This is a genomic window from Myxococcus sp. CA033, assembly GCF_013336625.1.
In the GTDB taxonomy this organism is placed as follows: Bacteria; Myxococcota; Myxococcia; order Myxococcales; family Myxococcaceae; genus Myxococcus; species Myxococcus llanfairpwllgwyngyllgogerychwyrndrobwllllantysiliogogogochensis.
The window spans coordinates 69,874-127,544 of sequence record NZ_JABUMU010000005.1 but is presented as its reverse complement, the minus strand read 5'-3'; the positions used below and the strand labels follow the sequence as shown (position 1 = coordinate 127,544).

The following is a 57,671-nucleotide window of genomic DNA, read 5'->3' as shown; positions in this document are numbered from 1 at the left end:
GCGAGGAACCGGCCGCGCACGACGGCGGGGTCGTTGTAGTACCAGGGCCCCCCCACGTAGGCGGACACCACCTGGAAGCAGCGGTCCTCGATGTTCGGGTACTCCAGCTGGATTCGGGGCCGCTCGGGCGTCAGCTCCAGCGACTCTCGCGGCGCGCTGATGAACGCCTTGGAGAACATCGCGATGAACTGTCCTTCCACGGCGACGGGCTGGCCGTCGTACCGCTGGGCTTGTGCGAGGAGCGCCTCGACCGAGATGGGAGTTTCCATGGGGTTTGTCAGTACCAGTGGAGCACCTTGACGGCCTGACCGGTGAAGATTTGCGAGAACTCCGCTTCCGACTGGAAGTACTGGATGCCCCAGGGGTTTCGCACCGCCACCACCTTGACCCCGCTTCTGACGGTGACGCCGTCGATGACCACCGCATGCAGCGGATGGGTGGGATTGTTGGTCTTGATGACGGCGATGGCCGGGTTGCCACCCTGTGTCGCCGACGCGAGGTCCGCCACCTTCCAGCCTGTCTTGGCTTCAGCGGCGACCCTGTTCCACTTCAGCATCTCCACCATCTTCTCGATGGTGGTGCCCGAGGGGCCCGCCCCCTTGAGCATGTCCTTGAGGAGGGTCGGACTGACGGGCCCGCCCATGCTGGCAATCATCTCGCAGGAGACCGGGCCGCAGGTCGGCGCCGGCCCCTGGAAGGAGAGGGGCCTGCCGGGCGAAGCGGCCCTCGGCGTGACGCCCTGGATGCCCTGGTCGGGGAGCTGGGCCAGCTTCGTGGGCTTGGAGCCCAAGAGCGCGGCGTCCGTGAGGACTCCCTCCGCGAGCAGCTCGCCATCCTTCCCGAGCACGACGACCCGGGGGCTGCCTCCCACGAGCTCGGAGATCTTGACCGTGCCGCCGTTCTGCAGCTGGGCCTCGATGGCCACCGCCGCGCCCACGGTCTTCTCTCCGGTGCGCGCGCCACGGATGATGGTGACCGCCCGGATGCCCGTCGTCCCCAGTGACAGGGCCGACAAGCCCACCGACACCAGGCCCATGGCCATCATCGTGTCGGCGGCCTTCTGCTGCGCCGGGTCGACGACGTTGTTCGCGCCCTGGGTCAGCGAGAGCATCGAGCCCTCCTGATACATCTTGAGGCCGCTGACGGCGCCATACGTCGCGAGCGACGTCTCCAGCGCGATGACTCCGGCGACGCCCACCGCCGAGGTGGGCGGGAAGATGGTGAGCACCAGCAGGCCAACCGTCGCCGCGCCCATGACGATGGCCTGGGCGATTTCCCACCGCTGCGCGGAGGCAATCTCGTCGAGGACCTGCTGCTGGACCTCCGGCGTCGCCAGCACCATCAGGTCCTGGACGATGGGACGCAGGAGCAGGTAGTCGAAGTCCGCCGAGTCGATCTTCGTCTTGAAGAGGTCGTAGTCGGCCTGACGCTTGTCGATGCTGGAGATGATTCTCGCCAGCAGCGCGGCGGGCGACCGGTTCGTCGAGAAGATGTCGAGCGGCAGGATGTCGTACCGGGCCGGGCCCAGCTCATCCAGATAGGGCCTGAGAGTCTTGACGGCCTGCATCGCCTGCTGGGCGGATTCGTAGCCCGTGAACTTGTTCGGGTCGGCGACCGTGCTCTCCGCGTCGGGCCCCTCGTGGAGCCGGGGGGCGGGGTTCGCGGACTCCGCCTGGGCGTGTTCCTGGAGCGATGAGACAGGGCTGCGCGCCGGCGCGACGAACGCGGGGCGGTTGCGCCACCGGTCCTCTGCCTGCACCAGGGCGTGGCACCCGGTGCAGGCGCGGTACCGGCCTTCAATCTGCTGCTCGTAGACCCAGCCGAGCAGCGGGTTGTCCGTCCTGGCCCACTTGTCGAAGGTGAGCATGGTCATGCCCCCCTCGCTGGCCGCCAGCATCCCCAGCTCGTTGGCCCGGCTGGCCATCACCTGGCCCTGGACCTGATTGGCGCTGAGCTTCTCGGTGAAGAACTTCTTCCATTCCTCCAGGCGGGCCTTGTTGCTGTCCATCCGCAGCTTGCCCGCCTCCTTCACGCGCTGCTTGAACTCCGCCAGCGACGTCGCCGCCGTCAGCGTCGTCATGCCGCTCTTCGCGGAGAGCTTGACCGTCTTCTGGCCGCGGAAGAGGGTGACGGGGTTCAGCTGGCCGGGGGCGATGGAGAAGCCGAACTGGAAGGCCTCGGCGGCGACCTCGTTCGACTGGATGTCGAAGCGGACGCTGTTGCTCGCCGCGTCGATGACGACGTTGGCATCGAACTCGCCGTCGACGATGTCGCACTGGGTGAGCTGGTAGGAGACCGGCCCCGTGCTGGCGTGGAACGTAATCGTGTTGTCCGCGCAGGCGATCTCCACGAGCGACACGCCGGACGCGGGCGCGCCCCCCTTCCTCCGCAGCGTGTGCCCCGCACCGCCCTGTTGCGCGACATGCGCCAATTCGTGCGCGAGCAGATGCCGGCCCGCGCGCGTGCCCGGGTTGTACTCGCCTTGATTGAAGTAGATGTGGGTTCCGTGGGTGAAGGCGCGCGCTCCCAGGGAGCTGTTCATCCGGGCCGCGTGGTCATCCGTGTGGATGCGGACCCGGTCGAACGGGGTGCCCATCGCCGCGCCCAGCTGTCCTCCGAGGGCCGTCGGGAGCTGCTGCCCTCCCGACGACCCGCTCAGCTGGCTCTGCAAGTCGGGGGCGGACGCGGTGGCTCCGGAGTCCGCCTTGCGCTGAAGGGTTCCTTCCGTCTCCTCTTCCGCGCACTTGCCGCACTTGCGCTGGATGAGAGGCGAGGGTCCTTCCTCGTCCTCGCACGTCGAGCACTTGCGCTGGATGCGGTCTCGCATCGTGGGCTGGGAGGCTTGTGCGTCGCCTCCCCCCACCACGCGGTCCGCCACGGCGTCGGCCTCGCGCTCCAGGGCATCATCGGGGGCGCCGATGCGAAGCTTGGGCTGGATTCGCGGCGTCGGGGGCATGACGCTGATGCGGGCGAAGTCGAACCGGGGCCCCGGGTCTGTCGGCTCCGCCTGGCGTGCCTGGGAGGAGCGCCGCGGCTCGGTCTTCGCGGCGGGAGCCCGAGCCGCGGACGGCTGGGGCTTACGGTCGAACGCGAACATGAGGCCCTCCAGGAAGGCTCATCCCAATTCTACTCACTCTCCGAGTGAATTCATACGGAGCCTGTCTGGGACCTCACCCTGGAGGTGAGATGGGGAGGGCGCGCTCATTCCCATCCAGGTGAAGAGGCGCTCCAGCGCGAGCGTCCGCTCCGGCTCGGCGAGGCGGCTGATGCTGGAGCCGTGGTTGCCTTGCGGGGCGAAGTAGCGGAATGAGTCGTTCCTCGCGCGCACGGAGAAAGCCGCGGCGGAGTAGGGGTCATTCTCCCCGTAGATGAAGAGCATCCGCTCGCCGTGATTGCGGACCCAGTGCTCCACGCGGAGCATGGCGCCCCAATCGAACGGCTCCGTCACGGGGAAGCTCAAGTACAGGTCCGGCGTGTTCTCCCCGGGATAGCGCAACAGCCCGCGCAGGTGTCGGGTGGGGAAGCGTGACCAGCCAATCTGCGTCGCGGCCTGGTAGTAGGCGTACTCGAGTGGCGCGATGAAGCGGTCCGAGTAGGTGTAGGCCACGCCGACGACGGCGTTCAGGAAGGCGAAGGTCTGCGCCGCCGGCGCGCCGGGCGCGGGGATGCGCGGGCACGCGGTGGACGCCGTGCCGTATTGCCAGAAGTAGAAGGACGTCTCGACGGCGGAGAACTCCAGCGCGCGGTCCGCGCCGCCGACCACCGTGAAGGTGGTGTTGAACTGCGTGGCCAGCGCCTCCACGAAGGGGAGCAGCTCCTCGCGGCGTCGCAGCACATCCACCTGGAAGGCCTCCAACTTCGCGCGGCAGTCTTCATCCCCCACCTGTGCGAGGAAGTGGACATAGCGACCGTCGCGCAGCCCGTGGCTGCTGGGCGCGACGTACGGCACGGTGGCGTCCACGTCATCCGGGTAGAGGTAGCGGTGATACACGGCCGCGACGCCGCCCTTGCTTCCACCCGTGGAGAGCCAGCGCGCGGGGTACAGGGGCTTGAAGGCCTGGACGGCGCGGTGACTGTCGCTCGCGGCCTGGGAGAGGGTGAGCATCCGCAAGTCCCGGGACTCGGGTAGCGAGACACCCATGAAGCGGTGCTCCACGGAGAGCTGGTTGGCGCCGAGCAGCGCGGTGGGCTCCGCCTGCGAGGGTGTGCTTGCGACGATGTAGCCCTCGGTGGAGAGCACCATGGGCGCGTCCACCGAGCGGTGCAGGAGCGTCATCCGGAGCTGGAAGCGCTCCCCGAGCGGGCGCTCGTGGTCCAGGGGCTGCTCGAAGCTCAGCACGAAGAAACGTGTGCCCGGGAAGGGAGAGGGCTGCTCGAGGACGACGGTGAGCCCGGGGATGGACTGGAGCTGGGTGAGGATGTCCTCGGGCTGTGCCGTGGTCTCCTGAGTGGCCGACGCCTGCTCCGCTGGCTCCGGGGCGTCAGGCTCCGCGAGAGATGAATCACCACACGCGTGCAGCAACACGCTCATGGCCAGCAGCCATGGCGTCCTATGAATCTTCATCATGCGATGCACCTGGGGGGTCGAGGTGCCGTTCAAATGCCTCGCGGATGTCCCCATATCGGACCCGCTGGATATCGCGTCCGGCGAAGGCGGTGCTGGCTCAGGAGAGGGAGCAGCGTCGTGCCGCTTTCCGAGGGCGCCAGCTTGCACACCGCGTCACTCATCGCGCGGCGGGGTGCTCAGGCTCATGGGCTCCGGAGGTGGCGGTCGTGTCTCGGTATTCGCCAGTCGCTGGAGCGGCACGACGAGTGACCGGGCCCCATGGGTCAGCACGGGCAGGGCCACGAAGGGGTGGAGGACCGCTCCCAATCCGGTCTGGAGATGGAGCACCCGGTTGAACCGGCGATGGACGCCCGCGTCGGTCGATGAGCGCTCCATCAACTGACGGATGTACCAATGCAGCGCGCCCAGGCCTGGGGCCCGTTCGCCCGTGGCCTGTGGATACTGGAGGTCCATGCTCGTGCTCATGAACCAGGGCAGCCGGATGACTTCGGGAAGTCGCCGCCGGAAGTGCTGGGCGAGGCCGGTGAGGTCACCACGGTGGGCCTGCTCGCGCAGGCAGGTGTCCAGCAGCTCCGCGCCCAGTCCCGCCACGGACATGCCCTGGCCGAAGAGTGGATTGAAGGCACAGGCGGCGTCTCCCAGGACCACCAGTCCTTCGGGAAACCGGGCCAGCCGCTCGTAGTGCCGCCAGCGGGTGTCCTTCACCTTGTGCGTGGTGAGGGGCCCCAGGGGCCTGGCGTCGCGCAGGTAGTCGTACAGGTCCGGACGGCTCAACGAGCGGGCGAACTCGAGGAAGCCCTCGGGCTCGGTGGGCGCGTGGTCTCCGAAGTAGCCATTGAGGGTGACCAGCCACCTGCCACCCTCCACGCTGGAGATGAAGCCCGCGCGCCAGGTCGAGGGAGGGCGGGGGTACTGCATGAGCGCCTTCCATTCGCGGTGGAAGCGGGGCGGGGGCGCGTAGAGCCCCGAGGTATAGGCGAGGTCCACGTGGACCTGCTCCTCCTCCGGACGCGCATGGCCGAGTGCCTCCAGCCATTGAGGCATGCGCGAGCCCCGACCGCTCGCATCCACGACGAGGTCCGCCTCCCAGGACTCCTCGCCCTGGGCTGACTTCACGCGGAGGCCCGTGACGCGACCGCCGCGCTCGTCGGCGAGCAGGCCCTCGACGGAGCAACCCTCGCGGAACTCCACGTTGGGCCGCTCCTTCACCCGGCGCAGCACGTTCCACTCGAGGAGGGTTCGCGTGCAGAGCAACAGGGGGATGCCGCTGGTGTAGCGCTTCTTCCAGACGCCGAAGTGGTGCCAGGCGACGTCGCGGCTCGAATCGATGAGCTCGGCTCCCTGTTCCTGGAGCTGCTCGAAGAGGCCTGGAAAGGACTGGTCGAGGATGCGTCGGCCCGTATCCAGCAGTACGTGGAGGTGCACCCCCTGCGGGAGGCCCTTCCGGGGGACAGGCCCCTCCGCTCGGAGGTCCCGCTCCACGAGGATGACCTTCTCGAAGTGGTCCGCGAGCACCCGTGCGGCGAGCAGTCCCGCCATGCTGCCGCCGATGACCACGGCACCGCCCAATCCGCGCCCCGCCATGTTCATGCTCCTGTTGTGAGAGGATATCTCTCCGGTCCAAGTCCTGGCCCGAGGCATTCCACGTCGGTGGTCTGACATCCGGGCAGTGGGTGGAGGTGCTACCGGAGGATGTCTGCTTCGAGGAGCCGCGTGCGCGGTTTCGCCGCGATGCGTGTCATGTCCAGCAGGGTGTTGGTGAGCTGACGGAGGGCGCTCTCAGTCTCCAGGGAGTTCACATCATGAAGCGTGTCATTCCGAGTACCGCCATCCTCCTGCTGCTCATGGGTGGCATGGGCGCGTGCAAGTGCGGGGAGCCTTCGGACCTGTCCAGGGCCGGGCTCCGGGAAGCCCAGGTCTGTTCCACGCCAGGGGAGGGCGGGGCCCTCTCCGCGTGCCCCCAGCTCTGTGACGCCGTGGGACAGTTGCCCGCGCCGCCACCTCGGGAGGGGCTGACGCGCGACCTCATCGCGACGGCGCTGGACGTGAAGCTGGGCGCGATGCGCGGCACGGCCACGCTCCAGGTGGGTGAGTCGAAGGAGCCGGGGCTGTCGTTGATGGTGGGCACGCTGAACATCACCGGTGTGCGGGGGCGCTGCGGCGACCTGAAGTACACCGTGAAGGACGGGCGGCTCGACATCGGTGTGCAGGAGTGGGCGACCACCGTGGTCGTCGACTACACGTTCTCCTCGACGGAGAAGACCGACGGGTACCGGCGCACGGGGACCACGTACACGTGGCCGGCCTTCTGCGGGAACCTGTTCCCCTGCCATCCCTCACCCGACGACGGCGTGACGTTCTCGCTGCGGCTCGGAGACCTGCCGGAGGGGCAGGTGGCGGTGTATCCGAAGCAGGTCGCGGGCGATGTCCCGGCGTACATGCTGGGATGGGCCGTGGGGGCCTATACGGAGCGACCGCTGGGCGCCACGCGCGCGGGGACGCAGGTGTCCGTCTGGTATCTGCCGGGCGAGGAAGAGGCCGCACTGGCGGGCACGCGCCACCTGCGGGACGCGATGGACTTCTTCGAGACGCGGTATGGGCCGTATACCTTTGGCGACAAGGTCGGCTCGGTGTCGGCGAACTGGGGGCCCAAGGCCAAGGGGGGCATGGAGCACCATCCGTTCTGGCATCTGGCTTCGGAGTCGATGGGGGACAGTCTGGTGCATCACCATGAGGCGGCGCATGGCTGGTATGGGAATGGGGTGCGCATCCAGTGCTGGGAGGACTTCGTGCTCTCGGAGGGGACGACGGACTACCTCACGGCCCGCGCGGTGCGCGCCACCGAGGGCGAGGAGGCGGAGGCGAAGCTTTGGGAGTCGAGGCGCAAGACGCTCGAGGCGCTGGTGGTCCGGCGCGACACGGTGGTCCTGCCGGACGCCACGTGCAATGCGATTGACATGAGCACGCACCCGCTCGCCTCTGGGCTGCCCTATCTGAAAGGAAGCCTCTTCTTCCATGAGCTGGAGAAGCAGGTGGGCACCGCCGCGCTGGACAGCGTCCTGGCGCGCTTCTACCAGCTCCACGTGGGCAAGGCCGCGCGCATGCAGCAACTGCTCGACTTCGTGAAATCAGAGACGGGCCATGACCCCGGGCCGCTCGCGCAGGGCTGGCTGCGAGGGCTGGGCGTCCCCGCCACGTCGCCCATCACGTCGGGGCCCAAGCCGTGACGTGCGCCGCGCTACAGCTCCGGGAACTTCGCCTGGCACAGGGCCTTTGTCTCCGCGACCAGTTTCTCCAGGGCGTGAAGGCGAGGCCGCAAGTGACTGGCGTCCGCCCCAAGGGACGCGAGGACTTCAGTGACGATGGCTGAGAAGTGCGCGGGAGCGACGGGGAAGTCAGCAACCAACGGGACCGAGCGCTTCTCGTTGATGCAGTAGCGGGCGTTGAGGGCAAACAACGCCTGGACCATCATGGCGACGGAGCGAAAGAAGCATCCGGAGACGTAGAAGACGTCACCGCGCCCGATGGCCTTGTGGCTCGTCTCCAGCGCGAAGCCGGCTTCCCAGACAGCGCGCTGGAGGATGGATTTCATCAGCGCCTCGGGATACGGCGTCGTCAGCGCTTGGAGTCTGGCGAAGGTTCCGTGAGGGTCGAAAAGGGGCCGCGCGAGGTGCGCTTCTCCCATGTAGATGTGGCTGTGGAAGGCATGGGGATGGCCCGGCTGATAGTGCGAGGTCCAGATGCCTTGCCGACAGTCCGCGATGACCTGCTCCACCTTCGACACATCCCGGTAGAGCCAGTCCACGCGAACGCCTCGGATGTCGAGCCAGGCGCCCCCATTGATCCACGGGCCCCAGCCACCCAGGTCGGTGACGGCATCAGCACGGTGGTGGTCGTCCACTTCCAGGGCGAGCGCGCGCAGCTCGAGCAGGGAGGGAGGACGCTCCGGGTGGTAGTAGATGCCCAGGTCGATGTCGGACGTCGCGTCCGCGTCTCCCCGTGCCTGGGAGCCTCCGAGCACAACGGCGAGGACGCCGTTGATTCGCCCAAGACGCTCCGCGACTTCACGTGCGAGTTCTCGCGGGTCCTGCATGAGGCCTACTCTCCTTCCGTGCATGCGGAGGATGTCTTGGCGAGCTAGGGACGAGGCGGTGCCCAGATGGCGCTGTGGGCCTCTGGTGCGTCGGGGGATTCCTGCGCGGTGTAGAAGTAGGCGGCGACCGCGGCGCGCCCCCGGCCCTCCGGACACTCCAGTGGGGCGGGGTGGCCATGCCAGTGCGTGTCGCCATGGGCCATCACGACCAGGCGGTCCAGGAGCGGCGCGATGCGCGTCTCGCATCGGGAGAGGTCGGCACTCCACAACTCGAGGTCGCCGCCCCACGCGGACTCCCAGCCGGGGTTCAAGTAGTAGAGGACGGTGAGTCGCCGTGAGAGCGCGCGGAAGCGGTCGCGGTTGAAGTCGGCATGCAGCGCGAGGTGGCCCCCGCGCAACGTGAGGTGCAGCCCGGCGCCCCGGAAGTGTGGGTCCGCGATGAGCCCCTGCACGCCGGTGAGGGTCTCCAGGAAGTCGATGAACGACATGCTGGAGAACTCCGAGAGCAGGTGCCGGAGCGCTCCGGGCACGTCCTCGAACGCCTTGCGCTGAAGCTGTCCCAGGCGAGCCGCCTGTTCCGGGTGGTCCCGGCGCTTCCAGGTGGCCTCGGTCGCTCCCGGGAAGACGTCGGCCAGTCCGGTCGCCAGCGGCTCTCCGAGGAAGCCGTCGATGACGACGTGGGGATGGGGTCGAGCACCGCCGTAGCAGTCACGATGGGCCAGCGCGAGCGCTCGGAGGGCTGTCCGGCTGAGAAAGAAGCTGGGCCCCCGCAGGGGGCCTTCATCGAGGGTCGCGACGCTCACGGATGCTCCTCCACTACCACAGGCCTCGAGCGCCGACGCGCCACCTGCCAGGCGACCAGGATTCCCGCTCTCCAGGCAAGGATGCGAGCGCGCCCGTTCGCTGCACAGTTTCGAGGCGGTCCCGGCTTGGCCATCATTTCACGGGCGGTGCAACTTACCCCGACACTTCAGCCAGCGCCCTCCGCGTCCGTGCCGCGCGAGCCGGTGCGCCACCTGCCGGTGCTGCTGCTCGGCGATGGCCGTGTGCAGGGCTTCATCGTCGCCATCCACACCCGATTCCGTGCCCAGGCGAAGGAACCCGCCTGTCAGTCGACGTGGACTGCGCTGCGGAAAGCTGTGCCGGAGTGTCGCGAAGTAACGCAGCCATCGAACGGGTGACACCTCGCACGGTACGAGGGCACCCGTTCGATGGCTCAGGCAGCCTTACAATCCTGCATCGGAACACTCACACAGCCTGTGCTCATCACAGAAGGTATGTCTCTCACCACAGCGCACTTTTACTCGACCGGATTCATGAATGAAGCTCTCGCCCTCTTTCTCGGACTTGCCCCACGCATATTCACAGCCATCCGGTCCCACCGAAATGAGATCGGCTCGACACTCCCTCTTGAAAATCGAGGCATCCGCCGAGACTGCGTCTCGTGGGGCTCGATTCTCGTGGGGTTTACAGGCGACCAGGCTGAGGCACAGACCTCCAACGTACGCGAGTCGTTTCATTTGAAGCATTTCGTCTCGATACCGCGGGCGCCACCTCCAGGAGTATACTCTCCCACTCGGCTGCGAACTCTCTCTGAGCAGACGTGGGCGGCTTCATGCAGCATTGTCCTTGCCAGTTCTTCCGTGTCGAGGCAGGCCTCGGCGCGGAAACGGACTCCACGCACGCGGATTCCATCCGGTCCCAGGTCTGTATATCCCCACGGCAGGTCAGATATCGGCCTCGGGGGCAGCGGATCCTTCTTGCTATCTCTGTCTCCAATGTCAACGACTGGCCAGGTTCCATTGGTGAGGATTTCGCAAATGTCGCAGTCACCGAGCCCTGCCTCGTCGAGCGCCTTCTGGCACTCGCAGCTATCATCCGTATCTTCGGGCACCTCTCTGCAGCCCGCGACCTGCCTTGCTCTCCGCAATCCCTGGTCCCAGTTCTGGCAGTACCCCGCGAGAGTATAGAGGCCGCTCGGATCCGTGTTGTGCACGGGATTACTTGCTCCGTATGCGTATGTCGACACGCTCGCGGTCCCGCGCTTCGCACTGCTTGCGACCCACCGTGGGTCTTTCAGGAGCGGCTCTGGCTGCAGGTACCCGCCGATGCTCGGGTCATAGAATCGGTTCCAGTTCTCGAAGAGGTCGGTTTCGACGTCGTGATACTGGCCAGGCAGTCGCAGGGGCGTCCAGAAGGGCGCGGCCCCCGTCTGGAACCGGCGATACTCATAGGCGGAGATGATGGCGCCCTGGTTCTTCTTGGTGGTTTGATTGGTGAAACAGGTGCAAACAGGCAGGCACTGAATGCCGCTGCAGTCATAGCCGGCGGAGCAGAAGGCGATGCCAGTGTTGTTGATGGATGCGCTGATGCCGGAGGTGCCTGGGGTCAACCATGAAGACCAGGCGCGGCCGACGCCGGTGTCCCAGGGTCCCATGACCAGGAGGTTGGAGTTGGAAGCCACGTCCTTGAGGTGAAGGGTGTCGCTCCTGTCCGCAGATTCGCCCAGGGTACATTGGACGGACTCGTCGAAGAGGTCGAAGCTGTCAAAGAGGATGCGCTGCTGCAGGGACGTGCCGGCGACGGCGGGCTGCTTCATGATGCCGCCAAAGGCTGCAGTGGCGGTGGAGTAGGGGTGAGCGGTTTCAAAGTCGACGCTGACGCGGTTGACGTGGCCCGAGGTGTCATACTCGCCCGTGCCTGTGACCCGGCCCTGGGAGTCGAGCATGAGGACGGGCTTGCCGAGATAGTCGGTGACGAGGTGATAGATGCCGCAAGAGGCAGCCTCCCCGAGACGCGAACAGTCGCTGGCGTTGTCGGAGAGGTGGGCCCAGGAGGTATCGAGCTTGCCGCGGACGAGAGCAATTGGACGGCCGTCAAGCCAGACGTACTCGTCGACAGGGTGGATGGTGGAGGCGAAGGTGTAGAGGTTGCCCTGGTCGACGAGCATCCCCTGGTCGAGGTTATGGAAGTACTCGTCGCTGATGCCAGTGGGATAGGACTTGAGTCGGCGCTTGCCGAGGGCGTCGTAGAAGTAGTTGTAAGTCAGGCCGTTAACGGTGGCGGACTTGAAGACGGTGTCCGTTGCGCCACTGGCGGATGGGCCCACGCCGAAGTCGATGAAGAACGCGGTAACGCCTCCGAGGGCTCCCGTTCCACTGCGTGACCCTACAGCCGTGACGCGGCCGTCGGCGTCGTAGGAGTAGTGGCGACCGAGCTTCGAGTTGGACTGTGTGGAGTCTCGCCAGCTGAGCTGGTCCCTGAAGTAGTAGGTGAGGGACCAGGAGTTGGCTTCGCCAGACTCGGAAGTGCGATTGCCGCGAGAATCGAAGCCCAGGGCACGAGAGGTGAACGCGCCGCCTTGAGTGGAGAGGGTGCCGGAGGCGCTCGTCAGACGGAGCTGTCCATCGTAGCCGTAGGTCTCGGTGCGAGGAGAGGATGCGCCCAACAGACAGGAGTCGGCTCGGACGAGCTGGTCCGCCTGCCAGGTATAGAGTTGCTTGAGGACGGCGCCGTTGCCGCTGCCCGGCGTGAAGCTGGCGCCGGAGGCGAGCGAGGACACCCAGAGGGCGCGGATGCGGCCGGTGGCGTCTCCCGAGGAAATGGACGGAGCAGAGGCGGGGCAGGAAGAGGGGGACGAGGAGGCGTTGTCTCCGAAGGCGTACTCGACGCTGCCAGCGGTTCCGGATGAGGCGTAGTGGGTGCGATAGCCGCGAAGGCTGCCATAGGGTTCCCACGCCGCCTGAGAGATGAGGGGCGTGGAAGTGGTGGTGCCACCGGTGCCGTAGGTGAGGACGTTGACGCTGGAGATGCGGTCGGTGAGGGCACCAGATCCGTAGGAATAGGAGACGGTGCGGCCGTAGGGGTGGGTGACCTGGGTGAGGTTGCCGTTGAGGCTGTAGGTGTAGAGGGTGTGGGGGGCCTGGTAGGGAGTGGTGCCGCTGCAGGAGGTGGTGCCGGTCCGCAGACGGACTTCCTTCAGCGTGCGCCCCCAGGCGTCATAGCTGAGCCAGGTTCGGCCGAAGGAGTCGTCGCGGAAGAGGATCCGGCCCAGGGTGTTGGAAAGGGAGCCGCAGGAGGAGTGAATCGAGGCGGAGGAGTCATAGGCCATGGCGTAGAGGCCCTCGGCGCCACCAGTGACGAGCGGGGAGAAGTGAGAAGCCGAGAGCAGGCGGCCCATGGCGTCATAGGTATAGCCAAGGTGGTCGCGGACGTGGGCCGCAGCCATTGCGGGTGTCTGCTTCACCAGGAGGCTGCCCTGTGCGTTGTAGGTGAAGCGAATGGGGCTGGTGGAAGTCGCGGCAAGGGTTGCCTCCACCAGGTTCCCGAAGTCATCGGACTGGTAGTGAGAGGCCTTGGCGGAGGGCGTGGCAGTGGCGCAATCGGTGGTGGCGGGTACGCCGACGTCGACGCTGGTGAGGTTGCCGTGTGCGTCATGCTTGAAGCAGGTACGGGTGGTGGTGCTGCTGGTGGGGTGCTCGTCCAGGCGCAGCAGGCGGTTGGCGCCGTCGTACAGCATGGCGCTGCAAGCCGCTGAAGTGGGCAGGCCGGTGCTGTCGACAGCACACCACGCAGGGGGCGAATTGAAGGCCTTGCCCTCACCCGAGAGGTTGTTAGAGGCGTCATAGCCCTTGGTGGAGATGAAGCTCCCCATGCCGCTGCCCGTCTTCTGCCAAGTGGTGCGCTTGTGGGCATCCGCAGCGTAGGAGAGCACCTTTCGGGTGTTGCCGGAGGCGTCGAGGTAGCGCTCTTCGTTGAGGGTTCCGTCGGGCCAGTAGGAGTACGTCACCTTCTCGGACCAGCTGGCCGCGGTGGAGGAGGCTGATTTGGCCTTCCACTGCAACTTGTTGGTGAGGGTGCCGCCAGCACAGCCCGACGAAGTGCCCTGGCGATAGCAGAACACCTCGTAGTTGCCCTCAGGGTAGAGGATGGATGTCTGCTGGCCTGCTGCGTCGTAGCCGTAGGTCGTCACCACATCGGGCTGGCCAGTGACGCGGATGGCTTGCGTCAGCAGCAGGTTGTCCTGGTAGGTGGATAGGGTGGTGACACCGTTGGCGTCGACGGATTCGGTGATGTGGCCGCTGGCGTCATAGGCGTTGTACGCCGTTTCGATGGCCGTGCTGGAGGGGCCTGCGGGGTAGGTGGCGACTTTGCGCAGCTGGTTCCGGCGGGGCGAGGTCTCGGTGTCTGCCCAGTAGTAGTTGCGCGTCAACGGGAAGGGGGGGGCCGAGGGACAGTCGGTGGCGGCCTCGCTGACAACGAGGCAGGGGCCGTGCTGCTCGAGAGTGCGGCCCAAGGCGTCCGGCGTGGATTCGCCGGTGCGGGTGGTGAAGAAGAAGGTGCCAATCCAACGTTGCTGGCTGCTCCATGCGCCCGTGGCCGAATCGAAGACGCGTGTCCAGCCGGACTGGATGGTGGCCTCGAGTCGTCCCGTGGAGTCGTAGCGGTGGAACGTGCGAGCCTTCTGGCCGGAGGTGCCCAGCAGGCTGGGCTTCTCCGAGGAGGCGAGCAACTGCTCTCCCTGGGGGCCATAGGTGTAGCTGAAGGATTCTTCTTCGAGGGCTCCGGTGCCTGTCATGTCGGAGGCGCCGCGCTTGACGCTCGTTCTCTCGAGCATGGAGGCGGGCATTCCCGTGCCGGACGCAGGGGGGGCATGAGTGTAGACTTCCCAGAAGTTTCGCTTGTCCTTGCGGGCCTTTTCATGGGCAGGCAGGCCGCCAGCGGCACAGGTCCACTCGTAGCGATCCGTTCCGGGGCTGCAGGCGCCGGCGGTGGTGCATGAGTCCGTTGTCTGGTAGAGGCGGGGGGACGTCGTCTGGGCCGCGTTGGTGAGCGTCTCGTGAATGCGGACGAAGCCCGAAGCACCCGACAGCCCGTCACCGCGTCCCGCGAAGGCGTCGGTGGCGGTGCGAGATTGGGGCTGTACGCCGCAGCAGTCACTGCCGGGTTGGCAAGTGGACGTCGTCAGTGCGCCCAAGGTCAGTTGCTCGCCAGGCGCGGATGCAACGGAGACAGCCGGAGGGGCGCCACCGACGCTGGCGGCGTAGTCATGGCGCGTTACCAGCACTGTACCTACCGATGCCTCCAGCGCGGAGCTGAGGTAGCTGTATGCGAGGGTCTTGCTTGCCAGGGTGGCCTGCGCCAGCAGTCCAGGTCGCTCCACGCTGCTGGAGTCTTGCGCGTAGGTATACATGACACCCGGAGCGGATTCGCCTCGCCGCGTCAAGCTGCGGACGACGCACTCGGTACCGAAGCTCGAGATGAGCTGGGCATACTGGAAATCCAGTGCGCTGGAAGGTGTTGCGACAGATGAGAGGTAGGGCACGCCTGCAGTGCTACCCGTGCTGCCAGCCGGGCAGATGAGTCCCGAGGGAGCAGCGTAGGTGAGGACAGCCTCCTGCGCGCCATTCCTGGCGACGATTCTGCTCAGGAAGTAGCGCTCTCGGCTCCCTCCCGTTTCAATATGCTTCGCTTCGAAGTATCGCTTGCGCCCATTCGCATCCGTTAGGATGAAGCCAGTCGAGGTGCGTTGCAACCGCTCGCGCTTGCTGAGAGAGCCTCCTGAGGGTGTTGCCATGCAAGGAATCCCCAGGCACGGCGTGAAGCGCGTTACTGCGCCTGACTCCTTGACGACCGCCCATTTGGTGGAGGAGACGTAGACGAAGCTGTAGTAGTCGTGCCACCAGTTGAGTGAGTTCGAGTTGGACAGGCTGCTGCCAAATGGCTTGGGCACTGAGCGCACAAGTCCCTCTATGAGCCATGTCAGTGGCGAAGAGGTGTAGCGACGGGTGAACTTGGTGGTCGCGCTGCTTCCACCAATGTTTAGGTCCGTCTCGACGAGAATACTCGCACCCGTGGTCGCATGAACTGGGTCGCCAATGACGGGAAGCTTCTCGCCATTGGGGCCGCAGCTGCATGCCTTGCCGTCCTGGCAGTCTGGAGGCGGATTGAAGCAGGCCTCATCGCAGCTTGATTCGGAAAGGTTGTAATCGCTACAGTTTTCTCCGGGGAATAGTCCATGGGCCCAACATACCGAAAACGCCGTGTGGAGTTCTGGGTCGTAGTATCCATCAAGGGGATGGTTCAGAAACTCATTGCCCCCCCCCACCTTCCCGTCACAGTGGCAAGCTACGATTGCGTTGTCACGACAGAACGCCGCACCAAACTTACTGCCGTCACACGAGTTCTGGGCGTGGCTGAGCAGCGGCGTTAGAGTGCAAGCCAGGATGAGTAGAAGGCCGAGACGTGAATGTAAAAGCATTGTTCGCAATCCAGGGGTGGAACCGAAAGGGCTCGGCCGGAGTTGTGTCGGGAAGATCAGTCGCCAGGAGCGACTGTGAATGACGGTCTGGAAGTAACCGGTTTGTTTTAGTCGCTGCGCACGCGAAGTAGAGTTGGCGCTGACTATCGGGACAGAGGTACGCAGATTTTCTCAGTCGTCGAAGGGAGCAGTTGCTGACAGTGCCAGTTAGAGGGGCAGTCTGAAGGCGTCTGGCAGATCCGACTACAGACATAGGCAGCTTCATTCCCAGCAGCCTGTTGGCTTGTCGCATGTAGGCACAGGCCCGAAGCGCAGTCCGAGTGTGAGCCCTCGCCACAGTCTTCGCCGAGCGCCTTGTGCCCGGTGCCTGCCTTTAGGGCTCGGTGCTCTGTCACGATGGGCGCGGAGGGGGAAGGGCTGGCTTCACTGGTAGTCGATTTTTCGCCACACGCCGCGAGGATAATCCAAACGAACAACCCCATCACCTGACAACTTCTGATGCTCAACCTCATGCCCACTCTCCCAGGCTGTTTGTGCATTTAGAATCGAACTGTGAGAAACATGTCAATAGACTTTAGGTTATTTGCATTTCAGGGACGGCGCAAAAATGCGGGGTGGACTCGACGGTGGGACTCAAGAACTCCTTGGAAGTGCCGTGGTCTGGTGCCGTCGACAATGATGGTGTCTCATGATGTTTCAGGTCTCTTCCATGGTTGAAGTGGATGTGACTGGTGGAGTCTCCATCTCGAACGGAGAGGTCCCAGCGCGTAGGACCCTATTGGTGGACGCGATGCCCGGATTGGAGGCTCCCGAGGCGCTGGTGGGGCAGGGCCTGACCTGTTGTCAAAGATTCAAGTTGACGGCTTCGGAAGTCGGGATCGGAAGAGGGAAAGGCATACGAGGAGGCGACGACACGGTTTTGGCAGGGGCTGCAGGGACGCAGGACCGTGCACGCCCGTTCGCTGCACGCCGGAGCCCGTTGGCTGCTCCCTCTCGGATGTGGCCCGGGTTCGGGCGTAGAATCCACGGGTCGTGGAATCTACCTCTCCCGCCGCGAGCCCCGTCCTGTTGTCCTCCGCCGTGACACGACGGCCGGCTCCCTCCGCGTCCGCGCTGCCCGCGCTGCGCGAGTTGGTTCGCAGCCTGCCGTGGTTGATGCTCATCTTCGCCGTGCCGGGCATCATCACCGCCAGCCACACGTGGTTCTACGCTCAGGCCAAGGACCCCACGTACCCCTTTACCCGGGCGCTGGTGATGCAGGTGCCGCCCTGGCAGTACTGGGCGTTTGTCACTCCGCTCATCCTCGCGCTTGGACGGCGGTTTCGCCTGGAGCGCGGCGTTTGGCACCGGAGTCTCGCGGTCCATCTGACTTCCCTCGCCGCGGTCATGGTTCCCTACGCGACGCTCATCTACTTCCTCTCCCGGGCCGTGGGAGAGAGGTTGATCAGCGACGGCACACTGGGCCAGCTGCTGCCACTGCTGATGGCCAAGTACGTTGTCACGAGCCTGCTCATCTACGGAGGCATCGTCGCCATTGGCTCCGCCGTCGAATACCACCGCCGCTACCGCGAGGGCGAGCTGGCCCAGTCCCAGCTCGAGACGCGACTGGTCCATGCGCAGCTCGACGCGCTGCGCGCCCAGCTCCATCCGCACTTTCTCTTCAACACGCTCAACGCCATCTCCGTCCTCGTGCGCAAGCAGGACACCACGGGCTCCATCCGCATGCTCACCGGTGTCAGCGAGCTGCTGCGCATGGCGCTCAACAGCACGGGCCGCCAGCTCGTTCCCTTCCACGAGGACGTCGACTTCCTGGAGCGCTATCTCGACATCGAGCAGACGCGCTTCCAGGACCGGCTCCAGGTGGTGCGCGCCATCGACCCCGCCACGTTCAGTGCGCTCGTGCCCAGCCTCATCCTCCAACCGCTGGTGGAGAACGCCATCAAGCATGGCCTCGCCACCCGCTCCGGCGCGGGACGCGTGGAGCTGCGTGCCTCGCGCGAGGGTTCGCGGCTGGTGCTGGAGGTGCTTGATGACGGCCCCGGGCTGGCTCCAGGCTGGGACCAGCATGACGGATGCATCGGGGTCGCCAATGTGCGCGCTCGCCTGCACCAGCTCTACGGCGAAGGACAGGTCTTCACGCTGGAGAACCGCTCCGGAGGCGGCGTGCGCGCCCGTCTGGAGCTGCCCTTCCAGGCCGCTGCGTCAGAGGCGCTCGCGTCATGAACGCGGCCGCCGCCATTCGCACGCTCGTCGTGGATGACGAGCCCCTGGCTCGCGAGGGCCTGCGCCTGTTGCTGGCAACGGACCCCGACGTCAGCGTGGTGGGCGAGGCCGGTAACGGCCCGGAGGCCGTGCGTCTCATCCGCGAGCAGCGGCCGGACCTGGTCCTGCTCGATGTGCAGATGCCGGAGCTCAATGGCTTCGAGGTGCTCTCCCACCTGGGGCCTGGCGAGGTTCCCGCGGTCATCTTCGTCACCGCGTATGACCGTTATGCCCTGCGCGCCTTCGACATCCACGCGCTCGACTACCTCCTCAAGCCCTTCCGAGACGACCGCTTCCACGACGCCATTGGCCGCGCCAAGGCCCAGATTCGCCTGACGCGGATGTCCGACCTCAGTCAGCGGCTGATGTCCGTGCTCTCCACCTACGGCGAGCGTGAGGGCACTCCCGTCCCGGCGCCCACGCCCGCACCCCTCGAGCGGTGGGTGCGCCGGCTCGCCATCCGCGACTCGGGACGCGTGGTGTTCCTCGACGTGGACGAAATCGAATACATCGAGGCCGCCGACTACTACGTGCAGATTCACGCGGGCGGGAAGGCCTACCTCCATCGCGAGACGATGCAGGGCCTGGAGGCTCGCCTGGACCCGGAGCGCTTCATGCGCATCCACCGCTCGGCCATCGTCAACTCGAGTCGCATCCGTGAGCTGCGCAGCGAGGGGCGCAGGGACCTGGTTGTGGTGCTCACCGGCGGCACGGAGTTGCGCGTCGCTCGCAGTCACCGCGAGAAGTTCCAACACCTGCGCTGAGCCGTGCTGCTCGCGGTATGGCCCCCCTCGCCCTGCTTGCGAGCCGCGTTGCTCGTTCGCCGCCCGCCGTCATGTGTCGAGAGTCGTCGGCGCGTCGTCTCCCTGCGCGATCGCCGAACGGCGACTCGTCGGTGCGTAGTCGCCCGACACGTGGCCCGTTCACCGCAGCTCCATCAAGTGTCGTGACTCGCCGGTGCGTCGTCGCGCCCCGCACGTGGCCCGTTCGCCGCACGGTGGTGCCGGTTCGCCGCATGTCCGTCCCCACCGGCTGAACACTCCGGCCGCGCGGCGCTCGCGCGGGCACAGTGCCTTCCGTCACCCAGTCACCCACGGAGGCACCCCATGCCGCGCAGGTCCTTTGTTTCCTCGTTGCTCGCCCTTGGTCTGACGTTCGCTCCTGCCCTCGCAAGCGCTGGCGAAGGTGCCGAATGCGCCCAGGGCAAGCTGTCGCTCCAGTCCGTCGTCGACAAGCACCTCCAGGCCATGGGCGGCAAGGCGCGCCTCAAGGCCGCGAAGACCTACCAGTTCACCGTCGTCGCCACGGAGGGCAGCACCGTCACGACCACGAACGTGCGGCGTGCCCGCCCCAACCTCATGCGCCACGACACGGACAAGAACGGCACATCCTTCACCAAGATGTTCGACGGCAATCAGGGCTGGACGGTGGAGGGCTCTGCCGCGCCACAGCGGCTGGACAAGGAGAAGAACACGGCGCTGGCCGAGGGCGCGCACTTCGATGACGCGCTGCTGGACCCGAAGGCCCAGGGCGTCTCGCTGGCGATGGACGGCGCGGACGACGTGAACGGCACTCCCACGTTCAAGCTGGTCCTCACCCGTGGCACCACCACCCAGGTCCGCTTCATCGACCAGAAGTCCTTCCTGGAAGTGCGCCGCACCTACGCCGGAATCCATGAGGGCAAGGCGTACAACAAGGCCATCACCTTCTCCGACTTCCGCAGCGTGGACGGCATCATGGTGAGCCACCGCGTGAAGTGGGAGGGCGACGGCCAGCAGGGCGAGAAGGTCATCCAGGGCGCTCGCTATGACGCGCCCATCGAAGCCTCCGTCTTCAAGCTGTTGCCCCCGCGCAGCTAGCTGTTCCCCATGCCCGTGCTCCCGAGGGTGCTCAGCGCACCCTCGGGAGTGCCCGGTCTGGGCACTCCACCTCCCTCATCCATGTCTGGCGTATGGCCACTTCTTCCGTCCTCCTTCTCGCGCTCATCGCCACGTCCGTTCAGTCCGAGCTCCCTCCTGTCGCCGCGCCACCCAGGGTGGAGGACGCGATGCTCGCCCCTGTTCCACCCGCCGCGCAGCAGGTGAAGACCTGGGACGAAGCGCTGGCCCTGGTGCGTGAGCGGTCCACGGACCTGCGCGGCGTGGAGGCAGGGGTGCGGCGTGCGAGTGGCCGGTGGCGCCAGGCGCTGTCGGTGCTGCTGCCCAATGCACGCGTCCAGGCCAGCGTGGCCCTGGACGTGCTCAACCCCGACACTCCAGCGGTGAACCCGGGACAGGGGACGGGGGCTGGCGTGAGCGGGCGCACGCCCACGGTGCCACTGGGGACCGTCTCCGCGACGCTGACGCAGTCGCTGGTGGACCTGAGCGCGTGGCGAGGGCTGTCGTCGGCCCGGGCCTCGGAGGCGGGCGCGGTGGCGAGCCTCCAGGACGTACGGCGTCGCCTCACGCTGGGCCTGGCCCAGGCGCTGGTGGCCACCGTCGCCGCCGAGCGCGCCGCCGAAATCAACCGAGTGGGCCTGCGGCGGGCCCTGGAGAGCGAGGCCCTCACCCAGCGCATCTTGGAACTGGGCGCGGGCACTCCCTTGGACGTGGTGCGCGTGAGTCAGGACGTGGCGGTGGCGAGGAGCGTGCTCATCGCCGGTGACGAGCAGCTGCGACAGGCTCGCGAGTCGCTGGGGCTCTCACTGGGCTTCGGCCATGCGGTGGGGGTCGACCCGACCTTCAACCTCCAGGGGTTGGTGGAGCAGACACGCCAGGACTGCGCGCCGCTGGAGCGCCTGGACGCGCGCGCGGATTTGTTGGCGGCGCGGGCACAGGTGGAGTCCGCGCGCGACAGCCGGCGTCAGGCCTCCGCGGGCTACCTGCCCACGCTGGGCGTCTCCAGCACCCTCTTCGGTCTCACCACGGACCCGGGCTTCGGTCGGTTCGCTACCTGGAATGTCGCCGCCGTGCTGTCGGTGCCCCTCTGGGAGGGAGGCGGACGCGAGGGCCTGGTGCGTGAGCGCACGGGCATAGAGGAGCAGTCCGCCGCGGCGCTGGAGGGCGCGCACCGCGACGTGGCCCTGGAAGTGGTCCAGGCACGGCGCGGTGTGGAGGTCGCCGAGGCGCTGGTGAAGACGGCTGTCGAGTCGAGAGCGCTCGCGGAGCGGACCGACACGCTCACCCGCCGTTCTTTTGAAGTGGGCCGTGGCAGCAGCCTCGAGCTGGTGCAGAGCGGAGCGGCCCTCCGCCAGGCGGAGCTGAACCTGGTGCTGCGTGAATTCGAGCGAGTCCAGGCACGCCTGGCCGCATTCCTGACGGAGGCCCGGTGCGACTGGTGAAGTGGGTGCGTCCCCTCAAGGCGCTGAAGAAGTCGGTGTGGCGTGTGGTGGTGCTGTCGGCGGTGGCGGGCTGCTCGGGTCAGAAGGCGGCTCCTGCGGCGCCTCCGCCTCGCGAGGTGGCGGTGGTGGTGGTGGCGCCCCAGGAGGTGCGGGACACCAGCGAGTACCTGGGCTCACTGCTGTCGCGGCGAAGCGTGACGGTGCTGCCGCAGGTGGCGGGCTCCGTGCGCCGCATCCCCGTGCGCCCCGGACAGCAGGTCGCGGAAGGCGCGCCACTGGTGGAGGTGGACGCGAGAGAGGAGTCGGCGGCGCTCGACAGCGCCCAGGCCCAGCTCAGCGCGTCACAGGTGAACCTGGAGCTGTCGCGCCGCACGCTGGCCCGTACGGAGGCGCTCCATGGGGAGGGCCTCGCGAGTGTGCAGGAGTTGGAGGGCGCCCGGGCCCAGGTGCAGGCCGCCGAGGCCGCCGCGCGCTCCTCCGTCGCGCAGGTGACGCAGCGTCAGGTGCAGCTCCAGCTCAACGTGGTGCGTGCCCCCTTCGCCGGCACCGTGGGTGACGTGCTGGTGCGCGTGGGAGACTTCGTCAGCGCCTCCACGGAGTTGACCAGCGTGGCGCAGGCGGACGTCCTCGAGGTGAGCGTCTCCGTGCCGTCGTCCCGCGCGCGCTCGATGAAGCCGGACACGGTGTTGGAGGTCCTCGACGTCCAGGGCAGGGTGGTGCTCACCAGCTCCGTCTTCTTCATCGCGCCCCAGGCCGACCCGCGCACCCAACTGGTGGAGGTGAAGGCGGCCTTCCGCAACACCGTCGGCCTGCGCCCCAGCGAGTTGGTGCGCACGCGCATCGTCTACTCCCACCGTGACGCCCTGCAGATTCCGGCGCTCGCGGTGGTGCGCCAGAGCGGCCAGCCCTTCGCGCTGGTGGTTCAGGAGCAGGAGGGCCGGATGGTGGTGGCGCGCCGGCCCATCACCCTCGGTGCGCTGGGGGACAGGACCTACGTCGTGGAAGGAGGCCTCAAGGCGGGAGACCTCGTGGCCGTCTCGGCCATCCAGGCCCTGCGCGACGGCATGCCCGTGACGGTGAAGGCCACCGCATCCGCACCGCGCGCGGAGGCCGTGAAGAACGACCTTCGCAAGAGCCGTCGCTGAACCCAGGGGACCCAGCGCACCATGTTCATCGACTTCTTCATCCGCAGGCCCGTCTTCGCCATCGTCTGCTCCATCCTGCTGACGCTGGTGGGTGCCATCGCCATCCCGACGCTGCCCATCGCTCAATACCCGGACCTGGCACCCCCGCAGGTGACGGTGACGGCCAACTACGTCGGCGCCAGCGCCGAGGTCGTGGAGAGCGCCGTCACCATCCCGCTGGAGCAGGAGCTCAACGGCGTGGAGGGCATGCGCTACATCACCTCCACCAGCAGCAACGACGGCTCCAGCCAGATCATCATCACCTTCGAGTCCACGCGCGACATCGAGGTGGCCGCCGTCGACGTGCAGAACCGGGTCAGCCGCGCGGCCTCGCGCCTGCCCTCGCAGGTGAACCAGACGGGCATCGTCGTCAACAAGGCCTCCAGCCAGATTCTGCTGTCCGTGGCGCTCTTCAGCCCGGACGACCGCTACGACGTGAAGTTCCTCAGCAACTACGCCGACGTGAATCTCAAGGACGCCATCAAGCGCGTGCGAGGCGTCGGTGAAGTCCGCATCTTCGGCGAGCGCAAGTTCTCCATGCGCCTGTGGTTGGACCCCACGGAGCTGGCGCGGCGCAAGCTCACCCCGCAGGACGTGACGCGTGCGTTGCAGGAGCAGAACCTCCAGGTGGCCGCGGGCCAGGTGGGCCAGCCTCCGTCCGCGGCGGACCAGCCCTACCAGCTCTCTGTGCGGGCCCGAGGGCGACTGGTGGAGCCGGAGGAGTTCGGTGACATCGTCCTGCTGCGCCAGCATGACGGCAAGAGCGTCCGGGTGAAGGACGTGGGCCGCGTGGAGATGGGCGCGGAGAACTACAGCACGCTCTTGCGCTTCGACGGGAAGCAGGCGGTGGGAATCGTCACCTTCCAGTTGCCCACCGCCAATGCCCTGGACGTGCGTGACGCCGTCTTCAAGGAACTGGAGCGGTTGTCCACGCAGTTCCCTCCGGGCATGACGTACCGGACGGGCACGGACACCACGCTCGCGGTGCGCGCCACCGTCCATGAGGTGCTCCGAACCTTGGTGGAGGCGATTGTCCTCGTCATCCTCGTCATCTTCCTGTTCCTGCATGGCTGGCGCAGCGTGCTCATCACCGCCCTCACGCTCCCCGTCTCGCTGGTGGGCACCTTCGCCTTCGTGCGGTTGATGGACTTCTCCATCAACACCCTCACCTTGTTCGGCCTCACCCTGGCCACGGGCCTCGTCGTCGATGACGCCATCGTGGTCATCGAGAACATCGAGCGGCTCATGGTGGAGCGGAAGCTGTCGGCCGCGGAGGCCGCTCGCGAGGGCATGAAGGAGGTGGCGGGCGCGGTCATCGCCATCTCCATCGTGCTGGTGGCGGTGTTCGTCCCGGTGGCGCTCTTTCCCGGCACCACGGGCGCCATCTACCGCCAGTTCGCGCTGACCATCGCCGCCTCGGTGGCGCTCTCCACCTTCTGCGCCTGCACGCTCACTCCCGCCTTGAGCGCGCGGATGCTCGTGCACCACACGGGGGAGAAGTGGTGGCTCTTCCGGCAGGTGGACACGGTGCTCGACGGGATTCGGGTCGCCTATGGCCGGAACCTGCGAAGGCTGCTGAAGCGCCCGGTCATCATCCTGGTGGCGTTCTTCCTGTGCCTCGGCGCCACGTTGGCGCTCGTGCGAGCCACGCCCAAGGGCTTCATTCCCGACGAGGACCAGGGCTACCTCCTGGTCTCCGTGCAGGGGCCGGAGGGGACGTCGCTGGCCGAGACGGAGAAGGTGATGGAGCAGGTGGAGGCGGTGCTGAAGGCGCAGCCCGAGGTGCGCGCCATCTTCGCCAACGGTGGTTTCTCCTCTCAGGGCACGGGCCCCAACATGGCCAGCATCTTCGTCCCGCTGAAGCCGTGGGACGAGCGGCCGGGGAAGGACCAGTCCGTGGCCGCGCTGGTGGAGCGGCTGCGCGGGCCGTTCGGGCGCATCGACGGCGCGCGGGTGATGCCCTTCCAGCCTCCGGCCATCCGGGGCGTGGGCAGCGTCGGCGGCTTCCAGTTCATGGTCGAGGACGTCGCCGGCACCTCCTCGCTGGACCAGCTCGCCGCCACGGTCCAGGAGTTGATGGCGAAGGGCAACGAGGAGGGCCGGTTGCGCGGCGTCTTCACGGGCTTCAACGCGGACACACCGCTGCTGGACGTGGAGGTGGACCGGCAGATGGCCAAGGCGCTGGGGGTCCCCATCGAGCAGATCTTCAGCACGATGCAGGTCTACATGGGCAGCCAGTACGTCAACGACTTCAACTACGCGAACCGCTCGTACCGCGTCTATGTCCAGGCCGAGCAACAGTTCCGCGACAGCCCGAATGACATTGGCGCCTTCTACGTGCGCAGCGACAGCGGAGACATGATTCCGCTGGAGTCACTGGTGAAGGTGGCGCCCACGGTCTCCGCGCAGGGCATCCGCCACTACAACCTCTTCCGCGCGGTGGAGCTGAGCGGTCAGGCCGCGCCGGGGGTGTCCTCCGGTCAGGCCATGGATGCGATGGAGTCACTGGCCGCGCAGGTCCTTCCGCAGGGGATGAGCGCGGAGTGGACGGGCATCAGCCTGGAGCAGCGGCAGAGCGGTGGGGAGACGCTGGTCATGTTCGGACTGGGGCTGCTGTTCGTGTTCCTGGTGCTCGCGGCGCAGTACGAGAGCTTCACCCTTCCGCTGGTCATCATCCTCTCCGTGCCGCTGGCCATCCTGGGGGCGCTGGGGTTGCAGTGGATGCGAGGGTTCGCCAACGACGTGTTCTGTCAGTTGGGGCTCGTCATGCTGGTGGGCCTGGCGAGCAAGAACGCCATCCTCATCGTGGAGTTCGCGGAGCAGTTGCGCGAGAGCGGCAAGAGCGCCGTTGACGCGGTGGTGGAGGCGGCGGAGGTCCGCCTGCGCCCCATCCTCATGACGTCGTTGGCCTTCCTGCTGGGCGTGGTGCCGCTGATGACCGCGGAGGGCGCGGGCGCCGCCTCGCGCAACTCGCTGGGGACGGCCGTGTTCGGAGGCATGCTCGTGTCCACGGTGGTGAACTTCGCCTTCATCCCCGGCCTCTATGTGCTGATGCAGAAGCCGCGCGGCGAGGCGCGGCGTCCCGTCGGGGCTCCCGGTGACGGGGCTCGGCGGGAGACGAGGTTGGCCGAAGGCCAGGGCTGACCGTTCACGCATCGCCCGCGCCTTCTTCAAATCAGCGTCGTGCTGCACTAGAACGTCACGACTCCCAGGAGTCCCCACGCGTGCAGCCCACTGCCCCCCGACGTCGAGAGCCGCTGGAGCCGCACCGCTCATGGTGGTCGCGGTTCCTGGACTTCATGGAGCTGGACTCGCCCGAGGGGCGGTGGGGACTGGGGCTCGTGGTCGGCCTGCTCATCATCGGCTTCTGGCCGCTGCTGCTGCTGGCGGTCCTCGACGTGAGCGGCACACCGCGCAAGGTGCTGGTGGCCCTGGGGCCCGCATCCATCTGCCTGGGCCTGGCCCTTCTCATCCTGGTGTGCGGCCACCGGTATGGCGAGTCGCTCCGGTGGTCGCGCGGCCAGACGTGGGGGCTCGCGGCGCTGTTCCTGGGCCTGGGCCTGCTCGGCGGCGTGGGCCTCTGGTTCAGCGAGAGCTGAGGGCGCGCGAGGCGCCTCAGCCCTGCTCCGCGCCCTCGAAGGTGAGCTTCGCCTTGTTCATCACGTGCTCCACCGCGAGCAGGTACCAGGCCAGCTCGGTCAGTCGCTTCGTCGTCTCCGGCGACTCGCGCAGGGCGGCGTGGGTGTCCTCCGCGGTGAGCCCGAAGGGCGCCGTGTGGTCGCGGATCAACTGCTCCAGCTTCTCTGGCGTGAGCTGAAGCTTCTCCGCCTCGGTGACGGCCTTCAGCACGATGCCGATGTGCAGCCGGCGCTCGGCGTCCGCGCGCGTGGTGGGGTCCGTCAGCCAGCCCTGGAGCGCCTCCCGCTGCTCGTCGACGTCGAACTGGTGCTCGACCAGGGACTGTCCCTCGGCCTGGACCCAGCGGCGGCGCAGCTCCTCGTCCACCAGCGCGCGGGGCAGCTCCACCGGCGCACGCCGGGCCACCTCGTCCAGCACCATGTCCCGGGCCCGCACCCAGAGCTCCGCCGCGCCCTCGTCCTCTAGCGTGTCACGGAGGTGGAGCAGCACCTCTTCCAGGGTGCCGCCCATCCCAAGCTGCTCGAGGAACTCCGGGCTGCTCTCCGGCGGCATCGTCACCTGATGCGCGCCGACGACGTCCACGAGGAAGCGCGCGGGCTTGCCGCGCAGGGACTCCACTGGATAGGTGTCCGACAGCTCCAGGGCGATCTGCATGGACTCGCCCACCTTCCCACCCTCCTCCACGGCCTCGCAGAACCCGGGCAGCGCCTCGATGGGCGCCAGCTCCGTCTTCATGCCGAAGCGCGCGGAGAAGGGGATGAGGTGCCCATCGCAGTACCCCACGATGTTGAGCTGCACCTCGTCGCCCATCTCCAGCGACTCGCCCGGTTGACGCTCGCGCGTGGTGGCCAGGGCGCGGCGCTTCTCGTGGAAGGCGCGCAGGAGGTCTTCTTGCGTCAGGTCGTCCGGGGTGGGGACGAGCACCGAGATTCCCTCCAGGGAGGGGGCCGCCACGCTGGGAAGGGTGAGGGCCTCCTCGGAGACGGTGCTCACCACCGGGCTCATCTTGAGGAGGCGCTCGACTCCCCGACCAGGTCCTTGAGTCCGTTGCTTGCTGCTCACGAATGCTCCCGGGAGATAGGCGTGCCAGCGTCCGCGCCAATGGGGGGAAAAGCGACGGCTCGGCATGGACCAGGGCATAGTCCAGCCGAGCCGCTCTGACAAACCCCGAAGGGCGGGGCGCTGATTAGAAGAACGCGCCCACGATGCTGGACACCGTGGAGACCGCGGCGCCGACCTGGCTGACAATCGGGATGTTGGTGGCCGCAGCGATGGAGCCCACGGCGGTGATGACGGACGTCACCTTCTTGCCCGTGCTCGCGTTCTTGTCCATCAGCGTCGCGCCCGCGTTGGCCACGTCGACCGCGGCGATGGCCACGTTGACGCCCGGAGCGAACCGGCCCAGCGCCTTGGCGGCGGTGGTGCCAGCGGCCTTCGCGCCCTGCTTGAGGGCGGCCTCACCGACCTCCGTGCCAACCTCCTTCAGCGCGGCCTTGGCGGCCTGGCGCGTGCCGCTGCCCAGGATGCCCTCGGCCAGCGTGCCGCCCGTCTTCGCCACGTCCGCGGCGACGTTCTTGGCGGCCTTGGTGATGCCGCTCGCCGTGGCGCCCTCGAAGACGCCCTTGGTGGCGACGTTCTTGACGGCCTTGAGCACGTCGTCGCTGGCGTTGGGGAGCTTGCTCTTGAAGGCGTCGACGGCCTTCTTGCCGGCCTCCAGCTTGTCCTTGAAGACGGTGCCGCCGAGCACGCCGCCCATCACCTTGCCGCCGACGATGCCACCCGTCGCGGCGGTGAGGCCGGCCTTGGTCGCGTCCAGCGTCGAGCGCGTGGCGCTGATGATGTCGTCCTTGCTACCGGTGCGGATGGCCTGGCGGATGTCCTTGACGGCCGTGGCGCCCGACAAGAGCGCGCCGGGGATGCCCGCGTGGCGCGCGAAGGCCTTCATGTTCGCGCCCAGCTTGGTCAGGCCCTTGAACTCGCCCTTGGCGTAGGTGGGGTTGCTGACGAAGTCGAGGTTCTTGCCCGTCAGCAGGCCCTCGGCGCCCTTCTTGATGTTCTTGATCTGCTGGAAGGCGTCCTTGCCGAAGCCGAAGGCCTTCGCGCTCTGGGTCGCGACCGCGGTCCCGCCCTTGATGAGCTCCTTGTTCTCCTGGACGGTCTTCTGCACGTCCTGGACGGTCTTCTGGACGTTGGTGCGGACGGTGTTGAGCGTCTTGCGGATGTCGAAACCCATGGGGGGCCTCACGATAAATTGGATGGAACCTGCAGGGATTATCGGGATCACCGGGCAAGAGTTGCGTCGGTCGGGCCTTCATCGCGAACCCCGCGAACGCGGTGAGCCCGAGTCCGCAGGCCCTTGGAATCATTGGACTCTTGAGCAGGCCGCAGGGGGTGGACATCACCCCATTGACGAGGAAAGACTCGTCGAATATTGAACGTGTTCAAGTTTGAACGGGTTCAATATGTCCCTGCGTGAGCGAGCCAAGAGCGACAAGTGGGAGCGGATCCGCGCCGCGGCGAAGCGGCTGTTCGTGGAGCGCGGGTACGCGGGCACGACGGTGCGAGCCATTGCCGAGGAGGCGGGCGTCGCGACGGGCACGGTGCTGGTGTACGGCGAGACGAAGGACGCGCTCCTGCACGAGCTGTGGCGCGCGGAGGCGATGCCGCTGGTCGAGCAGGCCGTGTCGTCCCTGCCGGACGGCGCCTTCGTCGACCGGTGCATGCACCTGTTCACACCGCTCCTGGCGCACTACGCCTCGCAGCCCGAGCTGGCCCGTGCCGTGGTGAAGGAGCTGCCGTGGCTCACGGGCGCCGCCGAGTCGCTGCACCGGCCCGCGCTGGCGAGGTTGGTCGGCGCGCTGGCGCGAATCGTGGACGAGGCGAAGGCGAGCGGAGAGCTGCGAGCGGACGTGGAGCTCCAACTGGCGGCGGAGCTTGTCTTCTCCGTGTACCACGCGGCGGTGCTGCGCATGCTCTCGCCGCTGACGAACTCGACGGGGGCCGAAGCGAGGGACGTCTTGCGCCGCAGCTTGGCCACGCTGCTCGTCGGACTGGGTTCCAGGAGGTCGTCGTGAAGGTGCTGATTGTCGGCGGTGGAATCGGTGGGCTCGCGCTGGGCGCGGCCCTGGCGCGTCGTGATGTGGAGGCCGACCTCGTCGAGCGGCGGCCCTCCTACGAGGACGAGGGCGCGGGCATCGTGCTCGGCCCCAATGTGATGTCGGTGATGAAGGGGCTTGCGTTGCACGAGGCCGTCGTCGCCGCCGGGCATCCGGTGGGCCTGGCCCGAATCACGGACGCCTCTGGCCGCGTGCTCCAGCAGACGGCGTACGCGATGCCGGACATGCCGCTCCCGGCCACGGCCATCCACCGCAACGAGCTGCTTCGGGTCCTGCGTGCCGCGTCCCCCGCACCGCGACACGGCGTGACGGTCGCGAGCCTGGAGCGCGGCGCGGACGGCGTGGACGTGGTGTTCTCCGACGGCACGGCGGGTCGCTATGACGTCGTGGTCGGCGCGGACGGCATCCGCTCCACCGTGCGGGCCCAGGTCCCCGGCGCCGACGTGCCCTCGCGCTACTCCGGCTACACGTGCTGGCGCCTCGTGGTCGACGGGCACTTCGGGGACGGCGTGGTCGAGATGTGGGGCCGGGGAAAGCGCGCGGGCGTGGTGCCGCTGGGAGCGGGGAAGTCGTACGTGTTCCTCACGCTCAATGCTCCGCGTCGCGCGCCTCCGCCGTGGAAGGACCTCTCCGGCTTCCGGGCCCTGTATGCCGAGTTCGCGGACCCGGCCCGCTCCGCGCTGGCGGCGTTCGAGCGACTGGAGGGGCTGCGGCACAACGACATCGAGGATTGCTCCGCGCCGCGCTGGTGGAGTCCCCGCGTCGTGCTGCTCGGGGATGCCGCCCACGCCGTGACGCCCAACCTGGGGCAGGGCGCGGGGCTCGCCATCGAGGACGCCGCCGCGCTCGCGCAGCTCCTGGTGACGCAGGGCCCCACGGACGCGGCGCTGGCCCGCTACGAGAGCCTCCGTCGCCCGCGCGCGGAGCGGATCCGCGACCGCTCGTGGATGCTCGGGAAGGTCGCCCAGTGGGAGAGCGGCCTCGCGCGAAGCCTGCGCGACGTGGCGATGGCGTGGACGCCGGAGTCGGTGGCCCGCGCGGAGCTCGAGAAGGTCGTCCGCGACATGCCTGGCGTGCCCGTCGGCTGAGGCGTGGGCCCTTCCGCGGCCGTGGTGTTTCACGCCCACCCTTGCAGGACCGCAGTTCAATGCCTAACTCCCTCCGGCGATCCAGGAACCTGGATCTTCGTACCGTGAGCGGGAGGCATTTTTGTCGAATCGCGACCCCGAAGAGCTTCTGACGCCGAGCGAAGCCGGGCATGTCCTGGGCCTTTCGCCCGACACGGTGCGCGTGCTCTGCGACAAGGGCCGCCTGCCGGCGCTGCGCACCATGAGCGGGCGACGGCTCGTTCGCCGAGGTGACGTCGAGCGTCTGGCGGAAGAGCGTCAGCGCAATGCGCGGCCTCCGGCGCGGGGCCGCGAAGTGTGACGCCCTGCTTCTCGTCACCCCATGGGATGGCGGGACGAGGACGCCGAAGCGAGTGACAGCGGATTGGCTTGGGGCTGCTCGCATGCGCCCGGACTGGATGGCCCGTGACCGAGAAGCGTGAGCAGCCTCAGAGAACCGAGACCGTCCATCCGCCCGACTGTGAGGCCGCGGTGCTCTTCGAGGTCCTCTGGTCGGCGTTGGCCGACCTGCTGGGAACGCCGGCCACGGCGACCCTCATCCGTCGCAGCTTGAAGCACGCCGCGAGAACCGTGCCCGAACTCCAAGGCATCTCCGTCAGCCGGGAGCGCTTCGAGTACCACCTGTTCCTTCCCCCCGAATGGAAGGCCGGCACCGCCGGAACGCTGGACGGCCTGCGCGAAGTCGCACGCGAGCTGCAGCCGCTCCTGCGGGAGCTCACGGGCCCCGTGGTCCTTCGCAGGCTCCGCGGGATTCCCGAAATCGAGCGCTGTCGTCTGTTTCCTCCAGAGGATGAGTCATGATCGCCAAGAAGACCTCTCTCGAGTCCGAGACCACGGGTGACGTGGCGCTGGACCGGATTCTCGGAGGCGGGATTCCCGCCCGCTCCATGGTGGTCATCGCCGGCGAGCCGGGGTCCGGAAAGACGGTCCTGACGCTCCAGATGCTCTTCCATGCGGCGCGTCAGGGAAAGAAGTGCCTCTACTTCACCACGCTCTCCGAGCCGGCCCTCAAGGTCATCCGCTACATGCAGTTGTTCGACTTCTTCGATGTCGAGCTGCTCGACAAGCAGGTCATCTTCGTCGACCTCGGTGCGTGCGTGCGCCAGGGGGCGGAGCGGACGCTCGCGGAGATAGAGGCGCGCGTCGAGAAGCATGAGCCGGACTTCGTGGCCATCGACAGCTTTCGCGCCATCGGCGAGCTCCTCCAGAACCAGGGTGGGGGGGCGCGTCCGTTCATCTATGACCTCGCGGTCCAGACGGCGAGCTGGGGCGCGACGACGCTGCTCGTCGGCGAATACACGCGGGAGGAGTTCCCCGTCTTCGCCGAGTTCGCGGTGGCCGATGGCATCATCCGTCTGGGCAGTGAGCGGCAGGAACTCACCTCGGTGCGCGAGCTGGAGGTGCTCAAGCTGCGGGGCGCGGGCTACACGTCGGGCCGGCACTTCTTCGACATCAGCAAGGCGGGCGTCTCGTTCTACCCTCGCGTGAGCACTCCTTCGGACACCCAGGTCCAGCCCAGCGCGGACCCGGGGGCGCGCGCCACCATGGGCGTCGAGGGCCTGGATGACCTGCTGGGTGGCGGCCTCCCGAGCGGGAGCGCGACGGTGATTCAGGGCGGAACGGGCAGCGGAAAGACGCTGCTCAGTCTCCAGTTCCTCATCGAGGGGGCTCACCGGGGGGAGAAGGGCGTCCTCTTCACGCTCGAGGAGACCCCCGACCAGCTCCGCTCGATTGCGCGCAGCGTGGGTTGGGACCTGGCTGCGCTCGAAGAGCAGGGCAAGCTGGTCATCAAGTACACGTCACCCGTGGAGCTGTCGACGGACCGCTTCCTCTATGAGGCTCGCAAGGAGGTGAGCGCGCTGGGGGCCACCCGAGCGGTGTTCGACAGCCTGACCACCATGTCCCTGGGGGTGCCCTCGGACCGTCGCTACAAGGAGATGGTCTACGCCATCGCGAAGCACATGCGCGGCGCCGGCGTCACGCTCCTGATGACGGTCGAATCCGAGCAGCTGCTGGGCACCGCGGTCATCTCGGGGCACGGGGTCTCCTTCATCGCCGACAACCTCATCCAGCTGCGCTACGTGGAGATAGGCAACAAGCTGGAGCGGGCCATCTCGGTGCTCAAGGCGCGCGGCATCAAGCACAACTCCGAGCTTCGGTCGATGACCGTGGGCTCGGACGGCTTGAAGGTGACCTCGGGGCGCTTCAAGGACCTTCGCGGTGTTCTCACCGGCCTTCCCACCCGGGAGCCGAGGGAGAGCCCATGAGCGCGGAGTATGACGCCGAGCTTGGTCGCATCGCGCGGACCCTCTCCGAGATTGCGCGCACGCTCGAATCGGCCGACAGGGCGGATGAGCGGGTCCAGCGCACGCTGGAGCTGACGCGGGTGCTCATTCCCTACCGGCGATGTGCGCTCTTGAAGGCGTTCTCAGGCACTTCGTACACGCTGGTCGTGGTGCCGGAGCCGCCCGCCTCGGAGCGGGGGGCGCTCCTGTCGACCCTCACCCGGCTCTTCCGCCTCATCGCGCACGCCGACGAGATTGGCCGCTCGTCCGATGCGCATCCGCACCTGACCTTGCCCTTGATGGGATTGGACGAGGTCATCGGACTGGTTCGCATGGAGCCCTCCGAGGACATCTCCTACGACGTGCAGCATCTCCGGCTGCTCTCGGTCATCACGGCGCAGCTCGGCGCCTACCTGACCATGATCAAGCTTCGCGACGAGGACGCGCAGCGGACACGGGAGCTCGCCGCGGCCCATGACTTCCAGCAGATCCTCGTGGGGGTCGTCAGCCACGACCTGCGCAATCCGCTCTCGGTCATCACCACCGTTGCCTCCCACCTCCTGCGCAAGACGGAAGACCCCCAGCGGGCGAAGGCCATCGAGCGAGCCCTGCGGAGCGCGGAGAGAGCCAACCTCATCATCAACGACCTCCTGGATGTCACCCATGCTCGAGTGACCAGTCACCTGCCCGTGTCCCGGCAGCGCATCGACCTCCTGGCGCTCCTCAAGGAGGCCCTCGACGACCTGGGTCTGTCCCATCCCGGGCGGGAGATTCAGTTGGTGGCGACGGAGGTGGTCGTCCTCGGCGACTGGGACCCTGGCCGCCTCACGCAGGTGGCCACCAACCTCATCACCAACGCCCTGCAGTACGGAGCGGAGCGCGCGCCCGTCCGCGTCACACTCCGGGCGGAGGCTGACGAGGTCGTCTTCGCGGTGCACAACCGGGGACCCGTGATTCCGGATGACCTGGTGCCGGTGCTGTTCAATCCCTTTCGACAGGGCCAGCACGCGCAGCGGCGCGTGGCGGGCGGAGGGTTGGGCCTCGGGCTCTACATCGTCGAGCAAATCGTTCGAAGCCACGGAGGAACGGTCTCCGTGCGTTCTTCTGAAGCAGAGGGGACGACCTTCACGGTGGTGCTCCCCCGGTCGATGACGAGTCAGCGTGCGAGTGACGACGCTCCCGCACGGAGCGCGAGTCATGGGCCGGAGCTTGCGTCCATGGAGCGTGGGAACGCCGGTTCAACCACGGTGATGGTTGTCGAGGACGAGGACGAGGTCCGGCTCGGTATCTCGGAGATTCTGGAGGGCAGGGACTACAAGGTGGTTCCCGCGTCGAATGGCCAGGTGGCGCTCGAGCTGCTCCGACAGGGACTGCGTCCTGGTCTCATCCTCCTGGACATCCGGATGCCCGTCATGGATGGCGAGACGTTCTACAACGCCTGTCGTGCAGACCCCGCGCTCTCCTCGATTCCGCTGTTGATTCTCTCCGCGGATGCCGCCACCGCCGTGAAGCTGACTCGAGGTGGGGCCTCGGGCTTTCTGGCCAAGCCCGTCCAGCCGGAAACCCTGCTCCGCGCCATCGAGACCTTCTCTCAATAGCTGTCGCGAGGAGGGGGCGTGCGCCCTTCGAGGCTCTCTCGAAGGGCGGCACGCTCCTCCCAGGTGCCTACTGCTGCGGCTGGACGGCGGAGGGGTCCATCCAGAAGCTCTCCCACTGGTGCCCGTCGAGGTCCTCGAAGCTGCGCTGGTACATGAAGCCCTGGTCCATCTTCTCCTTGGACTCCTTGGCGCCCGCCGCCAGCGCCTTCTCCATCAGCGAGTCGACGGCGGCCCGGCTGTCCACGGTCAGCGCGATGATGACCTCGGTCGACTTCGTGGCGTCCGCGATGTCCTTCTTGATGAAGCTCTTGAAGAAGGGCTTCACCAGCAGCATCGCGTAGATGTGCTCGTTGATGACCATGCACGTCGCGTTGGCGTCGGTGAACTGGGGGTTGAACGTGTAGCCCAGCTTCTTGAAGAAACTGACGGAACGGTCCAGCGACTCGACGGGGAGGTTGACGAAGATCTTGGTGCCCATGGTGCGTCTCCTTCAGAGGGGTGGATGAGGTGAGCGTCGCCTTCATCCTCACGACGAACGTATTTTGGGGAGATCGACACGGGATTTATTTTTGCCCGAGGGCGGCGGCGAGGAGGCGCCAGGTCGGACCGTCCGTCCGCGCGCGCCCTCCCCGCGAGTGCAGGCTAGAAAACTAGCAAATGTTGATAAGCAGAGAATCCAGGGATAGGTTCGCTTGGGTACCCCTCGACTCGGAGTCTCTGGATGAAGAAGTCATTTTTGACAGGGTGGATGACCCTGGCCGTGCTCGCGCCCCTGCATGCCAGCGCGCAGAGTGCCATCGTCGCGTTCGGCGACAGCCTGAGCGACAACGGAAACAACGGGGTCTCCACCAGCGGTCCGAACACTCAACCGGCCAGTCAGATTTACGGGGTGTGGGTCAAACAGCTCGCCACCGCGCTCGGGTTGCCGCTCACGGCCTCCGACGAAGGCGGGACGAACTACGCACGAGGAGGGGCGCTCACGAGCGGAATGACGACCCAGGTGAACTCCTACCTGAACAAGGCTCCGCAAATCACCTCCACGACGCTGTTTACGTTGTGGGGCGGCGCCAACGACATCAGCCGGAAGGTGGAGGAGAACCCGCTGAACTCGACGGCCATCAAGGCCGCGGCGGCCCAGGCGGCTTCGAACGTCGAGGCGCAGATTCGTAAGTTGGTCGCCGCGGGCGCCAAGAAGATTGTCTGGGTGAACCTTCCCCCCTTGGAGAAGACGCCGAAGGCGCGAATCATTCCGGGCGGCTTGGGGACGTACGTGTTCGCGCCTCCCGTGACACATTTCAACAGCCTGTGGGTTCAGGCGCTGAAGCGGCTGCGCACCGACTACCCGACCGTGACCTTCTATGGCGTGGATGCTCACAAGCACCTCAATCTCATCATCGCGTCGCCCTCGACGTATGGGCTGACGAATGTGAAGGACTCGTGCGAAGGCAAGTCAGTCAACCCGGACAAGTACCTGTTCTGGGACCTCGCACACCCGACCAGCTACGGGCACAGCATCTTCGCGGACCTCGTCTATGACCTGGTCTCCGACATCCCCGGTTTCGGTGCGCCATTCCCGGTGGACCCGTCCGTGATGGCACCCGAGAGCACCTTGTAGGTCGCTTGTTCGCTGCTCGTGCCATTCCGCGGAGCTGCGCGGCGGAATGGCACGGGCTGTCGTGACCCGTCGGCTCGAAGACGCCGCGAACCGGAGGCTACGGCTCCGGGTAGTGGAGCACGCGACCGTCTCCGACAATCCAGAAGTTCGCCGCCGTCTCCATCGCGAGGTCGTGCAAGGGCTTGTCCGTCAGGTGCGCGGGAAGGCTTGGCCCCTTGGCCCAGCCCTTCCCGGTCAGCCGATGCAGCCTGCCATTGTTGCTCTTGTCCACGATGTAGCAGTCGCCGTTCGACAACATCACCACACTGCTGAAGTCGACCGCCCCCCTAGGGGGAACGGATTGCTGCGTCCATTCGGCCACTCCACTCTTCCGCCAGACGCCTCCCCGGTCACCGACCGCGCATGCCGTGGTGGAGGACCTTGCCCACACCGCATTCATGGCTCCGCTGATGTCGCCAGGATTGTCCAGAGACTGCACATTCAAGCTGTCGTCCCCCGTGAAATAGGTCAAGACCGCTTGCTTGCCTCCGGTGACCGCCGACACCCACAGTTTTTCATTATCGTCTTGAGTGAGGTTCTCGGAGAAGCCGTGCAGCCCTGTGTAGCGGTGACCCTCCCGAGAGCTGTTGGGGGTTGATTGGGGAGGCCTCCCGAGGTTCCATTCAAAGGTCCTCCAGTAGAAGAGCTGGCCCGCGTCGGTGGCCATGTACACGATGGTGTCGAAGCCATTCTCGAAGCCCACCATTCCCACCACCGTGTCATTGACGGGAAGTTGCGACGCGAAGGCGCACGTCTCCCCGTCATGGATCGCCACCCGGCCGGACGCTCCGCCCAGGTAGACAGCCCCCTCGGAATCAACCCACGAGGCATACCAACCGTAGTTGCCGCAATGGTTCGGACTGGCCGGCGGACTCCCATCTGGAGGCGGCGTCGTCGTCGAAGCTCCAAAGCTGAAGCTCTCGAACCGCTCGTTCGCCGCCTTGCGCACGACCAGTTGTCCCCCGAGGCCGGCGATCCACACGGGATACCCGCCATTCGCTGGGGACATCGCCACCGTCCTCCAGGGGGCGTCGCCACCCGGACCTCGCAGATGAAAGTCGGCGACTTCTCGCAGCGTGCCCCCGCAGTCCCCCACCTCGTCCACCCCTCCCTTGCAGTTGTTGTCGATGGCGTCGCACACCTCCGCCGCCGTCGTCTTCACTCCAGGGTCCGAGTCATCGCAGTCCCGGCCGTTCGCCACGAACTCCGGGGGCGGTAAGGCGCCTTCGCAGGACGGCTGGGACGAATCACCCTCTCCATCACCATCTCCGTCGGGATAGAGGACGGTGAATCCCTCGTTGAGTACCTGGTCGCAGTCATTGTCCACGGCGTCACACACTTCGGTGTGGCCAGGAAAGGCACTCGCGCCCGTTTCGATGCTGTCGTCGCAGTCCGTGCCGCCGTTCGCGAGGGGGACGTAGCCATCCGCGTCCATGTCCGGCGTCTCCAGCATCACTGACTGCTCGTCCTCGACTCCCGCCGCGAAGACGACCACCTGACGGTCCACCTCCGGCCCATTACAGGTCTGCTCGTGCGCGGTGACGGTAAGACTTACGTCCCCGCCCCAATGGGGCTTGCGCAGAAGCACCCACTTCAATGGGGGGGAAATGGAGGCCAGGTTCGAGGCTGTCTCCTCCATCCTTGTCGTGGCGTCCTGTGCCCCCTGCGCCACCACACGGATACAGCCCGTCCTGAAGCTCGCCGTGTAATGGATGGAAACAGGGAGGGCGCGCCCTCGTTTGAGTTCCTCCAGTCCTGGCACGCTGCAGCCCGCGAGGACAGACAGCCACACTCCGAGCCACGGGGCCAGATACCTCATCGTCCCTCCCTCGACCCGTCCTGCTCCCAGTTGGAAATTGGCATGGGCTTGGGCAGGGCACGAGCTTATCGATTTCCCTCCACCCACCAAGTCCGGCCGCCCATCTGGCAAGGAGTTTGGGAGCCGGGTTGTCTCACTCGAAGAGGGACAGCTCCGCGATGGAGGTCACCTCTATCTCCTGGGGCGAGGGCCACATGGACAGCAGGCGGACATACCGGACCGGGGGGCCTCCGGGCAGGGAGATGTCGAGGAAGGCGTACTCGTACCCTGGGATCGGTGGGTCCCATGGACTGTCCGCGTCGCTCACGTTGCGAAAAAGCCGGCTGTTCCCTGTCGTGGGTGCTTCGGCGAGCGGTCGCCTGGCGAGCTCGGACCACTGCACTCCGTCCTCGCTGCCTTCGATGACCACCTCCTGTCCATACGTCCTCAGTCCGCGGATGACCACGCGCGAGAGCTGGGCTGGCGTCTCCAGTTGCACGCCCACGCGCCGTGGGCTGGAAGAGGGCTCCCCCCTCGGCCACAGCTCGGAGATGCGCTGTTCGGCGAGCAGCCCATCCGTGAACGGGCAGGGCACGTCAGTCACCGGATGGCACCGGGCCCCCCGGCTGAGTGGGCGCAACGCACCCGCCGGCAATGGCAGTCGCTCGCTGCGCCATTCGAGTCGGAAGTGGAGCCAGGCCTCGTCGCTGGTGAGGGCATCGCGGCGCCAGGCGCCCGCGCTCACCACTCGCACCTGGGCCTCCAGTGTGGCGAAGTCCTCGAGCAGCCAGGGTGACAGGAGCCTCGGCGAGGTGACGGCTTCTTCGTTCCAGACGAGGCCCTCCTTCGTGTGGAGCTGAAACACGGGCCGCGGAATCGAGGGGTCCTCCAGGTCACCCTCCGGGCTTCCGGGTTGCGGTGTGGTGTCGTCGATATCGACCACCACGCCTCGGGGCGCCTCGGGCGCGGACGGTGGCGGTGCGAAGGTCAGCCACCTTCCGGTCGGGGCATCGCTCCAGGCGAGGTCCGCATCCCAGACACGCAGCACCGGCAGCTCGGAGTCTCCTCCTCCGTTGACCTGGGTGAACGAGACGAACGCCGCGGGGCCGTCCTCCAGGGGCGTCGCCACCCGGAAGCGGGCGCGGGCGTTCGGTCTTGGCGAGGAGCCTCCTCCCGTCACGAAGGGCCCGATGTCCCCCGAGAGGATTTCCAGCACGAAGGCGCCATTGTCGCGCGTGGTGGTCATGCCATACGGCGAGAAGTCGAGCGGGTCGCGGTAAATCTTGCTGTGTCGTCCCCCGTCCAGTGGCAGCGCTGTCGAGTGGAAAGGGGAGCCGTCAGCCCTCAGGGCCATGCCGTAGAAGAAGATGGGGGAGTCGGGAAAGGGCTCGCAGCCCGCGCTACCCAGGCTTACCAAGAGGACGCCCGCGAGAAGGGTGAGGCGCATGTCAGTACGTTCCTTTCAGCCCCAGCATGGGGAGGACGATGGGGAAGCCCCGTGCCTTGCGCACGAGGGAGGTCTTGTCCGTGCCCGCTGGCTCCGAGGTGTATTCGTAGAAGAGGACCTCCGTCTGGAAGGAGGCGTTCAGCAGGTCGAGGGAGGCCTCGAGCACGAGGTCATCCAGGGCCCACGCCTTGGCGGCGCGCAGGTCCACGCGCCAGAAGGAGGGCAGGCGCCCCGCCTGGCTCCGCTCCTGCCGCACCCACCGGGGATTGCCCTCGCTGTCCTCGGAGGCGCGCATGGGCTGCGGCGTGAGCTCCCCTGTTTCAGGGCGGCCCGTGTTGAAGTGGACGACGGCCCCCACGGTGTAGCCATTGCCGAGCTTGCGGCTAAGGGCCGCGTTGAAGACATGCTCCTGCTCGAAGGCGAAGGGCACGGTGGCCTGGTCGGTGCCCAGCAACTGGTTCTGGTCATCGTAGCGCTCGATGCGCACCCGGCGCCGGCTCTGGAGGAAGCTGTAGGACGCCCATCCGAACCAGTCTCCGCCGAGCGCGTGGCGGGCCATCAGCTCGAGGCCATACGCGTGGCCGCTGCCGGCCGGGTCCGACGCCGCGATGCCGCCCCGCCGCCGCAGGTCGAGGAGCTGCTGGAGGCTGAACTCCACCGTGCGACGCAAGGGATTGTAGAAGGCGTCGGCGCTCAGCTCCCATGCGGGATGGGGCCTCCACTCGGCGCCCAGGTCGAACTGCAGGCCTTCCTGCAGCCCGTAGCGCAGGCCGGACGCCTCCATCACCGGGAGCTGGAGCATCACGGTGGGGGGCTGGTGGAACAGGCCCGCGCCCCCCTTGAGGACGACGGCCTCCGTGAGGGCGTGGCGCACCGTCAGCCGGGGTTCGAGCGCCGTGCGAGTGATTTCCCCGAGCAGTTGATAGACGTCCGCGCGCACGCCAGGGACGACCCTCCAGCGCGGTGAGGGGCTCCACTGCAGCTCGGCGTAGGCGCCGCTCGTGCGGGCGTCCGACGTGGGGCGGGTGAGCGGATCGTCCTCGGAGAAGTACTGGGAGCCGGCGGGGGCCTCGCTCCCGGTGGCGACGACCGTTCCCTGGCGCTGCTCCACGTCCGCGCCCACGGTGAGCTGCATCGTCGACCCAAGCTCCCGCTTCCAGCGCAGGCGCCCCGCGAGGCTCTTCTGCCGCAGGGCGAACTCACCGATTCGGACGCGGGGAGGGCCTCGCTCGGAGAAGATGCCCACCGTGTCGGCGCCCGCCGTGAGGCCCACCTCCAGCTCCCCGTCGGCGAGAGGGTGGAGGCCGCGGAGGTCCACCCGGTGAAAGCGCGTGATTCCGCCGCCGCCATTCGTGGGGTCCTTGGGCATGCCAGGCATGCCAGGTATCTGCCCTTCCTCCTCGGGAGCGTAGGACGCCAGGACATCGGAGCTCCCGAGGGCCAGGAGGCGCAGCCGCCCTTGCCCCACCTTCTGGTCGACGCGGGCCTGGTAGTCCCAGAACTCGGCGCCGACGGCGTTCGAGCCTGGCTTGGAGAGACTGTTGACCAGGAGCGAGCTCAGCAGGCCCGTGTAGCTCATCCGGCCGCCCACGCTGATGCTGGTGCCGGTGGACGCGAACGGCACCTCCAGGAAGGCGGCGCTGTTGATGAGGTCCAGGGTGGCCGAGGCGTGGACCCGGTCCTCGCGCGGGCGGGAGACGCGGCCCTCGACGATGCCGCCGAGCAGTCGCCCGTATTGGACGGGCGGTGTCCCGGGGAAGAAGTCGATGGCGTCGATGAACTCGGGCTGCACCACGGCCGGCCCGAGCATCAGGTGGTAGAGCATGGGGAGGCGGACCCCATCGACGAAGAAGCCCGTGGAGGCCGGCTGACTGCCTCGCACCACGGGATAGCCGAGGCCGGAGGCGAGGCTCGCCACGCCCGGCATCACCATGATGACGCGGAAGGGGTCTCCCTGCGTCCCGGGCACCTCGCGAACCTCCTGCGCGTGCAGTCGGATGCGAGTCACCTCGGTGCGCGGCCGGTCCTCCCTCACCACCGTCTCGTAGGGGCTCACCTTCAAGGGGTCGAGCCGGTAGATGACCTCGACCTGCTGGCCCTGGTTGACAGTCTCCAGGAAGGTGGTGGGCTTGTGGCCGGGGGCACGCACCTCGATGGAGTGGGTGCCCGCTGGGAGCTGGAGCACGAAGCGGCCTTCCGCGTCGGGCCGCACCACCTCCGACACTCCGGACACCTGGAGGGCGGCGTCGGCCAGGGGGCGGCGCGTGCCCCGGGCGCGCACCGTGCCCCGCACCTGTCCCTCTCGCGGTGCCTCGGGCGGCTCCTGCGCGAGCGTGGCGTGGGGCGCGAGCAGGAGTCCCAGGGTGAAGGCCCACCTGGCCAGGTGCAACGGCAGTCGAGACATGAATCCCTCCGGTCCGCCAGAACAACGGGGCGGGGGCCCGGAACCGGCCAGACCTTCGTCCGGAGATTCGCCGCGAGATTTCCTGTCCGCTTTTCTGGCCCCTGTTCGTTTCCCTCGGAGAATCCCTCCGGAGCCTCCCAGAGCCTTGGACACCGACATCCAGAGCGCCTACCTGCGCTACTTCCCGCTCATCCGGGAGAAGTGCCGCCGGATGCTGGGGGACTCCGACGAGGCGCAGGACGTCGCGCAGGAGACCTTCATCCGGCTGTGGCGGACGGGGCTCCCCAAGGACGCCCGCCATGCGACCGCGTGGATCTACCGGACCAGCACGAACCTGGCCGTGGACCGGCTCCGCCAACGCCCGAGCAGCGCATCCGCCCACCGTTCGGAGGAGCTGTCGGATGAGCGCTCCGCCGAGGCGACTTTGTGGCGGCGTCAGGAGTTGGAAGCCTATGCGCGCCACCTGCCCGCGGATGCGCTGGAGGCCGCCTTGCTGAGCCGGTTGGATGGATTGACGCAGCAGGAGATATCCGAGGTGCTCCAGGTGTCGGAGCGCACCGTGCGGCGACTCCTCCAGCGGCTCGATGAGCAGGTGGAGCACCTGAGGAGGACGCTCGGACCATGACGACGACCCCACGGCATCCTTCCTTCCTCGAACTGGACCGCGCGGCGCTCGGCCCGCCAGCACCATCGCTCGCGCGGCACCTGGAGACCTGCGCCGAATGTGGTGCCTACCTCCAGCGCGTGAAGCAGCCCGAGTCCGTGCCCGCGTGGGCGCGGTCGCTTGGGACAGCGCCGCCCCGTGGGACGTGGCGTCTGGAGTGGAGGCGATGGGGTTTGCCCCTCGTCGCCACCGCCGCGCTGGCCTGTCTGGTGTTCGTGGTCGTCCCGGGGACGCCGTACGTGGCCCCCAAGGGCGCGCCCGCTGTCGCGGTCCATCTCAAGCGTGGCGAGCAGGTCTTCCTCTGGGATGGGCAGACGCCGCTCGTGCCCGAGGACCGCATCCGGTTGCAGGTGTCCTCGGAGTCGTACCGGTACGTCGCCGTGGCCGCGCGCGCGCCGTCGGGGTGGGCGGTGCTCTTCGCGGGGCCGCTCTCCGAAGGGCCAGACATGGCGCTGCCCGCGAGCTGGCGGGTGGATGAGGCGGGGGGCGAAGAGGTCCTGCGCGTCCTCTTCAGCCGCGAGCCGCTGCCCACGTCCCAGACCGAGGCGCTCTTCTCCGACGCGCCCAGGACTGAGAAGCTGTGGACCACCGAGCTGCGTCTGCCCAAGGGTCCTCCGCCATGAATGGATTCACCCGCGCGTGCCTCGTCGTCCTGCTCTCGTGGCTGATGGCCGCCACGGCCCGGGCCGAGGAGGCGCGTGCCACGCCCCCCGCGTCGAGGCGGATGGCCGTCATCGTGGGCTCCAACGCGGCGGTGCCCGGCCGGGCCGCCCTGCGCTATGCGCACGATGATGCGAGGCGGGTGGCGGACGTCCTCGTGCAGGTGGGAGAGGTCCGCGCGGAGGATGTCGCGCTGCTCCTGGACCCCACCCCCGCGGCGGTGCTCGCGGCGCTCGACGGGCAGCTTGCGCGCCTGCGCTCGACGCCCGGGGACACGATGTTGCTGTTCTACTACTCGGGGCATGCGGACCAGCAGGCCCTGTATCCCCAGGGCGCACCGCTCCAACTCGCCGCGCTGAAGCAGCGCATCGAGAGCTCGGATGCCACGGTGCGGGTGGGCATCATCGACGCGTGCCGGGGCGGAGGGTGGACGCAGGCCAAGGGGCTTCACGCGGAGGCGCCGTTCGCGCTGGAGGTGCCCCTCCATGTGCAGAGCACGGGCTCGGTGCTCATCGCCTCCAGCTCCGGCCTGGAGAACGCGCACGAGACGCAGGCCCTGGAGGGCTCGTTCTTCACCCATCATCTGGTGGCGGGGCTGCGCGGCGCCGCCGACATCGCTGGAGATGGCGAGGTGTCGCTCGTCGAGGCCTTCACCTATGCGAAGCAGCTCACCATCCGCGACACGTCGGTGTTCGTGGAGCGCCTGCAGCACCCCAGCTTCGACATGAACCTCCGGGGGCGCGATGACCTGGCCCTCACCCGCGTGGACTCAGGGGACAGTGTCGTCGTGCTCGTCCAGCGCCGGGGACCGCTGGAGGTGGTGCTCACGTCGACGGGGCAAAGCGTCATCGAGACCCCCGCTGGCGAGCGGCAGATGAAGGTGGCCCTGCGCCCGGGGCGCTACCTGCTGGTGCGCAAGGGCCCGGACCGCCCGGCCGTGCGCGAGTTCAGCATCCAGGCGGCGCAGTCGCTCCAACTCGACGAGGAGGACATGGTGCCGGCGAGCTTCGCCCCCATCGTGACCAAGGGGGCCGAGGACCCCGCCACGACCTGGGCCCAGGTCACGCCACACCGGATGGTGTTGCTCCACCCCTTGTCACTCGCGTTCGCGGTGACATTCCGGATGGAGTACGCCCACGCCCTCACCCCGTTCTGGGCGTTCACGCTCGAGCCCTCGTACTGGCAGGAGACCAGCGTCACGAGCTACACGATGGGCGGGTTCGACGCGGGCGCCCGCTACCATCTCTTCGGCAATGCTCCGGAGGGGCTCTTCGTCGGAGGGAAGCTGGGTATCAGCATCCTGGGGGTCAAGGATGATGGGGCCAACAGGACCATCTTCACGCTGCACCAGGCGCTCGAGGTGGGCTACTCGCTCCTCCTCTGGAACCGGCTCGTGCTGTCCCTGGGCGTGGGCGTGGGCAACGCCTTCTCGACGGCGCGGGACGTCAATGAAGACGGAATGTGGCACCCCATCGTCATCGACATGGGCCCGCGCAGGCCTCAACTGGGGCTCTCCGCGGACTATCGGGTCGCTGTCGGCGTCGCGTTCTGACGCCGCTGCTCCCCGAGCCTGGGACACGCCTCACTGGAAGGAGAACTTCGAGCGCAACTCCGGAGGCGCGAGCAGGTTGCTGTGTCCCGTGTTTGCGATTTCCGCCATGGTCTGCAACATCCGATGAATCACCCCGCACAGGGTGTCGCAATTCATGATGAAGGTCTGCTTCTTGGTCTTCTTGACCTTCTTCTTGCTGTCCAGCTTGTCCAGCTTCCCCTTGTAGGGTTTGAAGTAGTCCTGCACGTCGCGCAATGGGACGTTCTCGCCTTTCGCCGCCCTCGCGCAGAGCTCCTCCAATAGGTTGAACTTGGGCTGGACATGCTTCGCGAAGTCGAAGCCCGCGTCCTCGAGGTTGATCTGCGAGATTCGCAGGATGCAGAAGGTGAGGCGTTCGACTGACATCACGGGGCCGTAATCCACGTACGGGAGCGCCCTGGCTTTCGCCCATTTGCTTTGCGCGATTCGCTCTTGGGAGTTCGTATCGACCGTCTGGTCGAAGATCGTCACGATCGTCGGCTCCTCGAGGCTGAGGATGCACGGCACCCGGATTTCGGTGCGGAAGAACGTCTTGAGGGTCTTGTGGAGGAGGGTGAGCACGGAGGCATCCTCCGGACTCTCGAGCGTGGCGGAAGCGACTGACAGGTCCTTGATGAGCTTCCCGAGCAGGTCGACCTTGCCTTGATAGCGGCGCAGCTCGCGAATGAGGGAGAGCGCGAGCGCCGCCCGGCAGCCCCAGTTCCCGTAGAACACCTCGAAGAGGAAGCAGTTGTAGTGTTTGGTCTTGCCGTAGACCTGGGTCCACTCGCTGCAGTGTTTCTCCTTGAAGTCGATCACCCTGACCAGTTCATCGTACAGGACGCTCTTGTGGGTGTTCTCGTTGTCGAAGGGGATGCCCTGGTCATGAAGGGAGATGCACAGCTCCGGCCCGATTTCATCGAAGTTCATGCACAGGACGATGTCGCCGTAGCGAGAGCCGCCCGTCATGGCGTTGTACGTGAACTCCAGTCGGCCGAACACGTAGTCGATGTGGCCGAACTTGGCGTCCATCGTCTTGCTGGTGTACTTCGCGCTCTGGTTGCCGACCGTCGGTGACATCAACGAGTGACTGCTCTTGATGGCCTCGGTCTCGGTGCCGTGCTTGAAGTACATCGGCAGCTTGATGAAGTGCTCGTAGAGCATCCACTCCGCGCACGTCAGGACGATTTCCCGTGTGTCCTCCTCCACGGACAGGCGGGTATAGGTCTTCTTGACCTCGATGGGGTCGATCTTCCAGGCCGAGTACCCTGACTCCGCGTAGATCTCCCCGCTGTACAGCAATTGATAGAACTTCTCCTTGGTGACGCAGGCCCCCTCCTTGGGCGGGAGCTTCGTATTCAACTCTTGAATGACGAAGCAGAGGTTGCACTCGCTCAGCTCGATGAGGGTCGCCGGCAGCGAACCGCACGACACCGCCAGCACGTGCTGCTGCTTCAGTCTCTCCATGGCGAGCGTGTATGCTTTTCCGTGCTTGTGGATGTACTCCTGGTAGATTTTCTCCTGGATTGTATTCGTCCACACCTTGCGCTGCTCGACGCGCCACTTGTCCATCAGGCTGATGGATTGAGTCGTCGAGGACGACGAGGGGGACTCCCCTCGTTCGTGGAGGTGGAGCAGGTACTTCAGCGTGTGCAGGCGGTCCAGGAAGATTCGCCGGAACAGCAGGTCGAAGTCATTCGGGTTGACGCTCAGGAGCCCCTGCGTCTGCGCGAGGAGGGTGACCTTGCGAAGCGCCTGATGGAATATATCCAGCTCGCCCTGCTTGTTGCTGAAGGGGATGGGACGCGCGAGCGTTTTCAACAGACAGTCGACCACCACGACGAGGTCGCAGGAGTTCGACTCGAGGTATTTCTTCGTCAACTCGAATGACTGGAGCTCGTAACCCTTCCAGAAGTCATAGGTGTTGATCCATCGGTCAATCAGCGAGAGGACGAGCTCCAGCGAGAGCGTGCCGGGGCCTTGCCTGGTGTTCTTGGGTTTGGGCTGATGCAGCTTGAATCCGCAATCAGGACACCAGCCGTCATCGAACGAAACGGGCCCCTTGCAGTTGGAGCAGCGCGACGGCGCCTGACCGAAGATCAGCAGGTTCGACTGCGGGCCCCCCTGGCTCGGCTCGACACGAGAGCTGTTCGACTTCTTCCCACAACCCATGCAGAGCCCGTCCTCGGATTCTCGACGGAACGAGTGGCACGAGATGCAGAGGTTTCGCTTGCAGGGCTCGCATGGGTCGCCCCGGAAGTCGACGACGTTGCGCTTGCAGAGCACGCAGTAATGCGTCAGGTCCATGGGCTCCTCCTGAAGGGGAGAGGGTGGGGAGACGGCCTGTGCTTCTTCATCAGGAGCGCGGGAACCCGGACCTCGCCGAACTCGAAGTCCCAGGGGCCCTGTTCGACATATCCCGCGGCTCGGTAGAAGGGGACGGCGCACAGGGACGCGGTGACGTCCAGGGCCTCCATGCCCAAATCCCAGGCGGTGCGTTCCAGGCTTCGCAAGAGGCTTTGCCCCAGGCCTCGCCGCATGTGGCCGGGCGCGGCATACAGCGCCTCGATACGGGCCCTGCGGGGATGGAGCTGGCCAAAGGCAACCACCCGGCCCTCCTGCTCCGCGACGAGCAACTCGCGGACGGACTGCGCGTCGCGGCGGGACGTCGGATGGAGTGCCTGGCACCAGGCCTGTATCTGAGTGCCGTCGTAATACTCACGCCAGGCGGAGTGGATGGAGGCCAGCTCCAACCGGTACATCGCGTCTCCATCCCTGGGTTCCGCCCGGCGGATGTGCGGTTTGATGACCCGGGGTAGGGAAGGAGTATCAGGGAACGATGCGGGGCGCGGCACCATGCCGTATGCCTATTGCAAGGCAGGCGCCGGGCCGGCGGGCCTCTCGCTTGGGTTGTGTGGGGGTGCCAGTGCGCGGCGGCTCCCGCGTGCCAGCGGAACGCGGCTGCGTCCTGGAGGAACGAGTCCCCCATGGGTTCGTTGCCCGCACGTTGATGGCTGTCACCTCCCTCCTTGCAGCCTGAGCCATGACAGGGCCTGGAGCGAGGCGAACCAGGCGCCCGCGACCAGGAGGTGGCGCAGGTGGTTCAACCGGGCCCAGAGCATCGCGCTCTCCACGGACGCCGGCGTGTCTGACGCCTGCATCAGCCGCATCATCGTGGGGATGAAGTAAGAGAAGGTGAGGAGCCTGTCCACGAGCGCCACCACGGCGGCCGCGAGCCACCAGGTGCGCAGCGGCCCCGTGGCGCGCGTGGCGAAGAAGAAGCTCGCCAGGGTGAGCAGCGTCAGCGGTCCCGTGCTGACGAAGGCCCAGAAGCGCAGCCCCACGTTGTCCTGGCGCGCCGCCTCCGCGAACCAGTGCGCGCCGGTGGCGTCGAGCCATCTGGGAAGCATGATGCGGTGCTCATAGAGCCCCGCGCCGAGGGAGACGCCCAGGTTGAGCACGAAGAGCCACAGGAAGATTTCCGCCGCCGAAGGCTTCAGGTTCATCATGCGGGCAGGATGCGTCCGGGGCCCGTGAGCGTCTTTCGTGCCCTTGTGCTGTTTTTCTGATTCCTGCGGTGTTCCTCATGGGTCCCCGACACTCCCTCCTCGAGCAGATTGGCGCCGACATCGTCCGCTTCCAGGAGGCCACCGCTGAGTTCGACGCGGCCGTCGGGGAAGTGCTCGCGCTCGGCCGCGCGGAGCTGGTGTGTCTGGCGCAATTGCACTTCGGCGGGCCCACGCCCTTGAGCGCCGTCGCCCGGGGAACAGATGTGGCGCGGCTGGAGCTCGCGGGCTATGTGCGACGGGAGTCGGCGGGAAGTGGCACGCGACTGGTGCTCACGGGACACGCGCGCGAATGGATTGAGACCCTCTGGGGACCCTTTCGCACGGAGGGGTTCCAGCTGATGTCGTCCCTGCCGGATGCGGACCTGAAGGTCATCGCGGGCTTCCTGACCTCGGCACGGGCGGTCCAGGACCGCCATGCGTCCCGTGTGGCGAAGCTGCTCCAGGCCCCCGGAGGCTCCAGGGCGGCGCGGCGGCGTGGAGGCCTCTCCGCCGCCGCGCTCCATCGCGTGCAGCTGTTCATCGAGGCGCACCTCGCGCGGACGATTCGCGTGGAGGAGCTGGCCCAGCGCTCCGGGTTGAGCGTCTTCTACTTCACCCGCGCCTTCCGGCAGTCCACGGGGATGACGCCGCACGCCTTCGTGCAGCAGCGGCGGGTGGAGCGGGCCCGCGAGTTGTTGATTCGCACTTCCCGCTCCCTCGGGGACATCGCGCTGGAGGTGGGCTTCAGCTCGCAGAGCCACTTCACCACCGTCTTCCGCCGACTCACGGGGCTGACTCCCGCTGTCATCCGGCGCGGAGGCGGGTGAGACTCTCCGGCGCTGGAGTGCCTGCGTAGACGGAGCCCTGCCATGTCGCAATCGACCATGCTGTTCGGCGAAGCGTTCTCGCCCTGGACCCAGAAGGCGCGCTGGGCCCTGGAGCATTGCGGCGTTGCGTTCGTGTATCGGGAGTACACGCCGACTCTGAGCGAGCCGGCGCTGCGTTGGCGCATGCGGCAATGGTCGGGCAAGGTGTCGGTGCCGGTGCTGCTGGCTGGTGCGCAGGTCGTGCGCGGTTCCTGGGACATCGCCCGTTATGCGGCGCAATGGGCCGGTGACGGGCGGCTGGGTGACTTCGAGGTGATTGCTCCCTGGAACGAATTGAGTGAAGCGGCGCTCGCCGAGGCGCGGACGCGCGTGGTGCGCTCCGTGTTGGCCGACCCGGAGGCGCTCGACGAAGCCGCCGCCTCGGTGCTGCCCCGGCCGCTGCGCCGCCCCCTGCGTTTTGTCGCACGCGATGCCGCGCGTCGACTCGACCGCAAGTATCGGCAGCTGGTGGTCCCGGGCTCGCTGCGACAGGCGCTGGAGCGAACCCGCGCCGGGTTGCGCGCGTCGGGCGGTGAGTACCTGCTCGGGCGCTTCAGCTATGCGGATGTCACCATGGCCGTGGTGCTGGAGGGCATTGCCCCGGCCGCGCGGATAGAGCCGCCCTTGGGCCCCGCGACACGTCGCTGCTGGAGTGACGAGGCCCTGGCGGGAGAGTTCGACGACTTGCTGAAGTGGCGCGCACGTCTGGTGGCGACACACTCGGCTCGGTAGGCGCAAGGTTGCTCGCTGCTGCCGCGGCGGCTCGGCGCTCAGTCTCCGCGCCGACTGACAGAACCACTCTGCCCATGGCCGCTCTCCGCGCGGCTTCCGTCCCGCGCGGGCAGGACGGAAGCCAGCCGCGCCGGAAGGGGAGTGCCTTCGCGGCGCGGCCAGCCCGGGTCAGAGGTTCATGAACGAATCAGGGACTCGCCTGACAGAGGTGGCCCCTGAGTTTGTTGGGGAACCCTGGGCTCCCTGCTCAGGGCGTGTCGAGCCTCGTCGCAGGCACCTGCTCCTCCTGGGTGTGCTGCCGCTGTCGGAGGTTCCGCAGGGCGGTCAACGTCACCACGGACATGACCGAGGCGTACCCCACCAGTGGCCACGCGGTGTCGCCGTCGAGCAGGACAACCATCAGCGTTCCGAGGACGCCGACGATGAGGCTCTGGATGCAGAAGTAGAGCGCGACCGCTGTTCCCGCCATGGCGCCAAAGGCCTGGAGTGCGCCATTGGCGGTGACGGACGCGGCGAACACGATACCGGCCGCGATGACCCACATCGGCACGACGAACGTCCAGAAGGACGGGGCCGCGAGCAACTGCCCGGCTGTCAGCAACGCCGCGCCGAGCAACAACAGGAGCATGCCGCGGGTGAGGCTTCCTTCGAGCCCCCAGGTCGCCACGAAGCGCTTCGCGAAGCGTGTCGTGAGAATCATCGCGAGCGCGGCGGTGGCGAAGGCCAGGCTGAACCCGAGCTCCGAGAAGCCTGCCTGTCCGATGAGGACGCGAGGCGCCGTGGAGAAGAAGACGAAGAATGCGCCCATGGCCGCGCTGAAGCCCAGCGTGTACGTCCAGAACGCGGCGCTGCGCAGGATGGGCCGGAACGCCACGCGGTGGTGTGTCCCGCCGGATGGGCGCGTCTCGTGCCATCTCGGAACGGCGTTCAGCAAGGCCGCCGCCGCCAGGATGCCGAGCGTGGTGAAGATGGCTCGCCATCCCAGTTGTCTGGCGAGCAAGGCCCCGGCGATGGGACCGAGCGCGGGCACGAAGGCCAGCATGGCGCTGAACAGGCTGTAGATGACCGCGCTCTCGGGGCGGTCCGCATAGACATCACGGACCGTCGCGAACGTGGCGACGAGGGCCGCCGACGCCCCCACGGCTTGCAGGAGCCGCAGGCCGACGAACATCGCGGCATCGGACGTGCCCGCGAGCAGGAACGAGGCGGTCGCGAACAACAGCGCGCCTCCCAGCAGGACTGGACGCCGGCCGATGCGGTCCGAGACCGGGCCGAACACCACCTGCCCGAGCCCGAGCACGGCCATGTAGAGGCTCAGCGTGAGCTGGATGATGGCGGGGGAGGTGTTGAGGATTCCGGTCATCGCCGGAACCACGGGGAGGTAGATGTCCATGGCCAGTGAGGCCAGGAGGTCGAACGGGGCCATCAGCCACAGCGCTGCTGGCACCGAGTGCTTCCACGACAGGGTTTTAGGGTCAGGCACGATTGCATCCGCACAAATGAGGAACATCTGGCGGCGCTCTGCCTCTCCACGGGTACCGGGATGAGCTGGGACAGAGGGCCGCGGCAACGGTTGACGTGTCGCCGCGGCTCACTCATCTGCGGATTTGGTGGTGCTCATCCGGCCGGCTCCTGCGGGCGTCGTGTCTGCGCACGAAGGCCACGGGTGGGTATAGCAACCGCGCCGGTGTCGCTCAATCCTCCGGCAGTGGTCGGACGGTTGCTTCCTGGAGCTCTCTCGGAGGGGTAGACAGGCTCAGCAATCAGCTAAACGTGAGAGTCGTGGCTGTTGGTCTAGATAGTGCGGCTCGCGAGCGCGGTGCTCCAGGGGCTCAGCCACACCACTGAGGAAAGCATTTTCTGTTCCGGCAAACTGCGGACGGACCACACTCCAAGCTCTTAGTCCCACAGACACCTTTCATCGAGGCGACGGATACGCACCTAGGGGGGATGCTGAAGACCAGCTCGCAGCTTGATTCCAGACAGTCGGCGAAGTCCCCTGTGCCGTTGGAGTCGCCACACCGCTCGTCCAAAATTGGCAATGAGCGACAGGTCCCTGAGCCTGCGTCGCAATAGGAGAGCGGACCGCAGTCCCCTGCGCCAGGCTCACAGGCCTCATTCGGTGCCTTCGCGGCCCTGCACTCCTTCGGCGAGCGGTCGCCCTGGATCGGTACGGTCTTCACGCATTTAAATCGCAGTGCGCACTGCTCGTCGTTCTCGCACGGGCCCGCCTCCCTGCGCTTGATACACAGGCCATTCTCGCACTGTGTTTCCGAGTCCGGCGAGCACCGCGCCACCGCGCCGCAGCGTTGGTCCAGCCCCACGTCGCTGACACAGATTCCTCCCAAGCAGGATGAGCCCTTCTGACACCGGTCCAGGCCCGTACACGCCCCGCTGAGGGGGATGAACGCCTGGCACACGCCGGGACACGCCTCCGTGATTCTGCACCACCCGCCCTGGCAGTCTGCGGTGTTGGCACACGAGCCTCCCGCGGTCACTTGGGGCTCGAATGCCTGGCATCCCTCCAGCAACGTTCCCTGCGCGAATGCCTCAAGGTTCCGCTTCCCCTCGTCGTTACGCAGCCCCTCGGGGTTCACCTCCCCACAAGACCTCGTCCGAAGGGCGCGCACGCAGGCGCCAAACTTCTCGGGCCGGAACACCTGTCGCCCCGCCGCCACGCTCGCCTCGACCGACTTGCACACGTCTGTCGGGCCCAACATCCGCTCAAAGTCCTCCACGGACCCGCCGAGGCACTCGCTCGCGTGGACCGCGATGCTCTGTATCGCCGCGAGGCAGGACTCCCCGAGCATCTGCGCTGTCCGCGCGCCCTCCACGCACACTGCCTCTGCCCCGCAGTGCTGCGATTCGAGGCAGTGGAGGTCGTCCTGACAGGGCACCGGCGTGAGCGTCACGGAGCAGCCCAGCCACAACACACCCAGCAGCATCCAGGTCGCGCGCATGTCAGAAGCTCCCTTCGATGAAGAAGAGGGTGACGCTCGTGGCCGCGGCCACGCCCGCCACACCATAGAGGATGTTCGCCGCGCGTGACTTGCCTTGCGCCGAGTCTCGCAGCCGCCGGACGTCGGCCCCGTCGTGCGGACGGGTGGTCAGCTCCCGGGCATCGGCGCGCGCGATGCTCCCGAGCAGCACCGCCCCCACCGTCGCGGCCCCCGTGGCCCCGGCGGCCACCCAGGTCCAGGTCCGTCCTCGCGAAGGAGCTTCCTCCGTCACGACGGGCACGATGTCGGGCACGGGGTCGGCGGCCATCACCGGCGTTGGCGCGAGCACCAGTCGAAGCTGGATGGGCTCGCCCACGCGCACTTCCAGGCTTCGCTTCAGGGACAGGTGGTCCGGAAGGGTCAGCTCCAGCTCATGCGCGCCCACCTCCACCGGCTCGCTCCACGGGGTCTGCCCGCGGGCCTGACCATTCAGGAGCACCTGGGCTCCCGAGGGCTCGCTGTCCACCGTCACCCGAGGCCGACGCGCCGCCTCGAGCCGGGTCTCCAGGTTGGTGATGCGGTTCTGGACGCCCTGGCGGTCCTTCGCCTTGGGCACGAGCCGCAGGTACTCGCGATAGGAGGTCAGCGCCTTGTCCAGCTCACCGAGCTTCTCGTAACACTGGCCCAGGTTGTAGAGGACCACGCCGTTGGGCACCTGGCGATACGCCTGCTCGAAGGCGGTCGCTGCCTCTGCGTAGCGGGCCTGATCGTAGAGGCGGGTTCCTCGCTCGAAGGCGCGCCGCGCCTCGGTCCGAGCGGCGGCGTTGGCTGCGACCGCCGTCGTGCCCGTCAGGGTGAGCACCAGCGCGAGGAGGAGGGGAGACGTGGCTCGAGGGGGACGGATCATCATCGTCTCAAAAGGGGTTGGGCTTGAGCTCCCGCACCTTCTTCAACTCGGAGGCGGGCGGTTTCGGGGCACGCGGCGCAGGCAGCTTCGTCAAAGTCACTTCCACCCGCCCGCTTGACGGCAGGTATTCCACGGAGGCCGGAGCATGCCCCGCGAGCGAGAGAACCCACGGTCCTCCGTCATCCGAACGGTCCAGCTCCAGCGGCGTCGTCCCGAGGACCTGTCCCTTCGCGCTCACCGTGGCGCCCGGGGGCTCGGAGACGATGGACACACGAAGCCGGGGCGCTGGAGTCGGAGCCCGCACGGGGGCAGGGGACGCGGCCACCTGGGCTGTCGCCGGAGGCTCACGTTGAGAGAGCAGACCGGCAAGGACGATGAGCAAGGTCAGCGCTCCACCCGCCACCCCCCACCGCATGCCTCGCTTCGAGGGCGAGGCGCGAGGGGGCGTCACCGCCGGGCTCGCGGAGACCGGTGCCGACCTGGCGATGGGAGTGGGAAAGGGCGTCGTGGCCCGTGCCGTCACCAACCCACCCGGCAGGTGCCCCGAGGCGAGCGCCTCCAACTCCTCGCGGAATCGCGCCATGGAGGGACGCGCATGGGGCTCCTTGGCGAGCGCCCGCACCACCAGCGCATCCAGTTCGGCGGGCAGGCCCAGCTCCGGGCGCCGCTGGCCGGGGGGCTCCACCGTCGCTTCCAGGTGCTGAAGCATGGTGGCGAAGGAGTTCTCCCCATGGAAGGGCGGCGTGCCGGTGAGCAGCTTGTAGGTGAGCGCGCCCACCGCGTAGACGTCCGCGTTCGCGTCCACCGCGCCGCCCGACACCTGCTCGGGGGCCATGTAGTCCGCGGTGCCGAGGATGGCGCCCGTCTGCGTGAGCTTCTCGCCCTCCAGGTGGTTCATCTTGGAGATGCCGAAGTCCACCACCTTGACGAAGTCCGGCCTCCCCCCGCGCGACACCAGCATCACGTTCTGCGACTTCACATCGCGGTGGATGATTCCGCGCGCATGCGCCGCCTCCAGCGCCCGGCACACCTGCACGAGAATGGGAACGGCCCGCGCCAGCGGCAGGACGCGCTCACGCCGCAGCAGCGTGCCCAGGCTCTGGCCGTCCAACAACTCCATCACGTAGAACAGCTCGCCGTGGGCGGTGCGCCCCAGGTCCGTCACGTCGACGATGTTCTCGTGGCCAATCTGGCTGGCGGCAATGGCTTCCAGCTCGAAGCGACGACAGAAGGTCGCATCGCGCGACAGCTCACCCCGCAGCACCTTCACCGCCACGCGCTTGCCCAGCCCCATGTGCTCGGCCAGGTAGACCACTCCCATGGCCCCTTCGCCCAGGAGAGACAGGAGCCGGTAGCGCCCCTCGAGCACCATGGGCAGCAATGCCTCGCCATCCTGGGCGCAGTAGACAACTCCCTCTGCATACTCGCTCTGGCACCTCGAGCACCGCGGCATCGTGGGGCGAGAGGTTAGCACGCGGACATTCCTGGCATGTGCCTCAGCGCACAGCGTGTTTGCGCAAGAGCTTGATGACGTGGGCCCGGTCCACCTCGGCTTCGCGCGCCATCTGACTCACATTGCCGCCCGCGGAGTTCAAACGCTGGCGCAGGTAGGTCTCCTCGAAGTGGTCCAGCCAGGCTTCCTTTGCATCCTTGTACGAAAGATCCACGCGCACCGAGGGAAGGCTCGGCACGGAGCCCGGCGTGGGAGTGCCCTGGACGAACGCCGCGTCCAGCGCTCCGGACATGGCCACGCTGCGCTCCACGAAGTTGCGCAGCTCGCGCACATTGCCTCGCCAGGGAAGCGACATGAGCTGGCGAAGCGTCTCCGCGCCCGGGGGCGTGTACGGGCGCGGCGGCAGCCCGAGCGAGCGGAAGGTCTCCTCCCACAGATGTCGGAGCAGCAGCGAGAGGTCCTCCAGGTGGGCCCGCAGCGGGGGCACGCTCACCATGCCCACCGCGAGGCGGAAGTAGAGGTCCTCCCGGAACTCCCCCCGGTTGACTCCCGCGCGCAGGTCCCGATGGGTGGCGGCCACGAAGCGCACGTCCACGGGCCGGAAGGCATCCGCGCCCACGCGCTTGACCTGCCGGCGCTCCAGGGCGCGCAGCAGCCTGGGCTGCACCGCCAGCGGAAGCTCGCCAATCTCGTCGAGGAAGAGCGTCCCTCCATGGGCGGCCTCGAAGGCCCCTCGCCGCTCGTGGGTGGCGCCGGTGAAGGAGCCCTTCTCATGGCCGAACAGCTCGCTCTCCACCAGTTCCGGCGGAATGGAGCCGCAGTCCACCACCACGAAGGGGCCGGAGGCGCGGGGGCTCCGTTGATGGAGCGCCTCCGCCACGAGCTCCTTTCCCGTGCCGCTCTCTCCTTCGATGAGCACGGTGGCATCCGTGACGGCCAGCCGCGCGAGCCGCGCGAACAAGGCCCGCATCACCGCGCCCTCGCCGACCAGCTTGCCAAAGTGCGGCTCGGAGTGGAGCGGCACCACGTCCTGCTCGGCCACCCACGTGAAGCGCACCGTGGTGTTGCCGAAGGCCAGCGTGGAGCCATCCACCACGAAGGCGTCCGTCACCCGGACGTGGTCCACCCGCGTGCCGTTGGTGCTCTCCAGGTCGCGCAACCGGTAGCCCCCAGGCTTCCTCTCGAGCTCGGCGTGGAAGCGGGACACGGTGGGGTCGCTCAGCACCAAAGCGTTTCCGGGCGCGCTGCCGATGGTGAGCCTCTCCGAGGAAGAGGACACCTCGATGTTCGTGTCCGGGCCCGTGGAGACCTGGAGTCGCACTCGCCGGACAGACAGCCCACCTGGCGTGTCCTGAAGGGAGATGACCTCGGTATGCTCTGACATGCTCGCGCTCATCCCCTCGTCATGGCGCGGAGCCTGTCCGACGCCCGATGGACCCGCCGCTTCATGAATCGTCCTCGCGCAGCTCGAGCAGGGCCGCCGAGAACGGACCGCGGTTTCCGGCCCCCCGAGAGGCGGCGGGCGCCGTGCCCTCCGAGGTGAGCGTGTCCGCCACCACCTCCGCCACGCGCCAGGGCTGCTCGCTCTCCCCCGTGCCGTCCACGGCCGCCAGCGCCCGCGCCATCTCTCCCGCGGTGGCATAGCGCTCCGAGGGGTGACGTCGCAGGGCTCGAAGCAGCACGTCCGCCAGGGCGGGGCCGGCCGTGCGCCGCAGGTCCTCGGTGGGTGCCAGCCGCGCGTCGCGCACGGCGAGCAGCAGCTGCGCGTCATTGGTGGCGGAGAACGGACCCTGGCCCACCACCGCCTCGTAGAGGAGCACCGCGAGCGAGAAGAGGTCCGCGCGGCCATCCAGCGGCCCTCCCTGGACCTGCTCGGGGGACATGTAGCGGAGCCTGCCTCGCGTGCTGCCCGGCGCGGTGTGCGAGGGCGTCCGCAGCCCCTTGGCGATACCGAAGTCCGTCAGCTTCACATCCCCGGTGCGGCCGAGCAGCACGTTGGCCGGGCTGATGTCCCGATGGACGATGCCGAGCAGCTCGCCCCGCGCGTCTCGCAAGCCATGCACGTGCTCCAACGCATGCAGCAGGCTCAGTCCCACATAGCGCACCAGCGGCGGCGGCAACGTGCGCCTCGCGCCCAGAACGCGCCCCAGGTCCACGCCATCCACGTACTCCAGCACCAGGTATGGGCTGTCCTGCTCCACGCCGAAGTCCAGCGCGGAGACGACATGGGCGTGCCCGAAGGTGGCCATGAGCCGGGCCTCCTGAGCGAACATCTGCCGGTAGGTCTCCTGCGCGGCGAGTCTCGGCAACATGCGCTTGATGACCACGGGCTTCTCGAAGCCCTCGGCCCCGGGGAGCACCGCGAGGAACAGCTCCGCCATCCCTCCACTCGCCAGCCGCGAGCGCAGCCGGTACCGGCCGAGCATCCCCAACTCAGCCGCGAGCGTCATGGCACCGGACCTTCCTTTGAACGCGGGCGCCGGCGGTCCGGGAGGCTCGTCCCACACATGTCCCGTTGCTCTCCAGGCTTTGCCACGCCCGCAGCATACCCGGGGGATTCGCGGACTCCCACTTTCGT

Annotated in this window: 41 protein-coding genes (1 of these 41 running past the window's edge); 20 read left to right on the top strand and 21 right to left on the bottom strand. The window is 67.4% G+C overall.

Annotation, left to right across the window (positions count from 1 at the left end):
• From HUA78_RS15595 to HUA78_RS15580, 4 genes are all read right to left on the bottom strand, one after another.
• On the bottom strand, positions 1 to 269 hold the 5' portion of the coding sequence (locus HUA78_RS15595; RefSeq protein WP_174464665.1) for a hypothetical protein. Its footprint begins 79 nt before the window's first position; only the first 269 of its 348 coding nucleotides appear in the window; it begins with the start codon at positions 267 to 269; its stop codon lies beyond the left edge, outside the window.
• 8 nt (positions 270 to 277) lie between these two features.
• Positions 278 to 3,097, bottom strand: a complete 2,820-nt coding sequence (locus tag HUA78_RS15590) for a DUF4157 domain-containing protein (RefSeq protein ID WP_174463928.1) — start codon at positions 3,095 to 3,097, stop codon at positions 278 to 280.
• Positions 3,098 to 3,130: 33 nt separating this feature from the next.
• Positions 3,131 to 4,567: a S28 family serine protease gene (locus tag HUA78_RS15585; RefSeq protein ID WP_174456317.1), complete on the bottom strand. Its 1,437-nt coding sequence runs from the start codon at positions 4,565 to 4,567 to the stop codon at positions 3,131 to 3,133.
• Between the two features lie 153 nt (positions 4,568 to 4,720).
• Positions 4,721 to 6,151, bottom strand: coding sequence for an FAD-dependent oxidoreductase (locus HUA78_RS15580; RefSeq protein ID WP_371745589.1), 1,431 nt, complete (start codon positions 6,149 to 6,151; stop codon positions 4,721 to 4,723).
• A gap of 218 nt (positions 6,152 to 6,369) precedes the next feature.
• Between HUA78_RS15580 and HUA78_RS15575 the strand changes: the two genes are divergently transcribed.
• Positions 6,370 to 7,794 carry a M1 family aminopeptidase gene (locus tag HUA78_RS15575; protein WP_174476608.1) on the top strand — a complete coding sequence of 475 codons (1,425 nt, stop codon included), beginning with the start codon at positions 6,370 to 6,372 and terminating at the stop codon, positions 7,792 to 7,794.
• Positions 7,795 to 7,805: 11 nt separating this feature from the next.
• Here HUA78_RS15575 and HUA78_RS15570 read toward each other — a convergent pair whose 3' ends face one another.
• The 3 genes from HUA78_RS15570 to HUA78_RS15560 all read right to left on the bottom strand — a co-directional run bounded on the left by HUA78_RS15570 (position 7,806) and on the right by HUA78_RS15560 (position 15,393).
• Positions 7,806 to 8,660 carry a nucleotidyltransferase domain-containing protein gene (locus HUA78_RS15570; protein ID WP_174476607.1) on the bottom strand — a complete coding sequence of 285 codons (855 nt, stop codon included), beginning with the start codon at positions 8,658 to 8,660 and terminating at the stop codon, positions 7,806 to 7,808.
• 44 nt (positions 8,661 to 8,704) lie between these two features.
• Complete coding sequence (locus HUA78_RS15565; protein ID WP_174476606.1) at positions 8,705 to 9,463, bottom strand: 2OG-Fe(II) oxygenase; 759 nt, start codon at positions 9,461 to 9,463, stop codon at positions 8,705 to 8,707.
• Between the two features lie 713 nt (positions 9,464 to 10,176).
• Positions 10,177 to 15,393: an RHS repeat-associated core domain-containing protein gene (locus tag HUA78_RS15560; protein WP_174476605.1), complete on the bottom strand. Its 5,217-nt coding sequence runs from the start codon at positions 15,391 to 15,393 to the stop codon at positions 10,177 to 10,179.
• Between the two features lie 1,560 nt (positions 15,394 to 16,953).
• Here HUA78_RS15560 and HUA78_RS47710 point away from each other — a divergent pair.
• The 7 genes from HUA78_RS47710 (at position 16,954) to HUA78_RS15525 (ending at position 26,285) form a co-directional block, all read left to right on the top strand.
• Entirely contained in the window at positions 16,954 to 18,144 is a 1,191-nt protein-coding gene (locus HUA78_RS47710; RefSeq protein ID WP_174476604.1) for a histidine kinase, read from the top strand.
• Complete coding sequence (locus HUA78_RS15550; protein WP_174476603.1) at positions 18,141 to 18,947, top strand: LytTR family DNA-binding domain-containing protein; 807 nt, start codon at positions 18,141 to 18,143, stop codon at positions 18,945 to 18,947. Before HUA78_RS47710 ends, HUA78_RS15550 begins: the two co-directional genes overlap by 4 nt.
• A gap of 342 nt (positions 18,948 to 19,289) precedes the next feature.
• Complete coding sequence (locus HUA78_RS15545; RefSeq protein ID WP_174476602.1) at positions 19,290 to 20,042, top strand: hypothetical protein; 753 nt, start codon at positions 19,290 to 19,292, stop codon at positions 20,040 to 20,042.
• Positions 20,043 to 20,134: 92 nt separating this feature from the next.
• Entirely contained in the window at positions 20,135 to 21,502 is a 1,368-nt protein-coding gene (locus HUA78_RS15540; protein WP_174476601.1) for a TolC family protein, read from the top strand.
• Positions 21,499 to 22,647 (top strand): efflux RND transporter periplasmic adaptor subunit, encoded by a 1,149-nt coding sequence (locus tag HUA78_RS15535; RefSeq protein WP_174476748.1) that lies wholly within the window; start codon positions 21,499 to 21,501, stop codon positions 22,645 to 22,647. The genes HUA78_RS15540 and HUA78_RS15535 overlap by 4 nt, the downstream gene beginning before the upstream one ends.
• A 21-nt stretch (positions 22,648 to 22,668) precedes the next feature.
• Positions 22,669 to 25,830 carry an efflux RND transporter permease subunit gene (locus HUA78_RS15530; protein ID WP_174476600.1) on the top strand — a complete coding sequence of 1,054 codons (3,162 nt, stop codon included), beginning with the start codon at positions 22,669 to 22,671 and terminating at the stop codon, positions 25,828 to 25,830.
• 80 nt (positions 25,831 to 25,910) lie between these two features.
• Entirely contained in the window at positions 25,911 to 26,285 is a 375-nt protein-coding gene (locus HUA78_RS15525) for a hypothetical protein (RefSeq protein ID WP_246136909.1), read from the top strand.
• Positions 26,286 to 26,301: 16 nt separating this feature from the next.
• Here the strand turns inward: HUA78_RS15525 and HUA78_RS15520 are convergent, their stop codons facing one another.
• Positions 26,302 to 27,387 (bottom strand): peptidylprolyl isomerase, encoded by a 1,086-nt coding sequence (locus HUA78_RS15520; protein WP_371745588.1) that lies wholly within the window; start codon positions 27,385 to 27,387, stop codon positions 26,302 to 26,304.
• 124 nt (positions 27,388 to 27,511) lie between these two features.
• The gene (locus HUA78_RS15515; RefSeq protein WP_174456309.1) at positions 27,512 to 28,558 is read right to left on the bottom strand and encodes a hypothetical protein; all 1,047 of its coding nucleotides are present in this window, start codon (positions 28,556 to 28,558) and stop codon (positions 27,512 to 27,514) included.
• Positions 28,559 to 28,787: 229 nt separating this feature from the next.
• On the opposite strand from HUA78_RS15515, the gene HUA78_RS15510 reads away from it, so the two are divergent.
• The 6 genes from HUA78_RS15510 to HUA78_RS15485 all read left to right on the top strand — a co-directional run bounded on the left by HUA78_RS15510 (position 28,788) and on the right by HUA78_RS15485 (position 34,451).
• Positions 28,788 to 29,399, top strand: a complete 612-nt coding sequence (locus HUA78_RS15510) for a TetR/AcrR family transcriptional regulator (protein WP_174476599.1) — start codon at positions 28,788 to 28,790, stop codon at positions 29,397 to 29,399.
• Complete coding sequence (locus HUA78_RS15505; protein ID WP_174476598.1) at positions 29,396 to 30,529, top strand: FAD-dependent monooxygenase; 1,134 nt, start codon at positions 29,396 to 29,398, stop codon at positions 30,527 to 30,529. The genes HUA78_RS15510 and HUA78_RS15505 overlap by 4 nt, the downstream gene beginning before the upstream one ends.
• Before the next feature lie 121 nt (positions 30,530 to 30,650).
• Positions 30,651 to 30,869: a helix-turn-helix domain-containing protein gene (locus tag HUA78_RS15500; RefSeq protein WP_217442495.1), complete on the top strand. Its 219-nt coding sequence runs from the start codon at positions 30,651 to 30,653 to the stop codon at positions 30,867 to 30,869.
• Positions 30,870 to 30,973: 104 nt separating this feature from the next.
• Complete coding sequence (locus HUA78_RS15495; protein WP_141640335.1) at positions 30,974 to 31,369, top strand: hypothetical protein; 396 nt, start codon at positions 30,974 to 30,976, stop codon at positions 31,367 to 31,369.
• Positions 31,366 to 32,835 (top strand): ATPase domain-containing protein, encoded by a 1,470-nt coding sequence (locus tag HUA78_RS15490; RefSeq protein ID WP_174476597.1) that lies wholly within the window; start codon positions 31,366 to 31,368, stop codon positions 32,833 to 32,835. Before HUA78_RS15495 ends, HUA78_RS15490 begins: the two co-directional genes overlap by 4 nt.
• Positions 32,832 to 34,451: an ATP-binding protein gene (locus HUA78_RS15485; RefSeq protein ID WP_174476596.1), complete on the top strand. Its 1,620-nt coding sequence runs from the start codon at positions 32,832 to 32,834 to the stop codon at positions 34,449 to 34,451. Before HUA78_RS15490 ends, HUA78_RS15485 begins: the two co-directional genes overlap by 4 nt.
• 67 nt (positions 34,452 to 34,518) lie before the next feature.
• Here the strand turns inward: HUA78_RS15485 and HUA78_RS15480 are convergent, their stop codons facing one another.
• Positions 34,519 to 34,929 carry a VOC family protein gene (locus tag HUA78_RS15480; protein ID WP_174476595.1) on the bottom strand — a complete coding sequence of 137 codons (411 nt, stop codon included), beginning with the start codon at positions 34,927 to 34,929 and terminating at the stop codon, positions 34,519 to 34,521.
• 243 nt (positions 34,930 to 35,172) lie between these two features.
• Here HUA78_RS15480 and HUA78_RS15475 point away from each other — a divergent pair, with 243 nt between their 5' ends.
• Entirely contained in the window at positions 35,173 to 36,066 is an 894-nt protein-coding gene (locus HUA78_RS15475; RefSeq protein ID WP_174476594.1) for an SGNH/GDSL hydrolase family protein, read from the top strand.
• A gap of 97 nt (positions 36,067 to 36,163) precedes the next feature.
• Here HUA78_RS15475 and HUA78_RS15470 read toward each other — a convergent pair whose 3' ends face one another.
• The 3 genes from HUA78_RS15470 to HUA78_RS15460 all read right to left on the bottom strand — a co-directional run bounded on the left by HUA78_RS15470 (position 36,164) and on the right by HUA78_RS15460 (position 41,754).
• Positions 36,164 to 37,693, bottom strand: a complete 1,530-nt coding sequence (locus tag HUA78_RS15470; protein WP_371745603.1) for a putative metal-binding motif-containing protein — start codon at positions 37,691 to 37,693, stop codon at positions 36,164 to 36,166.
• Positions 37,694 to 38,057: 364 nt separating this feature from the next.
• Positions 38,058 to 39,350, bottom strand: a complete 1,293-nt coding sequence (locus HUA78_RS15465) for a hypothetical protein (protein WP_174476592.1) — start codon at positions 39,348 to 39,350, stop codon at positions 38,058 to 38,060.
• A 1-nt stretch (position 39,351) separates the two neighbouring features.
• Positions 39,352 to 41,754 carry a TonB-dependent receptor gene (locus HUA78_RS15460; RefSeq protein ID WP_254623734.1) on the bottom strand — a complete coding sequence of 801 codons (2,403 nt, stop codon included), beginning with the start codon at positions 41,752 to 41,754 and terminating at the stop codon, positions 39,352 to 39,354.
• Positions 41,755 to 41,899: 145 nt separating this feature from the next.
• On the opposite strand from HUA78_RS15460, the gene HUA78_RS15455 reads away from it, so the two are divergent.
• The 3 genes from HUA78_RS15455 to HUA78_RS15445 are packed head-to-tail and all read left to right on the top strand — an operon-like array spanning position 41,900 to position 44,630.
• Positions 41,900 to 42,379 carry an RNA polymerase sigma factor gene (locus tag HUA78_RS15455; protein ID WP_174456299.1) on the top strand — a complete coding sequence of 160 codons (480 nt, stop codon included), beginning with the start codon at positions 41,900 to 41,902 and terminating at the stop codon, positions 42,377 to 42,379.
• Positions 42,376 to 43,041: a hypothetical protein gene (locus HUA78_RS15450; protein WP_174476590.1), complete on the top strand. Its 666-nt coding sequence runs from the start codon at positions 42,376 to 42,378 to the stop codon at positions 43,039 to 43,041. The genes HUA78_RS15455 and HUA78_RS15450 overlap by 4 nt, the downstream gene beginning before the upstream one ends.
• On the top strand, positions 43,038 to 44,630 hold the full coding sequence (locus tag HUA78_RS15445) for a caspase family protein (protein ID WP_174463910.1): 1,593 nt from the start codon (positions 43,038 to 43,040) through the stop codon (positions 44,628 to 44,630). Before HUA78_RS15450 ends, HUA78_RS15445 begins: the two co-directional genes overlap by 4 nt.
• 30 nt (positions 44,631 to 44,660) lie before the next feature.
• Here the strand turns inward: HUA78_RS15445 and HUA78_RS15440 are convergent, their stop codons facing one another.
• The 3 genes from HUA78_RS15440 to HUA78_RS15430 form a co-directional block, all read right to left on the bottom strand.
• Positions 44,661 to 46,955 (bottom strand): hypothetical protein, encoded by a 2,295-nt coding sequence (locus HUA78_RS15440; RefSeq protein ID WP_174476589.1) that lies wholly within the window; start codon positions 46,953 to 46,955, stop codon positions 44,661 to 44,663.
• Positions 46,946 to 47,410: a GNAT family N-acetyltransferase gene (locus tag HUA78_RS15435; protein WP_174476588.1), complete on the bottom strand. Its 465-nt coding sequence runs from the start codon at positions 47,408 to 47,410 to the stop codon at positions 46,946 to 46,948. The genes HUA78_RS15440 and HUA78_RS15435 overlap by 10 nt, the downstream gene beginning before the upstream one ends.
• Before the next feature lie 255 nt (positions 47,411 to 47,665).
• The gene (locus HUA78_RS15430; protein WP_174476587.1) at positions 47,666 to 48,157 is read right to left on the bottom strand and encodes a DUF1772 domain-containing protein; all 492 of its coding nucleotides are present in this window, start codon (positions 48,155 to 48,157) and stop codon (positions 47,666 to 47,668) included.
• A 77-nt stretch (positions 48,158 to 48,234) separates the two neighbouring features.
• Between HUA78_RS15430 and HUA78_RS15425 the strand changes: the two genes are divergently transcribed.
• The gene (locus HUA78_RS15425) at positions 48,235 to 49,023 is read left to right on the top strand and encodes an AraC family transcriptional regulator (RefSeq protein WP_174463906.1); all 789 of its coding nucleotides are present in this window, start codon (positions 48,235 to 48,237) and stop codon (positions 49,021 to 49,023) included.
• Positions 49,024 to 49,065: 42 nt separating this feature from the next.
• Positions 49,066 to 49,794 (top strand): glutathione S-transferase family protein, encoded by a 729-nt coding sequence (locus HUA78_RS15420; RefSeq protein WP_174463905.1) that lies wholly within the window; start codon positions 49,066 to 49,068, stop codon positions 49,792 to 49,794.
• Between the two features lie 247 nt (positions 49,795 to 50,041).
• On the opposite strand, the gene cml is transcribed toward HUA78_RS15420, so the two are convergent.
• The 5 genes from cml to HUA78_RS15395 form a co-directional block, all read right to left on the bottom strand.
• On the bottom strand, positions 50,042 to 51,304 hold the full coding sequence (gene cml / locus HUA78_RS15415; protein WP_174476586.1) for a CmlA/FloR family chloramphenicol efflux MFS transporter: 1,263 nt from the start codon (positions 51,302 to 51,304) through the stop codon (positions 50,042 to 50,044).
• Positions 51,305 to 52,755: 1,451 nt separating this feature from the next.
• Positions 52,756 to 53,643 (bottom strand): tetratricopeptide repeat protein, encoded by an 888-nt coding sequence (locus HUA78_RS15410; protein WP_174463903.1) that lies wholly within the window; start codon positions 53,641 to 53,643, stop codon positions 52,756 to 52,758.
• Between the two features lie 4 nt (positions 53,644 to 53,647).
• Entirely contained in the window at positions 53,648 to 55,093 is a 1,446-nt protein-coding gene (locus tag HUA78_RS15405) for a serine/threonine-protein kinase (protein ID WP_217442494.1), read from the bottom strand.
• Between the two features lie 43 nt (positions 55,094 to 55,136).
• On the bottom strand, positions 55,137 to 56,477 hold the full coding sequence (locus tag HUA78_RS15400; RefSeq protein ID WP_174476584.1) for a sigma 54-interacting transcriptional regulator: 1,341 nt from the start codon (positions 56,475 to 56,477) through the stop codon (positions 55,137 to 55,139).
• Positions 56,478 to 56,538: 61 nt separating this feature from the next.
• Positions 56,539 to 57,543 (bottom strand): serine/threonine-protein kinase, encoded by a 1,005-nt coding sequence (locus HUA78_RS15395; RefSeq protein ID WP_174476583.1) that lies wholly within the window; start codon positions 57,541 to 57,543, stop codon positions 56,539 to 56,541.
• Between the last annotated feature and the right edge of the window lie 128 nt (positions 57,544 to 57,671).

Bases quoted from the DNA above. Each gene is read 5' to 3' on its own strand.
- HUA78_RS15590 (WP_174463928.1), bottom strand. From the start codon at position 3,097: ATGTTCGCGTTCGACCGTAAGCCCCAGCCGTCCGCGGCTCGGGCTCCC.
- HUA78_RS15585 (WP_174456317.1), bottom strand. From the start codon at position 4,567: ATGATGAAGATTCATAGGACGCCATGGCTGCTGGCCATGAGCGTGTTG.
- HUA78_RS15580 (WP_371745589.1), bottom strand. From the start codon at position 6,151: ATGGCGGGGCGCGGATTGGGCGGTGCCGTGGTCATCGGCGGCAGCATG.
- HUA78_RS15575 (WP_174476608.1), top strand. From the start codon at position 6,370: ATGAAGCGTGTCATTCCGAGTACCGCCATCCTCCTGCTGCTCATGGGT.
- HUA78_RS15570 (WP_174476607.1), bottom strand. From the start codon at position 8,660: ATGCAGGACCCGCGAGAACTCGCACGTGAAGTCGCGGAGCGTCTTGGG.
- HUA78_RS15550 (WP_174476603.1), top strand. From the start codon at position 18,141: ATGAACGCGGCCGCCGCCATTCGCACGCTCGTCGTGGATGACGAGCCC.
- HUA78_RS15545 (WP_174476602.1), top strand. From the start codon at position 19,290: ATGCCGCGCAGGTCCTTTGTTTCCTCGTTGCTCGCCCTTGGTCTGACG.
- HUA78_RS15540 (WP_174476601.1), top strand. From the start codon at position 20,135: ATGGCCACTTCTTCCGTCCTCCTTCTCGCGCTCATCGCCACGTCCGTT.
- HUA78_RS15530 (WP_174476600.1), top strand. From the start codon at position 22,669: ATGTTCATCGACTTCTTCATCCGCAGGCCCGTCTTCGCCATCGTCTGC.
- HUA78_RS15515 (WP_174456309.1), bottom strand. From the start codon at position 28,558: ATGGGTTTCGACATCCGCAAGACGCTCAACACCGTCCGCACCAACGTC.
- HUA78_RS15510 (WP_174476599.1), top strand. From the start codon at position 28,788: ATGTCCCTGCGTGAGCGAGCCAAGAGCGACAAGTGGGAGCGGATCCGC.
- HUA78_RS15490 (WP_174476597.1), top strand. From the start codon at position 31,366: ATGATCGCCAAGAAGACCTCTCTCGAGTCCGAGACCACGGGTGACGTG.
- HUA78_RS15485 (WP_174476596.1), top strand. From the start codon at position 32,832: ATGAGCGCGGAGTATGACGCCGAGCTTGGTCGCATCGCGCGGACCCTC.
- HUA78_RS15480 (WP_174476595.1), bottom strand. From the start codon at position 34,929: ATGGGCACCAAGATCTTCGTCAACCTCCCCGTCGAGTCGCTGGACCGT.
- HUA78_RS15475 (WP_174476594.1), top strand. From the start codon at position 35,173: ATGAAGAAGTCATTTTTGACAGGGTGGATGACCCTGGCCGTGCTCGCG.
- HUA78_RS15465 (WP_174476592.1), bottom strand. From the start codon at position 39,350: ATGCGCCTCACCCTTCTCGCGGGCGTCCTCTTGGTAAGCCTGGGTAGC.
- HUA78_RS15460 (WP_254623734.1), bottom strand. From the start codon at position 41,754: ATGTCTCGACTGCCGTTGCACCTGGCCAGGTGGGCCTTCACCCTGGGA.
- HUA78_RS15450 (WP_174476590.1), top strand. From the start codon at position 42,376: ATGACGACGACCCCACGGCATCCTTCCTTCCTCGAACTGGACCGCGCG.
- HUA78_RS15445 (WP_174463910.1), top strand. From the start codon at position 43,038: ATGAATGGATTCACCCGCGCGTGCCTCGTCGTCCTGCTCTCGTGGCTG.
- HUA78_RS15440 (WP_174476589.1), bottom strand. From the start codon at position 46,955: ATGGACCTGACGCATTACTGCGTGCTCTGCAAGCGCAACGTCGTCGAC.
- HUA78_RS15435 (WP_174476588.1), bottom strand. From the start codon at position 47,410: ATGTACCGGTTGGAGCTGGCCTCCATCCACTCCGCCTGGCGTGAGTAT.
- HUA78_RS15430 (WP_174476587.1), bottom strand. From the start codon at position 48,157: ATGATGAACCTGAAGCCTTCGGCGGCGGAAATCTTCCTGTGGCTCTTC.
- HUA78_RS15425 (WP_174463906.1), top strand. From the start codon at position 48,235: ATGGGTCCCCGACACTCCCTCCTCGAGCAGATTGGCGCCGACATCGTC.
- HUA78_RS15420 (WP_174463905.1), top strand. From the start codon at position 49,066: ATGTCGCAATCGACCATGCTGTTCGGCGAAGCGTTCTCGCCCTGGACC.
- cml (WP_174476586.1), bottom strand. From the start codon at position 51,304: ATGTTCCTCATTTGTGCGGATGCAATCGTGCCTGACCCTAAAACCCTG.
- HUA78_RS15410 (WP_174463903.1), bottom strand. From the start codon at position 53,643: ATGATGATCCGTCCCCCTCGAGCCACGTCTCCCCTCCTCCTCGCGCTG.
- HUA78_RS15405 (WP_217442494.1), bottom strand. From the start codon at position 55,093: ATGCCGCGGTGCTCGAGGTGCCAGAGCGAGTATGCAGAGGGAGTTGTC.
- HUA78_RS15400 (WP_174476584.1), bottom strand. From the start codon at position 56,477: ATGTCAGAGCATACCGAGGTCATCTCCCTTCAGGACACGCCAGGTGGG.
- HUA78_RS15395 (WP_174476583.1), bottom strand. From the start codon at position 57,543: ATGACGCTCGCGGCTGAGTTGGGGATGCTCGGCCGGTACCGGCTGCGC.